This is a genomic window from Nocardiopsis sp. CA-288880 (assembly GCF_050955985.1).
Classification (GTDB): domain Bacteria; phylum Actinomycetota; class Actinomycetes; order Streptosporangiales; family Streptosporangiaceae; genus Nocardiopsis; species Nocardiopsis tropica.
The window spans coordinates 5,748,386-5,805,185 of record NZ_CP192105.1 but is presented as its reverse complement, the minus strand read 5'-3'; the positions used below and the strand labels follow the sequence as shown (position 1 = coordinate 5,805,185).

At 72.8% G+C, this 56,800-nt stretch carries 52 protein-coding genes (2 of these 52 cut by a window edge); 29 read left to right on the top strand and 23 right to left on the bottom strand.

Annotation, left to right across the window (positions count from 1 at the left end):
- Together ACQPYD_RS25145 and hemW are read left to right on the top strand one after the other, a co-directional pair.
- Nucleotides 1–150 carry the 3' portion of a LacI family DNA-binding transcriptional regulator gene (locus ACQPYD_RS25145; RefSeq protein ID WP_433697967.1) on the top strand. The gene continues 936 nt to the left of window position 1, outside the view, so the window shows 150 of its 1,086 coding nt (coding positions 937–1,086); its start codon lies off the left edge, out of view; the stop codon is at nt 148–150.
- Nucleotides 151–413: 263 nt separating this feature from the next.
- The gene (gene hemW, locus ACQPYD_RS25140; RefSeq protein ID WP_433697966.1) at nt 414–1,646 is read left to right on the top strand and encodes a radical SAM family heme chaperone HemW; all 1,233 of its coding nucleotides are present in this window, start codon (nt 414–416) and stop codon (nt 1,644–1,646) included.
- A gap of 75 nt (nt 1,647–1,721) precedes the next feature.
- Here the strand turns inward: hemW and ACQPYD_RS25135 are convergent, their stop codons facing one another.
- From ACQPYD_RS25135 to ACQPYD_RS25125, 3 genes are all read right to left on the bottom strand, one after another.
- Nucleotides 1,722–2,402: a DUF4870 domain-containing protein gene (locus tag ACQPYD_RS25135; RefSeq protein WP_433697965.1), complete on the bottom strand. Its 681-nt coding sequence runs from the start codon at nt 2,400–2,402 to the stop codon at nt 1,722–1,724.
- Between the two features lie 47 nt (nt 2,403–2,449).
- Nucleotides 2,450–2,779, bottom strand: a complete 330-nt coding sequence (locus tag ACQPYD_RS25130; RefSeq protein WP_267950475.1) for a DUF4870 domain-containing protein — start codon at nt 2,777–2,779, stop codon at nt 2,450–2,452.
- Between the two features lie 1,046 nt (nt 2,780–3,825).
- Nucleotides 3,826–4,698: a DUF3097 domain-containing protein gene (locus ACQPYD_RS25125; protein WP_433697964.1), complete on the bottom strand. Its 873-nt coding sequence runs from the start codon at nt 4,696–4,698 to the stop codon at nt 3,826–3,828.
- 175 nt (nt 4,699–4,873) lie between these two features.
- Between ACQPYD_RS25125 and hrcA the strand changes: the two genes are divergently transcribed.
- From hrcA to ACQPYD_RS25110, 3 genes are read left to right on the top strand one after another with little or no spacing between them, the layout of a single operon-like run.
- Nucleotides 4,874–5,887 (top strand): heat-inducible transcriptional repressor HrcA, encoded by a 1,014-nt coding sequence (gene hrcA / locus ACQPYD_RS25120; RefSeq protein ID WP_267950474.1) that lies wholly within the window; start codon nt 4,874–4,876, stop codon nt 5,885–5,887.
- 4 nt (nt 5,888–5,891) lie between these two features.
- Nucleotides 5,892–7,031 carry a molecular chaperone DnaJ gene (dnaJ, locus tag ACQPYD_RS25115; RefSeq protein WP_267945986.1) on the top strand — a complete coding sequence of 380 codons (1,140 nt, stop codon included), beginning with the start codon at nt 5,892–5,894 and terminating at the stop codon, nt 7,029–7,031.
- Complete coding sequence (locus tag ACQPYD_RS25110) at nt 7,028–7,765, top strand: 16S rRNA (uracil(1498)-N(3))-methyltransferase (protein WP_433697963.1); 738 nt, start codon at nt 7,028–7,030, stop codon at nt 7,763–7,765. The genes dnaJ and ACQPYD_RS25110 overlap by 4 nt, the downstream gene beginning before the upstream one ends.
- 115 nt (nt 7,766–7,880) lie before the next feature.
- Here ACQPYD_RS25110 and ACQPYD_RS25105 read toward each other — a convergent pair whose 3' ends face one another.
- Together ACQPYD_RS25105 and ACQPYD_RS25100 are read right to left on the bottom strand one after the other, a co-directional pair.
- Nucleotides 7,881–8,618, bottom strand: coding sequence for a hypothetical protein (locus ACQPYD_RS25105; RefSeq protein ID WP_433697962.1), 738 nt, complete (start codon nt 8,616–8,618; stop codon nt 7,881–7,883).
- Complete coding sequence (locus tag ACQPYD_RS25100) at nt 8,615–9,145, bottom strand: SigE family RNA polymerase sigma factor (protein WP_267950473.1); 531 nt, start codon at nt 9,143–9,145, stop codon at nt 8,615–8,617. Before ACQPYD_RS25100 ends, ACQPYD_RS25105 begins: the two co-directional genes overlap by 4 nt.
- Before the next feature lie 322 nt (nt 9,146–9,467).
- Here ACQPYD_RS25100 and ACQPYD_RS25095 point away from each other — a divergent pair, with 322 nt between their 5' ends.
- From ACQPYD_RS25095 to era, 6 genes are all read left to right on the top strand, one after another.
- Complete coding sequence (locus ACQPYD_RS25095) at nt 9,468–9,818, top strand: histidine triad nucleotide-binding protein (RefSeq protein ID WP_433697961.1); 351 nt, start codon at nt 9,468–9,470, stop codon at nt 9,816–9,818.
- A gap of 323 nt (nt 9,819–10,141) precedes the next feature.
- Complete coding sequence (locus ACQPYD_RS25090; protein ID WP_433697960.1) at nt 10,142–11,281, top strand: PhoH family protein; 1,140 nt, start codon at nt 10,142–10,144, stop codon at nt 11,279–11,281.
- Between the two features lie 143 nt (nt 11,282–11,424).
- Entirely contained in the window at nt 11,425–11,910 is a 486-nt protein-coding gene (gene ybeY, locus ACQPYD_RS25085) for an rRNA maturation RNase YbeY (RefSeq protein ID WP_267945981.1), read from the top strand.
- Nucleotides 11,910–13,316 carry a hemolysin family protein gene (locus ACQPYD_RS25080; RefSeq protein ID WP_433697959.1) on the top strand — a complete coding sequence of 469 codons (1,407 nt, stop codon included), beginning with the start codon at nt 11,910–11,912 and terminating at the stop codon, nt 13,314–13,316. The genes ybeY and ACQPYD_RS25080 overlap by 1 nt, the downstream gene beginning before the upstream one ends.
- A complete protein-coding gene (locus ACQPYD_RS25075; protein ID WP_267945979.1) occupies nt 13,313–13,657 on the top strand; it encodes a cytidine deaminase in 345 nt (114 codons plus the stop codon). The genes ACQPYD_RS25080 and ACQPYD_RS25075 overlap by 4 nt, the downstream gene beginning before the upstream one ends.
- Nucleotides 13,658–13,666: 9 nt before the next feature.
- Nucleotides 13,667–14,635, top strand: a complete 969-nt coding sequence (era, locus tag ACQPYD_RS25070) for a GTPase Era (protein WP_433697958.1) — start codon at nt 13,667–13,669, stop codon at nt 14,633–14,635.
- Nucleotides 14,636–14,696: 61 nt separating this feature from the next.
- Here era and ACQPYD_RS25065 read toward each other — a convergent pair whose 3' ends face one another.
- Complete coding sequence (locus ACQPYD_RS25065; protein WP_330160048.1) at nt 14,697–15,431, bottom strand: IclR family transcriptional regulator; 735 nt, start codon at nt 15,429–15,431, stop codon at nt 14,697–14,699.
- A gap of 294 nt (nt 15,432–15,725) precedes the next feature.
- On the opposite strand from ACQPYD_RS25065, the gene ACQPYD_RS25060 reads away from it, so the two are divergent.
- Entirely contained in the window at nt 15,726–17,027 is a 1,302-nt protein-coding gene (locus ACQPYD_RS25060) for a DUF6986 family protein (RefSeq protein WP_433697957.1), read from the top strand.
- A gap of 6 nt (nt 17,028–17,033) precedes the next feature.
- The gene (gene allB, locus ACQPYD_RS25055) at nt 17,034–18,383 is read left to right on the top strand and encodes an allantoinase AllB (RefSeq protein WP_433697956.1); all 1,350 of its coding nucleotides are present in this window, start codon (nt 17,034–17,036) and stop codon (nt 18,381–18,383) included.
- A gap of 219 nt (nt 18,384–18,602) precedes the next feature.
- On the opposite strand, the gene alc is transcribed toward allB, so the two are convergent.
- The 6 genes from alc to uraD form a co-directional block, all read right to left on the bottom strand.
- A complete protein-coding gene (gene alc, locus ACQPYD_RS25050; protein ID WP_433697955.1) occupies nt 18,603–19,730 on the bottom strand; it encodes an allantoicase in 1,128 nt (375 codons plus the stop codon).
- A gap of 88 nt (nt 19,731–19,818) precedes the next feature.
- A complete protein-coding gene (locus tag ACQPYD_RS25045; RefSeq protein ID WP_433697954.1) occupies nt 19,819–20,745 on the bottom strand; it encodes a LysR family transcriptional regulator in 927 nt (308 codons plus the stop codon).
- A gap of 220 nt (nt 20,746–20,965) precedes the next feature.
- Nucleotides 20,966–22,471 (bottom strand): nucleobase:cation symporter-2 family protein, encoded by a 1,506-nt coding sequence (locus ACQPYD_RS25040; protein ID WP_433697953.1) that lies wholly within the window; start codon nt 22,469–22,471, stop codon nt 20,966–20,968.
- Nucleotides 22,472–22,690: 219 nt separating this feature from the next.
- A complete protein-coding gene (gene pucL / locus ACQPYD_RS25035) occupies nt 22,691–23,587 on the bottom strand; it encodes a factor-independent urate hydroxylase (protein ID WP_433697952.1) in 897 nt (298 codons plus the stop codon).
- A 233-nt stretch (nt 23,588–23,820) separates the two neighbouring features.
- On the bottom strand, nt 23,821–24,165 hold the full coding sequence (uraH, locus tag ACQPYD_RS25030) for a hydroxyisourate hydrolase (RefSeq protein WP_433697951.1): 345 nt from the start codon (nt 24,163–24,165) through the stop codon (nt 23,821–23,823).
- Nucleotides 24,162–24,716 carry a 2-oxo-4-hydroxy-4-carboxy-5-ureidoimidazoline decarboxylase gene (gene uraD / locus ACQPYD_RS25025; protein ID WP_433697950.1) on the bottom strand — a complete coding sequence of 185 codons (555 nt, stop codon included), beginning with the start codon at nt 24,714–24,716 and terminating at the stop codon, nt 24,162–24,164. Before uraD ends, uraH begins: the two co-directional genes overlap by 4 nt.
- A gap of 374 nt (nt 24,717–25,090) precedes the next feature.
- Here uraD and ACQPYD_RS25020 point away from each other — a divergent pair, with 374 nt between their 5' ends.
- The 3 genes from ACQPYD_RS25020 to gcl all read left to right on the top strand — a co-directional run bounded on the left by ACQPYD_RS25020 (nt 25,091) and on the right by gcl (nt 28,649).
- Nucleotides 25,091–25,888 carry a hydroxypyruvate isomerase family protein gene (locus ACQPYD_RS25020; protein WP_433697949.1) on the top strand — a complete coding sequence of 266 codons (798 nt, stop codon included), beginning with the start codon at nt 25,091–25,093 and terminating at the stop codon, nt 25,886–25,888.
- 60 nt (nt 25,889–25,948) lie between these two features.
- Nucleotides 25,949–26,833 (top strand): 2-hydroxy-3-oxopropionate reductase, encoded by an 885-nt coding sequence (locus tag ACQPYD_RS25015; RefSeq protein WP_433697948.1) that lies wholly within the window; start codon nt 25,949–25,951, stop codon nt 26,831–26,833.
- Nucleotides 26,834–26,933: 100 nt separating this feature from the next.
- Nucleotides 26,934–28,649, top strand: coding sequence for a glyoxylate carboligase (gene gcl, locus ACQPYD_RS25010; protein WP_433697947.1), 1,716 nt, complete (start codon nt 26,934–26,936; stop codon nt 28,647–28,649).
- 46 nt (nt 28,650–28,695) lie between these two features.
- Here the strand turns inward: gcl and ACQPYD_RS25005 are convergent, their stop codons facing one another.
- The 3 genes from ACQPYD_RS25005 to ACQPYD_RS24995 form a co-directional block, all read right to left on the bottom strand.
- Nucleotides 28,696–30,000: a M14 family metallopeptidase gene (locus tag ACQPYD_RS25005; RefSeq protein ID WP_433697946.1), complete on the bottom strand. Its 1,305-nt coding sequence runs from the start codon at nt 29,998–30,000 to the stop codon at nt 28,696–28,698.
- 190 nt (nt 30,001–30,190) lie between these two features.
- On the bottom strand, nt 30,191–30,601 hold the full coding sequence (locus tag ACQPYD_RS25000; protein WP_433697945.1) for a PIN domain nuclease: 411 nt from the start codon (nt 30,599–30,601) through the stop codon (nt 30,191–30,193).
- On the bottom strand, nt 30,598–30,813 hold the full coding sequence (locus tag ACQPYD_RS24995; protein WP_433697944.1) for a type II toxin-antitoxin system VapB family antitoxin: 216 nt from the start codon (nt 30,811–30,813) through the stop codon (nt 30,598–30,600). Before ACQPYD_RS24995 ends, ACQPYD_RS25000 begins: the two co-directional genes overlap by 4 nt.
- 570 nt (nt 30,814–31,383) lie before the next feature.
- Between ACQPYD_RS24995 and leuA the strand changes: the two genes are divergently transcribed.
- The gene (leuA, locus tag ACQPYD_RS24990) at nt 31,384–33,084 is read left to right on the top strand and encodes a 2-isopropylmalate synthase (RefSeq protein WP_433697943.1); all 1,701 of its coding nucleotides are present in this window, start codon (nt 31,384–31,386) and stop codon (nt 33,082–33,084) included.
- Between the two features lie 88 nt (nt 33,085–33,172).
- On the opposite strand, the gene ACQPYD_RS24985 is transcribed toward leuA, so the two are convergent.
- The 3 genes from ACQPYD_RS24985 to ACQPYD_RS24975 form a co-directional block, all read right to left on the bottom strand.
- On the bottom strand, nt 33,173–33,880 hold the full coding sequence (locus ACQPYD_RS24985; RefSeq protein ID WP_433697942.1) for a DUF2625 family protein: 708 nt from the start codon (nt 33,878–33,880) through the stop codon (nt 33,173–33,175).
- Nucleotides 33,881–33,928: 48 nt separating this feature from the next.
- Entirely contained in the window at nt 33,929–34,393 is a 465-nt protein-coding gene (locus ACQPYD_RS24980; RefSeq protein ID WP_433697941.1) for a GNAT family N-acetyltransferase, read from the bottom strand.
- A gap of 148 nt (nt 34,394–34,541) precedes the next feature.
- Entirely contained in the window at nt 34,542–35,357 is an 816-nt protein-coding gene (locus ACQPYD_RS24975; RefSeq protein WP_433697940.1) for a CAP domain-containing protein, read from the bottom strand.
- Between the two features lie 370 nt (nt 35,358–35,727).
- Here ACQPYD_RS24975 and recO point away from each other — a divergent pair, with 370 nt between their 5' ends.
- From recO to ACQPYD_RS24955, 4 genes are all read left to right on the top strand, one after another.
- On the top strand, nt 35,728–36,459 hold the full coding sequence (gene recO, locus ACQPYD_RS24970; protein ID WP_355014378.1) for a DNA repair protein RecO: 732 nt from the start codon (nt 35,728–35,730) through the stop codon (nt 36,457–36,459).
- On the top strand, nt 36,456–37,277 hold the full coding sequence (locus tag ACQPYD_RS24965) for an isoprenyl transferase (RefSeq protein WP_267945959.1): 822 nt from the start codon (nt 36,456–36,458) through the stop codon (nt 37,275–37,277). Before recO ends, ACQPYD_RS24965 begins: the two co-directional genes overlap by 4 nt.
- Nucleotides 37,277–38,071, top strand: coding sequence for an SGNH/GDSL hydrolase family protein (locus ACQPYD_RS24960; RefSeq protein ID WP_433697939.1), 795 nt, complete (start codon nt 37,277–37,279; stop codon nt 38,069–38,071). Before ACQPYD_RS24965 ends, ACQPYD_RS24960 begins: the two co-directional genes overlap by 1 nt.
- A gap of 113 nt (nt 38,072–38,184) precedes the next feature.
- Nucleotides 38,185–39,006, top strand: a complete 822-nt coding sequence (locus ACQPYD_RS24955; RefSeq protein WP_433697938.1) for an SGNH/GDSL hydrolase family protein — start codon at nt 38,185–38,187, stop codon at nt 39,004–39,006.
- 111 nt (nt 39,007–39,117) lie between these two features.
- Here ACQPYD_RS24955 and ACQPYD_RS24950 read toward each other — a convergent pair whose 3' ends face one another.
- The 4 genes from ACQPYD_RS24950 to ACQPYD_RS24935 form a co-directional block, all read right to left on the bottom strand.
- The gene (locus ACQPYD_RS24950; RefSeq protein ID WP_433697937.1) at nt 39,118–39,489 is read right to left on the bottom strand and encodes a Fur family transcriptional regulator; all 372 of its coding nucleotides are present in this window, start codon (nt 39,487–39,489) and stop codon (nt 39,118–39,120) included.
- Nucleotides 39,486–40,388: a metal ABC transporter permease gene (locus ACQPYD_RS24945; protein ID WP_433697936.1), complete on the bottom strand. Its 903-nt coding sequence runs from the start codon at nt 40,386–40,388 to the stop codon at nt 39,486–39,488. Before ACQPYD_RS24945 ends, ACQPYD_RS24950 begins: the two co-directional genes overlap by 4 nt.
- Nucleotides 40,381–41,220: a metal ABC transporter ATP-binding protein gene (locus ACQPYD_RS24940; RefSeq protein WP_433697935.1), complete on the bottom strand. Its 840-nt coding sequence runs from the start codon at nt 41,218–41,220 to the stop codon at nt 40,381–40,383. Before ACQPYD_RS24940 ends, ACQPYD_RS24945 begins: the two co-directional genes overlap by 8 nt.
- Nucleotides 41,221–41,289: 69 nt before the next feature.
- Nucleotides 41,290–41,685, bottom strand: a complete 396-nt coding sequence (locus ACQPYD_RS24935) for a DUF6703 family protein (RefSeq protein WP_433697934.1) — start codon at nt 41,683–41,685, stop codon at nt 41,290–41,292.
- A gap of 343 nt (nt 41,686–42,028) precedes the next feature.
- Here ACQPYD_RS24935 and ACQPYD_RS24930 point away from each other — a divergent pair, with 343 nt between their 5' ends.
- From ACQPYD_RS24930 to ACQPYD_RS24920, 3 genes are all read left to right on the top strand, one after another.
- Nucleotides 42,029–45,730: a CDP-glycerol glycerophosphotransferase family protein gene (locus tag ACQPYD_RS24930; protein ID WP_433697933.1), complete on the top strand. Its 3,702-nt coding sequence runs from the start codon at nt 42,029–42,031 to the stop codon at nt 45,728–45,730.
- Nucleotides 45,731–45,860: 130 nt separating this feature from the next.
- Entirely contained in the window at nt 45,861–46,157 is a 297-nt protein-coding gene (locus tag ACQPYD_RS24925) for an antibiotic biosynthesis monooxygenase family protein (protein WP_267945951.1), read from the top strand.
- A 177-nt stretch (nt 46,158–46,334) separates the two neighbouring features.
- Nucleotides 46,335–47,723 (top strand): glycine--tRNA ligase, encoded by a 1,389-nt coding sequence (locus tag ACQPYD_RS24920; protein WP_433697932.1) that lies wholly within the window; start codon nt 46,335–46,337, stop codon nt 47,721–47,723.
- 372 nt (nt 47,724–48,095) lie between these two features.
- Here the strand turns inward: ACQPYD_RS24920 and trhA are convergent, their stop codons facing one another.
- On the bottom strand, nt 48,096–48,770 hold the full coding sequence (gene trhA, locus ACQPYD_RS24915; RefSeq protein ID WP_433702128.1) for a PAQR family membrane homeostasis protein: 675 nt from the start codon (nt 48,768–48,770) through the stop codon (nt 48,096–48,098).
- Nucleotides 48,771–49,323: 553 nt separating this feature from the next.
- Here trhA and ppdK point away from each other — a divergent pair.
- From ppdK to araB, 5 genes are all read left to right on the top strand, one after another.
- Nucleotides 49,324–52,020 carry a pyruvate, phosphate dikinase gene (gene ppdK / locus ACQPYD_RS24910; protein ID WP_433697931.1) on the top strand — a complete coding sequence of 899 codons (2,697 nt, stop codon included), beginning with the start codon at nt 49,324–49,326 and terminating at the stop codon, nt 52,018–52,020.
- A 416-nt stretch (nt 52,021–52,436) separates the two neighbouring features.
- Complete coding sequence (locus ACQPYD_RS24905) at nt 52,437–53,600, top strand: YdcF family protein (protein ID WP_433697930.1); 1,164 nt, start codon at nt 52,437–52,439, stop codon at nt 53,598–53,600.
- Nucleotides 53,601–53,650: 50 nt separating this feature from the next.
- Nucleotides 53,651–54,904 carry a deoxyguanosinetriphosphate triphosphohydrolase gene (locus ACQPYD_RS24900; RefSeq protein WP_433697929.1) on the top strand — a complete coding sequence of 418 codons (1,254 nt, stop codon included), beginning with the start codon at nt 53,651–53,653 and terminating at the stop codon, nt 54,902–54,904.
- Nucleotides 54,905–55,105: 201 nt separating this feature from the next.
- The gene (locus tag ACQPYD_RS24895) at nt 55,106–56,122 is read left to right on the top strand and encodes a LacI family DNA-binding transcriptional regulator (RefSeq protein ID WP_433702127.1); all 1,017 of its coding nucleotides are present in this window, start codon (nt 55,106–55,108) and stop codon (nt 56,120–56,122) included.
- A gap of 41 nt (nt 56,123–56,163) precedes the next feature.
- On the top strand, nt 56,164–56,800 hold the 5' portion of the coding sequence (gene araB, locus ACQPYD_RS24890) for a ribulokinase (protein WP_433697928.1). It continues 1,085 nt past the right edge of the window; only the first 637 of its 1,722 coding nucleotides appear in the window; its start codon is at nt 56,164–56,166; the stop codon falls past the right edge of the window.

Here is a 56,800-nt window from a genome sequence, read left to right as displayed (position 1 = left end):
TCCCACACGGAGTTCATGTTCGACCCGGAGCTGGTCGTGCGCGGCTCCACCGCCATCGCCCCCGACCGGCGGAGCGCGTCCGGGCGGGTGGACCCTCCCCGCGGCCCCCTCCCGCAGCTGGCCGCCTCCCCGGCCCACGCCAACCCCTGACCCGGCCGGACCCCGGCCCCCTGCCCCGCCGGGGACGACGGCGTCCGCGGTCCCGGACGCGGCAGGACCCCTGCCGCGGCTGCGCCGCCCCCGCCCGGGCCGCCCCGGAGACCGCTCCCGCCCCGCGCGGGCGGGAGACCGGGCCGGATGACGCCCCGGCGCCGGGCCCTGTGTCCCATCTCTCCGTGCCCCGCGCCCCGGCCGGGGCGCGTCCCGGCGACGGTCCGGCCGGGGCACGCCGCAGTGTCGGTGACACTGGAGGCATGCCATCCGTTGCCCTCGACGGCGACCCCGTACCGCGTACCGGGGAACTGCCCGAAGCCTCCCTCGCCGAACTCGGCGGGCAGCCGCTCGGGTTCTACGTCCACGTGCCCTTCTGCGTCACACGCTGCGGCTACTGCGACTTCAACACCTACACCGCGGAGGAGCTCGTCTCCCGGGACGGGACCGCCACGGCCTCGCGCGCCACGTACGCCGACCAGGCCGTCGCCGAGGTCGCGCTGGCCGACCGGGTCCTGTCCGGCGCGAGGCCCCCGGTCAGCACCGTGTTCGTCGGCGGCGGCACGCCGACCCTGCTGTCCGCCGAGGACTTGGGCCGGATCGTCGCCGCGGTCCGCGACCGGTTCGGGTTCACCCCCGGCGCCGAGGTCACCACCGAGGCCAACCCCGAGACCGTCACGCCCGAGTACCTGGTCCGGCTGCGCGAGGCCGGGTTCACACGGATCTCCTTCGGCATGCAGAGCGCACGCCCGCACGTGCTGAAGGTCCTGGAGCGCGGCCACACCCCCGGACGCCCCGAGCAGTGCGTGGGATGGGCCCGCGAGGCCGGGTTCGACCACGTCAACCTCGACCTGATCTACGGCACGCCGGGCGAGACGGACGACGACTGGCGGGCCTCCCTCGACGCCGCGGTCTCCGCCGGCCCCGACCACGTCTCCGCCTACTCGCTGATCGTCGAGGAGGGCACCCGCCTCGCCGCCCGGGTGCGCAGGGGCGAACTCACCGAGCCCGACGACGACACGATGGCCGACCGCTACCTGATGGCCGACGACGTCCTCGCCGGGGCCGGGTTCACGGCCTACGAGGTGTCCAACTGGGCGCGCACGCCCGAGGGGCGCAGCGCCCACAACCTCCTCTACTGGACCGGCGGTCACTGGTGGGGCGTGGGGCCCGGCGCGCACAGCCACGTCGGCGGCACCCGCTGGTGGAACGTCAAGCACCCCGCCGCCTACGCCGCCCGCCTGAACTCGGGCGACAGCCCGGGCCAGGCCCGCGAGGTGCTCACACGGGAGGAGCGGCGCTTCGAGCGGATCCTGCTCGAACTGCGCGTGGAGCAGGGGTGCCCGCTGGACCTGCTGGAGCCGCACGGGCGCGCCGCGGCCGAGCGCGCCGTCGCCGAGGGCCTGCTGGAGGCCGGCGCCCACGGCGCGGGCCGCGCCGTCCTGACCCGCCGGGGGCGCCTGCTCGCCGACGCCGTGGTGCGCGACCTCACCTGAGGGCCCGCGCGCACGCGGAGGGGGCCGGACAGGTGCCCGGCCCCCTCCGGCGTTCCCGCGGCGTGCGCCGCGCCGCTACTTGACCCAGTCGACGTTGACCGGGTAGCGGTACCACTCGCCGCGGTTGGCCGCGGTGCCCGCCAGGATGCCGAACACCACGGCCAGCACCCACAGGACCAGGCTCAGGAGCCCGCCGATGAGGATGAACGACAGCGGGATCGAGATGACGTAGCCGATGGTCAGCAGGATCTGGAAGTTCAGCGCCTGCGCCGACTGGTGGCGGAGGAAGGGCGACTCGTCCTTCTTCACCAGGTACATGATCAGCGGGACGAGGAAGCCCAGCACGATCCCGCTGAGGTGGGTCAGGAGCGCCGTCGTGCGCTCCTCGGAGTTGGGCTGACCGGTCGTCGCCGACGACTGGCCGTAGCCCCCGTGGGGCGGGTAGCCGGGGGGCGGATAGCCGCCCTGCTGGTAGCCGCCGGTCTGCTCCTGGTACCCGGGCTGCCCGGGATAGCCGGGCGGACCCTGGTAGCCGCCCGGATCCTGGTGTCCGGGGTAGCCGGGCGGCGGGTACCCGCCGGGCTGTCCGGGGTGGCCGCCGCCCGGGTACCCCGAGGGGTCCTGAGGGGGCGGCGGGTATCCGCCGGACCCGCCGGGGGGCGGATAGCCGCCCGACCGGCCCCCGGAGCCGTCGTCGCGGCCGGTCGGGTCCCCCTGGCCGTAGGGGTCCTCTGGCGGGTTGTTCGGGTACGACATGGTGGTTCCTTCGGGTGGACTCGCTCGGACCGTGCTTCGGGACGGCCTCACTTCAGCAGGCGGATGCTGACCGGGTAGCGGTACCAGGTCCCCTTGTTGGCGCCGTTGGCGCCCATGACCCCGAACACGATCGACACGATCCAGACGACCGCGATGAGGAGGGATCCGATCCAGGACAGTCCTGGGAAGAAGATACCCAGACCGATGAAGACGACCCAGGCGAAGACGTACGGGATCAGCAGCGTGATCTGGAAGTTCGCCGCCTCCGAGGCGTGGTGCCGGACGAACGGCGACTGGTTGCGCTTGGCGAGGTAGACCGCGAGGGGCGGGATCCAGCCGAAGCAGGCGATCACGAAGCCCGAGAGGTGGGCGAGCATGGCCACCAGCGTGCTGTTGTCGTTCCCCTGGGCGGGCGGCTGCGGCTGGCCGTGGGCGGCCTGAGCCCCGGGGTACTGCGGCTGCTGGGGATGTCCGTAGGCCTGCGGATGCTGCGCGTGGTCGGGCTGGGGGACGTACCCCTGCGGACCGCCGGCCGGCTGGCCGTAGGGCTGCTGGGGCTGTGCCTGGTGGGGGTGCCCGTAGGGCTGCTGTGCCTGCTGACCGTAGTCCTGGTGGCCCTGGTCGGGCTGGGGGGCGTAGGGGGGCTGGCCGCCGGTCGGCTGTGCGTAGCCGGGGTGGGGCTGCTGCCCGTACGCGGGCTGGGCCCCCGAGGGCTGCCCGTACGCGGGTTGTTCGCCCGAGGGCCGGCCGTACGGGGGCTGTGCCTGGTCGGGCTGGGGGGCGTAGGGGGGCTGGCCGCCGGAGGGCTGTCCGTGGCCCGGGTGGGGCTGCTGCCCGTACGCGGGCCCGCCGTAGGGCTGCTGGGGCGGTTGTCCGTAGCCGGGCTGTCCACCGGGCTGTGCCTGGTCGGGCTGGGGGGCGTAGGGGGGCTGGCCGCCGGAGGGCTGTTCGTGGCCCGGGTGGGACTGCTGCCCGTACGCGGGCTGGGCCCCCGAGGGCTGCCCGTACGCGGGCTGGGCCCCCGAGGGCTGCCCGTACGCGGGCTGGGCCCCCGAGGGCTGCCCGTACGGGGGCTGTGCCTGGTCGGGCTGCGGGGCGTACGGGGACCGGCCGTCCGACGGCTGCCCGTACCCGGGCTGCTGCGGACGGCCCTCACCCCGGGGGTCGTGCTCCTGCTGCCCGCCGTCCGGCTGCCCGGGCTGCCGGTCCTGGTCGGGGTCCTCCGGGGACGGGGGGTTCGTCGGGGTCTCGCTCATGCTCTTCCTTGGCTCCGCTCATGAGTGGCGGTTCTTGTACTCTCGCTCGTACCGACGACCGCGCGGGGCCGGAGGCGGGCGACCGCGGCGCCGGACACCGGGTGTCCGGACCGCGCCCTGGGCAGAATCCTAGGTCCTGGGGCCGCACCGGCGCGAAAACGGCCCGGTCACGGGTGGGCGCCCCGACCCGGCGACGGGTCCCGGGGCTCGTCCGGGTGGGGCCCCGTGACGAAGTCGATGAGCTCCTCCACGCGTCCGAGCAGCGAGGGCTCCAGATCAGCATAGGTACGGACCGATCCGAGGATCCTGCGCCACGCCTCACCGGTCTCCATCCGCCACCCGAGGGCCTCGACGACGCCCTCCTTCCAGGGGCGCCCGCGCGGAACCTCCGGCCAGGCCCCGATCCCCACGGCGCCCGGCCGCACCGCCTGCCAGACGTCGACGTAGGGGTGGCCGGCGACCAGCACGTGCTCCCCGTGCACCCGCTCGGCGATCCGGCTCTCCTTGGACCCGGGGACCAGGTGGTCGACGAGGACGCCCAGGCGGCGGCCCGGGCCGGGGGAGAAGTCCGCCACGATCGAGGGCAGGTCGTCGACGCCCTCCAGGAACTCGACGGCGATCCCCTCGATGCGGAGGTCGTGGCCCCAGACCTTCTCCACGAGTTCGGCGTCGTGCGCGCCCTCCACGTAGATCCTGCTCCCGCGCGCCGTGCGCGCGGCGGCCCCGGGCACCGCCACCGAGCCGGACGCGCTCCGCAGGGGCCCCCGCGGCGCGGGCGCGGGGCGCACCAGGGTCACGGGTCTCCCGTCGAGCAGGAAGGCGGCCGGGCCGAGGTCGAACACCCTGCGGCGCCCCGCGCGGTCCTCCAGGGTCACGCTGGACCTGTCCCACGCCACGACCGCTCCGCAGAAGGCCTCGTCGGCGTCCTCCACGACCAGGTCCCGACTCAGGGCGACCTCGCGCACGGCCCCCTTACGGGGCAGCCGCCAGTCGCCTGCGAGCACGTCGCGGCCGTAGCGGCCGGTTCCCTTGGTAGCCACGGTCGTGCAGTCTACTGGGGGAGGGTGTCGGTTCATCCGCGCCGTGGCGCACGTCGCCGCGCCGGAGGGAAGATCCGGCGCCTCCGCCGGTGTTACCGCCGAGGGGTAGCCGTCCGGGTTTGCGGCCGGGCATAGAATTAGCACTGAGGACCCCGGAGTGCCAGGAGGTGGCGAGTTGCTGGACGAGCGCAAGCTCGCTGTCCTGCGAGCGGTCGTGGAGGACTTCGTCAACACGAACGAGCCCGTCGGCTCCAGGGCGCTGGCCGACCGGCACAGGCTCGGGGTCTCTCCCGCGACCATCCGCAACGACATGGTCGCGCTGGAGGAGGACGGGTACATCGCCCAGCCCCACACCAGCGCGGGACGCGTGCCCACGGACAAGGGGTACCGGCTCTTCGTCGACCGGCTCTCCTCCGTCAAGCCCCTGTCGGCGCCGGAGCGCCGCGCCATCGAGTCCTTCCTCGCCGGAGCGGTGGACCTGGACGAGATCGTCGCGCGGACCGTGCGGCTCCTCGCGCAGCTCACCCGCCAGGTCGCGATCGTGCAGTACCCGTCGCTGACCCGTTCCTCGGTCCAGCACGTCGAGCTGGTCCCCCTGGGGGGCCAGCGGGTCATGATGGTCGTGATCACCGACACGGGCAGGGTCGAGCAGCGCGTCATCGACGGCCTCGGCGAGGTCAACGGAACCGCGGTCAACGACCTGCGCTCCATGCTCAACCGCGCCATCTCCGGTCTCCACCTCGGAGAGGTGCCCGACGCGGTGGAGGACCTGCCCGCGCAGGTCCCGCCCGAACACCGCCAGATGGCGGTGGCCGTCCTCTCCGTCCTGCTGGAGAGCCTCGTCGAACGGCACGAGGAGAAGATCGTCCTCGCGGGGACGGCCAACCTCGCCGCCGTGGACTTCGCCGCCAGCCTGCGGGACGTCCTGGAGGCGCTGGAAGAGAACATGGTCCTCATCCGTTTGCTGGGTGAGGCGAAGGACCCGTCAATGCTCACGGTGCGCATCGGCGCGGAGAACTTCCACGAGGGTCTCCGGTCCACCTCCATCGTCTCGGCCGACTACGGTGTGGGAAACCAGTCGCTCGCCAAGATCGGTGTCGTGGGGCCCACCCGGATGGACTATCCGGGAACAATGGGAGCGGTACGCGCCGTGGCTCGGTATGTCGGACAGATTTTGGCAGGACAGTAACTCAGTGGCCAGAGACTATTACCAGGTTCTCGGGGTGCGTCGCGACGCGTCCAAGGACGAGATCAAGAAGGCGTACCGGAGGCTCGCGCGCGAGCTCCATCCGGACATCAACCCCGACCCCGCGACCCAGGAGCGCTTCAAGGAGGTGACCCAGGCCTACGAGGTCCTCTCCGACGAGAACAAGCGCCGGATGTTCGACATGGGCCAGGACCCCTACGCTCCCGGCGGTGGCGGCGCGGGAGGCTTCGGCGGCGGGGGCGGGTTCGCCTTCGACGACATCATGAACGCCTTCTTCGGCGGCGGCCAGCCCGGCGGGCGCGGCCCCCGGGAACGGGTCCGGCGCGGGCGCAGCATCAAGATCCGGGTCGAACTGGACCTGGTGGAGACCGCGTTCGGGGTCAGCAAGGAGATCACCTTCCCCACCGCGATCCTGTGCGAGACGTGCCAGGGCGAGGGGACCGCGGCCGGTTCGCACCGCACCACGTGCGAGATGTGCCACGGCCAGGGCGAGGTCTCCCAGGTGACGAGGTCCTTCCTGGGCCAGGTCATGACCTCCCGCCCCTGCCCGCAGTGCTCGGGCCAGGGCTCGGTCATCACCAACCCCTGCGGCGACTGCGCGGGGGAGGGCCGGGTGCGCGAGAAGGTCACCCGTACCGTCAAGATCCCGGCCGGCGTCGACGACGGCACCCGGATCCAGCTCGCCGGAGAGGGCGAGGTCGGCCCCAACGGCGGCCCGCGCGGCGACATCATCCTGGAGATCATCCAGCGTCCCCACCCGACCTTCGAGCGGCGCGGCGACGACCTGCACTGCACGGTGACGGTCCCCATGACGGCCGCCGCGCTGGGCGCGTCCTTCGCCTTCGACACCCTGGACGGGACCGAGAACATCGATCTGCGGCCGGGCACCAACTCCGGCCACGTCATCACCCTGTCCAACAAGGGCGTCACGCACCTGGACGGGGGAGGCAGGGGCGACCTGCGCATCCGCGTCGACGTGGAGACCCCGGGCAAGCTCGACGAGGAGCAGGAGAACCTCCTCCGCAAGTTCGCCGAGCTGCGCGGCGAGGACCAGTCCCCGGGGCGGTTCAGCCCCGGGCACGGCGGCCTCTTCGCCAAGCTCCGCGACGCCTTCGGCGCGAAGTGACACCCCCCGTCTTCCTGGTCGGGACCGCCGCGCTGGCGGCCGACCGGGTGACGGTGGACGGCCCCGAGGGGCACCACGCCGCCGTCGTGCGGCGCATCAGGGAGGGCGAGACCGTCGACCTGTCCGACGGTCTCGGCCTGCGTGCCCGGTGCACGGTGTCCGCCGTGGGCAGGGACCACGTCGTCTGCACGGTGGTGGAGCGCCGGGAGGAACCCGCGCCGCGTCCCCGCCTGACCGTGGTCCAGGCGCTGCCCAAGGGCGACCGCGGCGAACTGGCCGTGGAGATGATGACCGAGGCCGGGGTGGACACGATCGTGCCCTGGGCCGCCGAGCGCTCCGTCACCCGATGGAAGGGCGACCGGGCGGCCAAGGCGCTGGCCAAGTGGCGGGCCACCGCGAGGGAGTCGGCCAAGCAGGCGCGGCGGGGGCGGCTGCCCCTGGTCGAGGACCTCGCGGACCGGTCCGCCGTGGCCGGGCTGCTGTCCGGAGCCGACCTGGGCGTGGTCCTGCACGAGGACGGGGCCGGACGCCTGGCCGAACTGGACCTGCCCTCGGGCGACGGTCCGGGGATCGTCGTGGTGGTCGGCCCCGAGGGAGGGTTCTCCGACGCCGAGCTCGGCGCGTTCACCGAGGCGGGCGCCGTGCGGGCCCTGCTGGGACCGAGCGTGCTGCGCACCTCCACCGCGGGGGTCGCCGCCCTGGCGGTGCTCCAGGCGCGCACCGGGCGCTGGTAGCGGCGAGGGGCACGGGGCCGGGAGCGGGCGCACCGCCGACGGGACGACGGAGGCGGCCGGGGGAGGGATCCCCCGGCCGCCTCCGTCGTCGGACCCGGCGCGCCGGGCCCGCGTGTCACTCCCCGGGCACGGCCCGGTTGCTGGTGGCGTCGCCGCCGGTGCTGCCGGAACCGCCGCCGGAGGTCTCCTCACCGCCGCCGCCGGCCCCCTCGTCCCCGGCGCCGGAGCCGGGGGCCTCCCCGCCACCGCCGCTGCCGCTCTCGTCACCGCCGCCGGCCTCGCCGTCGGTCGGCTCCTCGCTCGGGTCGCACTCCTCCTCGGAGGCGGAGGCGCTGTCGTCCTTCTCCTCCGCGGAGGCGCTGGGGGAGGGCGCCGGCCCGTCCGCGGGGGGAGAGCAGGTGGACGCGGTCTCGACGCCCTCCTCGGCCGGGTCCTCGTCCTCGCCGGAGCTGGGCGGGCTCTCGGGGTCCCGCGGCGGCTCCGCCGGCTGCTGCGTGCTCCCCTCGGTGGAGTCGGAGGACGGGTCGGGGGCGGCCACGCCGCCGCCGTCCGCGTCGTGCTCGGGAGGGGCGCCGTGGCGGTCGGCCCCCGCCGGGACGAACTCCAGCACCTGGTCGCGGACCTGGGGGCTGGACACGACCACGGAGGCGGCGATCATCACGGCCCCCGCCACCGCCGCCACCGGTCGTAGCCAGGGCAGGCCGAACCAGGCGAAGCCGCGGTTGCGCTCGGTGCGCTCGCGGATCAGGTTCAGGGCCTCCGGAGAGGGCTCCACCGTGCTCGCCTCGGCCATGAGGACCTGGCGCAGCCGGTCCTCGAAGGCGTCTTCGGTCGGATCTGTCGGACCGGTCATGTCGTCTGCTCCAGAACAGAGCGGAGCGAGGAGATGCCACGGGACGTGTGGCTCTTCACCGCGCCCCGGCTGATCCCCATGGCGTCCGCGATCTGAGCCTCTGACAGGTCGCCGTAGTACCGGAGCACGATGGCCTCTCGCTGACGGGTGGGTAGTTTGCGCAGGGCACGGATGACCGCCTCCCGCTCCAACAGGTTCAGGGCGCCGTGTTCGGCACTGGGCGCGTCGGGGAGGGCCTTGGGGGCGTGCTTCTCCACCACAGCCCGGTGGCGGAGCACGGACCGGGCCTTGTTCACCACCGCCTGGCGGAGGTAGGACAGGGCCTTGTTCGGATCGCGCAGCCGGCGCCAGGCGCCGTGCATCGCGACGAACGAGTCCTGAACGACTTCCTCCGCGGTCGCGTGGTCGCGGACGAGAAGGGATGCGAGCCGAACGAGCGGACGGTAGTGCTCCCTGTAGAGCTCCGTCACGGCGTGGTCGGCGTCCCACTCCACCGAGAGCGGGGCCGTGGGGGCTCCGGCCACCATGGTTTCTGTCGTCACGTCAGTTCGACGCACACCCTTGTCGCGGGGTTTACGAAAGGGCATACCTCTTCTTTTCCAGGTAGACGCGCGTTTCATTCCGAACACGTGGGTACCGGGCCGGGGCGGACGTTTCCGACGACCCGACGCGCACGGGTGGAAAGCCTATCGCGCCTGGGACGGAGGCCGTTGCCGAACGGGCTCCCGGACCGCGGCCGGCGGCCTTGCCGGGAGGGGCCGCCCGGCACCGACCTGCGGCATCATGGTCCGGGACAACCCCCAGACGGCGGCCGTTCCGGCGGCCGCGAACACACCACGGAGGTTCGCGATGGCCCATGAGGACTGCCTCTTCTGCAAGATCGTGAAGGGGGAGGTGCCCGCCGAGATCGTCCGGGAGGGCGAGCGGACCCTCGCCTTCCGCGACATCAACCCCCAGGCGCCCACGCACGTGCTGATCGTCCCGCGCGACCACCACCCCGACGCCGTCACCGCTGCCGCGGCCGGCGCCGGGCTGCTGGACGAGATCGTCCGGGACGCACACGAGGTCGCCGTGGCCGAGGGCGTCGCCGACACCGGGTACCGGCTGGTGTTCAACACCGGCAGCGGGGCCGGGCAGACGGTCTTCCACCTCCACGGCCACCTCCTGGGCGGCCGCGGCCTCAACTGGCCCCCCGGGTAGGGGCCGGTCCCGGGCCCCGGACCGTTCCGGACAGGGCGCGGGCCCGGACCGCCCGGGACCCGCGCCCGGCCGCTGCCGGAACCGGCCCCGCCGGGCCCCGCGCGGCCCCGTCCACAGGCGCCGAATAACCCATCGAGCGGGGCGGGGACGCCTTGGTAGACTCGGGGTGTGGGCTTCCAGAGCCCGGTGGGACTCCTGTGGAACACCGGCGCGGAGCCCCGCCCGGCGCCCCGCACGGTGCCGGGGCCGTCCAGGAGACGCCGCGCCCGTCCAGGCGGGCGGCGCCCGAGCGAAGGGTAGGACAGCGGCCGCAAGGCCACACCATGGCCGAGACAACGCACACGCACCCGCGACGGGACACTCAGGTCAAGGTCGTGGTGCCCGACGAGCACACGATGATCAGCCTGCTGGGCTCGGGGGACGAACTCCTCAGGGCGTTGGAGCGGGCCTTCGAGAGCGACATCCACGTCCGAGGCAACGAGTTCACCATCAGCGGGACCCCCGAGGAGACCGCCGTGGTGGTCCGTCTCGTCGAGGAGCTGATCGAACTCGCCAAGAGCGGCACGCACGTCACCCCCGACACCATCGAGCGCATGGTCCACATGCTGGCGGCGCCCGGTTCGGAGCGGCCCGCGGACGTGCTCACGACCAACATCCTGTCCAACCGCGGCAAGACCATCCGGCCCAAGACGCTCAACCAGAAGCGCTACGTCGACACCATCGACCGCAGCACCGTGGTGTTCGGCATCGGCCCGGCGGGCACCGGCAAGACCTACCTGGCCATGGCCAAGGCGGTCAAGGCGCTCCAGGACAAAGAGGTCAACCGGATCATCCTCACCCGTCCCGCGGTGGAGGCCGGTGAGCGGCTGGGCTTCCTGCCGGGCACGCTCTACGACAAGATCGACCCCTACCTGCGTCCCCTCTACGACGCCCTGCACGACATGCTCGACCCCGATTCCATCCCCAAGCTGATGGCCGCCGGGACGATCGAGGTCGCGCCCCTGGCGTACATGCGGGGCCGGACCCTGAACGACTCCTTCATCATCCTGGACGAGGCGCAGAACACCTCGCCCGAGCAGATGAAGATGTTCCTGACGCGCCTGGGCTTCGGCTCCAGGATCGTGGTCACCGGTGACGTCACCCAGGTGGACCTGCCCGGCGGGCAGGCCAGCGGGCTGCGGACCATCGAGACGATCCTGAGTGACATCGACGACATCGCCTTCTGTCGGCTCACCAGCGAGGACGTCGTCAGGCACAAGCTCGTCGGCAAGATCGTCGACGCCTACGGGCGTTACGACGCCGTCCAGAACGGCCTCCAGAACGACCGCCAGGGCGACCGCAGGGGGGACCGCCGCCGCGCCGGGGGCGGCCGCGACCGGGGCCGGTCCCCGCGCGACGAGCCCTCCGACACCCCGAAGGACCCGGGGACGGGGAGCACCCGCCCCGGGGAGCGGGCAGACTGAGGTAGTACGGCGTTCGCACCGGTGGGTCCGTGAGCATGCGGGCCCACCGGTTCGGGTGTCCCGGGTGAGGGCCGCAGACGGCGCACCCACCGGCCGGGCGAGCCGCCCGGCCGCGACGATTCCAAGTGAGGCAGCCGCAACCGATGAGTATCGACGTCGCCAACGAGTCCGGCGTCACCGCAGTGGACGAGGAGCGACTCTCCCGCCTGGCCCGGCACGTGCTCGACGCCATGCGCGTCCACCCCCTGGCCGAGCTGTCCGTCGTGCTGGTGGACGAGGGGCCGATGACCGACCTGCACGTGCGGTGGATGGACGAACCGGGCCCCACCGACGTGCTCTCCTTCCCGATGGACGAGCTGCGCCCGGGCGGCCCGGGGCGCACCAGCGAGCCCGGCGTCCTCGGTGACGTGATCATCTGTCCGCAGGTGGCCGAGCGCCAGGCCGAGAAGGCCGGGCACAGCACGCAGGCGGAGATCGACCTGCTCTGCACCCACGGCATCCTCCACCTGCTGGGCTACGACCACGCCGAACCGGAGGAGCACAAGGAGATGTTCGGCCTCCAGGGCGAGATCCTCGCCGCCTGGCGCGAGCGGGAGTCCGCCGGGTCCGCGAAGGACGAGAGCTCCTGATGAGACCCGTGATGTGGCCCGACGTCGCCCCCATGACCACGGGGGAGCCCGCCGAGTGGATCACCGCCTTCGTGATCGCGCTGGTGCTGACCGCGGTGGCCGGGTTCCTGGTGGCGGCGGAGGTCGCCATCACGCGAGTCATGTCGGTGGGCCTTCCCGAGGCGTCCGGCCCGGAGCGGGCCGCCAGGGCCGACCGCCGCTGGGGCAGGGTCGCCGCCGACCCCACGCGCCACCTCAACGCGCTGCTGTTCCTGCGCGTGGTGTGCGAGGTGTGCGCGGTCATCGCGGCGGCCATGGGGATGGTGTTCCTCCTGGGGCTGGGGTGGCCCGCCCTGCTGCTGACCGCGGTGGCGATGGTCGTCGTGGAGTCCGTGCTGATCGCCATAGCGCCGCGCATCCTCGGCCGCCAGTTCGCCGGGCAGTTCGCCCGCGCGAGCGCGGCGGTGGTCTACCCGGTCCAGGTCGTGGTGGGTCCGCTCGCCCAGCTCCTGGTGGGCGCGGGGCGCGCGATCACGCCGAGGGGCAAGGGCGACCGCGAGGGGCCGTTCAGCACCGAGGTGGAGCTGCGGCAGCTGGTCGACCTGGCGGAGCAGGGGGAGGTGATCGACGCCGAGGAGCGGCAGATGATCCACTCCGTCTTCAAACTCGACGACACCTCCGTGCGCGAGGTCATGGTGCCCCGCCCCGACATCGTGTTCACGAGCCGCGACGCCGACGCCGACGCGGTCCTCACCCTGGCCCTGGGGAGCGGGTACTCGCGGATCCCCGTGACCGGCGAGGACGAGGACGACGTCGTCGGCATCGTCTACCTCAAGGACCTGGTGGACCAGCTCCGCGACCGCTGGGCGGCGTCCGCGGGCAGCGCCGGGGCGGAGGTGCCGCTCACCGCCGGCGACGTGATGCGCGCGGCGTCCTACGTGCCCGACACCAAGCCCATCGACGAGCTGCTCCGCGAGATGCAGCAGCAGCGCAACCACGTCGCGGTGGCCATTGACGAGTACGGCGGAACGGCCGGGCTGGTCACGCTGGAGGACATCGTGGAGGAGATCGTCGGGGAGATCACCGACGAGTACGACCACGAGATCCCGCCGGTGGTCTGGCTGGACGACGGCAGTGTGCGGGTGACCGCCCGGCTGCCCCTGGGCGAGCTCGACGAGCTCTTTCCCGACCGGGACCTCGACGTGCCCGACGTGGAGACCGTCGGCGGACTCGTGGCGTTCGTGCTGGGCCGGGTGCCGGTCGGCGGGGCCCGGGCCGAATACGCTGGACTGAGGCTCACCCTGGAGGGCAAGAGCAGCCGCCGCAACCGGATGACCACGGTCCTGGTGGAGCGACTGCCCGAAGAGGGGGCCGGGGCGCCGGACGACCGGGGCCGCAACGAGGACGTAAGGAGCACGGACCAGTGACGGAGACGACGGGGCTCGGCCCCGAGGACGGCAAGCTCATCACCCTCGCGCGGGCCTCCCGGGCCCGCAACGCGGCGGCGGAGGGCGCTGCGGTGCGCGACGAGACGGGACGCACGTACGTGGCCACGACGGTGTCGCTGCCCTCCCTCCGGCTGACGGCGCTCCAGGCGGCCGTGGCCGCGGCCGCCTCCAGCGAGGCCTCCGCGCTGGAGGCCGCGGTGGTCGTCACCGAGGCCAAGGAACTGACCGAGGACGACCGCGCGGTGGCGGACGACCTGAAGACCCAGGTGGTGGTGATCGCCGCCCCTGACGGGGTGCCCGCGAGCATCACCCGGCGCTGAGAAGGACCCATGAACGACCTCGACCTCGAGAAGCTGCGCGTCCCGCTGCCGGCCCCCTCCCACCCGGAGGGTTTCCGCAGCGGCTTCGCCTGCTTCGTGGGCCGCCCGAACGTTGGCAAGTCCACGCTGATGAACGCGCTGGTCGGGCAGAAGGTGGCGATCACCAGCAACCGGCCGCAGACCACGCGGCGCACGGTGCGCGGTATCGTCCACCGGCCCGGTTCCCAGCTGATCATCGTGGACACCCCGGGCCTGCACAAGCCCCGCACCCTGCTGGGCGAGAGGCTGGACTCGCTGGTGCGGTCCACCCTGGTCGAGGTGGACGTGATCGCCTTCTGCCTGCCCGCGAACGAGCCGATCGGCCGGGGCGACACCTACATCGCCAAGGAGCTGGCGGAACAGCGCAACACCCCGGTGGTCGCCCTGGTCACCAAGACCGACCTGGTCGACAAGGAGGCCGTGGGCAAGCACCTGATGGCGGTGGACGAGCTGGGCGACTGGGCCGACATCGTCCCGGTGTCCGCGCAGGGCGCGTTCCAGCTCGACACCGTCACCGACGTGCTGTCCTCGCACCTGCCGGAGGGGCCGCCGCTGTACCCGGACGGCGACCTGACCGACGAGCCGGACGAGATGCTCGTGGCGGAGCTGGTCCGCGAGGCCGCCCTGGAGGGCGTGCGCGACGAGCTGCCGCACTCCATCGCCGTGGTCGTGGACGAGATGTTCCAGCGGGAGAACACCCGGCCGGGCAAGGAGCTGGTGGACATCTACGCGTCGCTGTACGTGGAGCGCCCCAGCCAGAAGGCCATCGTCATCGGCTCGAAGGGCTCGCGCCTGCGCGACGTGGGCTCACGGGCCCGCAAGCAGATCGAGGCCCTGCTGGGCCAGCGGGTGTTCCTCGACCTGCGGGTGCGCGTGGCCAAGGACTGGCAGCGCGACCCCAAGCAGCTGCGCAAGCTGGGCTTCGACCAGCAGACGTAGCGATTCCCGTGCGGAAGGGGCGGACCGGCCGGTCCGCCCCTTCCGCCGTTCCCGGGCCGGGTCAGGCCTGGTTGTTGAGGTCCGTGGCGAGCATGGTCGCGCAGTGCTGCACGATGGGCGCGGCGCGCTCCACGAACTCCCAGCTGACACGGGCCTCCGGGCCGGAGACGGACACGGCCATGCCCGACGGGGCGCCCGCGACCGGGACCGCGACGCAGCGCACCCCGATCTCCTGTTCGCCGTCGTCGATGGCGAACCCCTGGTCGCGGACCCTGTGCAGCTCGGTGACGAACCGCTCGGGCTCGGTGATGGTGCGGTCGGTGGCCGCGGGCATCCCGGTGCGGCGCACCGTGGCCAGGGCCTCCTCGTCGCTCAGCTGGGAGAGCAGGGCCTTGCCCACCCCGGCGGAGTGCGGCAGCACACGGCGGCCGACCTCCGTGAACATGCGCATGGCGTGCGGCGAGGGGACCTGCGCCACGTAGATGACCTTGTCGCCGTCCAGCATGGCCAGGTTCGCGGTCTCCCCGAGGTCCTCCACGAGCTGGGCCAGGTGCGGCCTGGCCCAGGTCCCGAGCATCTGGGAGGCCTTGTCGCCCAGGCCGATGAGCCGGGGGCCGAGCGCGTAGCGGCGGGAGGGGAGCTGGCGCACGTACCCGTTGCCCACGAGGGTGCGGATGATGCGGTGGATGGTCGGGAGCGGGAGGCCGGAGGACTCGGCCAGCTGGCTCAGCGAGGTCTCGCCGCCCGCCTCCGCCATGATCTCCAGCAGGGAGAAGGCGCGGTCGAGCGACTGCACACCACCGGAGCGTTCGCGTTTGCCCGCTTCGTCGGTGACTGGAGAGGTCTGTGGGACTGACAACGGACGCGCTCCCATGGGCTGTGGCGTGGGTTCAAGCTCTTGCTTCTGCGATACGAAAAAGGGTTCTCGGCATCAGTGTCTTCTATAGCACGGGCGAAACCGGCTGTCCGGGTGTTCCGGGGCCGCTGTGGTCCGGGCAGTCCGGACTTCCCCATGGTCTCTCTTGTTCTTCCGGATTGCAAAAGTTAGCATCCACGATAGGAAAAACATCGCTTCGGAGAGGACACACACGTGGAAGAGGACCGGTCCGAAAGCCGTCGCCCGGCGCCCGATCTCGCCCTGGACGTGCTCACCGCGGGGCTGAACGCGCGCCTCGCCGACGCGGACGCCAGGCTCGCCCTCGCCTACCCCGGCTCCTCCGGGGCCCGGCAGCCGGTGCACACCGTGTACGTCCCGGCGGACCGGGTGCGGCCCGGCCTCGCGGCCGAGTGGGGGAAGGACGCCGCGGCCTCGCTGGCCGAGTACGCGCCGACGGCCGCGGACCTGGCGGAGGCGACGGGGACCGACGCGGCCGCGGTGGCCGAGATCCTCCCCCGGCTGGTGGACAAGCTGGTCGCCGAGCCCGTCGAGGACCTGCGCGCCGACCTGGAGGACGGCTACGGGGACCGGGGCGACGAGGCCGAGGACGCCGACGTCGTGTCCGCGGCCCGTGCCCTCTCGGCCGACCTCGCCGCGGGGCAGGCCCCGCCCCACTTCGGCATCCGCATGAAGGGGATGGAGGCCGCCGGGCGGGCCCGGGGCGCCCGCAGCCTCGCCCTCTTCCTGGTCACGCTCATGGAGGAGAACGGGGGGCTTCCCGCCAACCTGGTCCTCACCCTGCCCAAGATCACCTCGGTGGAGCAGGTCGAGGCCATGGTGTGGCTCACCGACGAGCTGGAGGAGCGCCTCGGCCTGGAGGCCGGGAGGCTGCGCTTCGAGCTCCAGATCGAGACCCCCCAGTCGATCCTGCTCCCCGACGGGACCGCGGCGGTCGCCCGCATGATCCACGCCGGGCAGGGCCGGGTCAGCGCCCTCCACTACGGGACCTACGACTACAGCGCCGCGTGCGGGGTCACCGCCGCGTACCAGAGCATGGCCCACCCGGTCGCCGACCACGCCAAGGCCGTCATGCAGGTGGCCGCGGCCGGCACGGGCGTGTGGCTGTCGGACGGATCCACCAACGTGCTGCCCGTCGGCTCCCCGGAGGAGGTGCGCTCCGCGTGGAGACTGCACGCCTCCCTGGTCCGCCGGTCCCTGGAGCGCGGGTTCTACCAGGGGTGGGACCTGCACCCGCACCAGCTCGTCACCCGCTACCTCGCCACCTACGCCTTCTACCGGGAGGCCTTCGCCCCCGCCGCCGCCCGCCTGCGCGCCTACCTCGGCGCCGTCGCGGGAGGGGTGCTGGACGAGCCGGCCACCGCCCAGGCCCTCGCCGCGGCCCTGGTCAGCGGGGTGCGCTGCGGGGCTCTGGACGAGACCGAGGTGGCAGAGGCGTCCGGGGCCGACACCGCTACCCTGGTCGGCCTGGCCACACGACGCGTCGGACAGGAGTAGGGACACATGACGCGACACGATCTCGCCGTACGCGCCCGCAGAGCCGTCACCCCCGAGGGGGAGCGGCCCGTCACCGTCGGGGTGCGCGACGGCCGCGTGGTGGACGTCCTCGCCGGCGACCGGGCGCCGCTGATCGCCCGCAGGGAGATCACCCTCGCCGAGGACGAGGTGCTCCTGCCCGGACTGGTCGACACCCACGTGCACGTCAACGAACCGGGGCGCACCGAGTGGGAGGGGTTCGCCTCGGCCACCGGGGCCGCCGCCCTGGGCGGCGTCACGACCCTGCTCGACATGCCGCTGAACAGCGTGCCCCCCACCACCACCGTCGCGGGCCTGGACGCCAAGCGGGACGCTGCCGAGGGCAAGCTCGCCGTGGACGTGGGCTTCTGGGGCGGGGCCGTTCCCGAGAACAGCCGCCCCGGGGACACGAAGGAGCTGACCGCGCTCTGGGAGAGGGGCGTCTTCGGCTTCAAGGCCTTCCTGTCCCCGTCCGGGGTGGACGAGTTCGGCCACCTCTCCCCGAAGGAGCTGCTGACGGCCGCGGAGGCCGTCGGGGGGTTCGGCGGCAGGATCATCGTGCACGCCGAGGACCCGGCCGTGCTGGAGACGGCCCCGCCGGCCTCCGGGCGCGACTACGCGGACTTCCTGGCGTCGCGCCCCGACACCGCCGAGCACGCGGCGATCGCCAGGGTGATCGAGGTGGCGCGGCGCACGGGCACCAGGGCGCACATCCTGCACCTGTCCAGCGCCTCGGCGCTCCCGCTGATCGCGCAGGCCCGGGCGGACGGCGTTCCGCTCACGGTGGAGACCTGTCCGCACTACCTCACCCTGGAGGCCGAGGCGGTGCCCGCCGGGGCCACCCAGTTCAAGTGCTGCCCGCCCATCCGGGACTCCGCCAACAGGGACCTCCTGTGGAGGGCGCTCCGGGACGGGCTGGTCGACTGCGTGGTCAGCGACCACTCGCCGAGCACCCCCGACCTGAAGGACCTGGACACCGGCGACTTCGGGACCGCCTGGGGCGGGGTCTCGGGGCTCCAGGTGGGCTTCTCCGCCGTGTGGACGGAGGCGCGCCGCCGCGGCGTGGACCTGGTGGACGTGGTGCGCTGGATGTCCTCGGCGCCCGCGCGGGTCGCCGGGGTGCGCGACAAGGGCGCGATCAGGGTGGGCCACGACGCCGACTTCGCGGTCGTCGCCCCCGAGGAGTCCTTCCGGGTGGACGTGCGCGCGCTCCGGCACCGCAACCCGGTGAGCCCCTACGACGGCGCCGACCTCGTGGGGCGCGTGCGGCGCACCGTCCTGCGCGGCGAGGACGTCGGCCCGTCCGGCGCGGCCGGGCGGATGCTGCTCCGGGACTGAGCCGGTCCCGGGGCCGACGGCCGGGCCGCCCCCGTCCCTCCCCGTTCCGGGGCCGGGGCGGGGCGGCCCCCTCGGACCCGTGCCCGCCCGGTCGGACACCGGGGCGTGCGCTGCCCCGGGAGTGGCCCGGACCCGTGCCGCCGTCCCGGGCCGGGCGGGCACGCCGAGGGGCGGGCACACGGTGGTGTGCCCGCCCCGGCGCGGCGGACGTCCCGGCGGTCAGCCCAGGAGGGAGTCCCAGCGGCTGCCGAGGTCGGCGGCGCCGGCCCCGGTCAGCGAGCCGTAGACGTTGAGGCGGGCGATGCCGCCGTCGGGGAACACGTCGGTGCGCACGTGGGTGACCGTGACGGGGGAGTCCAGGACGAAGCGGTGGGCGCTGTCGGGCTGGAGCCGGGTCCGGCCCACGATCTCGAACCAGGCGTCGGGGGCGTCCGATCCGGCGTCCCGCCCCATGACCGTCACCCAGCCCGCGGAGTTGCCCTTGAGGTAGGCGGTGTCGATCTCCAGGGCGCGGACCGTGGCCTGGGCGGTGAGGCGGAAGCGCACCCAGTCGTGCCCGGTGTCGCGGCGGCGGCGGTTCTCCCAGCCGTCGTCCATCTTCTGCGAGCGCCCGGGGAGGATGATGTTGTTGGGCGAGGAGTAGAAGCGGTCCGAGGCGTCCTCGACCGTGCCGCCGTTGACCAGGGCCGCCAGGTCGAAGCCGCCCAGGGAGGCGAGCCAGGCGGGGTCGGCGACGGGTTCGCCGTACACGCGCAGGCGGGCGACCCCGCCGTCGGGGAACTGCTTGAGGCGCAGGTGGGTCCATCTGCGCTCCAGTGCCACCGCGAAGTCGTTGGCGGCGTGCCCGTGGACGGGCACGCGGGGCACGATCTCGGTCCACTCGGCGGCCAGGAGCTCGTCCGTGGTGGGGGTGCCGGTCAGATGGGCGGCCTCGACGGAGACCTCGGTCGGGTGGTTGCCGCGGAAGTGCGCGGTGTCGACGACCAGCCCCCGGACGACCCCGGGGAGGCCGAGGCGGACCAGGGCCCAGTCGTGGTCGTCGGCGGCGGGGTGGGGCTGTTCGGCACCCGCCCCGCGGCGGCGCCTGGTCTCCCAGCCGTCCATGACCTTGCCCTTGTGCCCGAACGCGTGCGGGTCGAACTGCGCCCGGTCGGGCTTGAGGAGGTTCTCGCGCTGGGCGAAGAACTCGTCGTTGGCGGCGACCACGCCGCCCCCCAGGCGGCGGTCGGCGAGGTCGACGAGGCCGGAGAAGTCGTGTTCGCCGTCCCGGTAGTCGGCGTAGGGGTCGCCGCCCGCGTAGGGCTGGGCGTTGTAGTCGCGCGGGTCGAAGGGGCGGCCTTGGCTCATGTCTCTCCCGGGTTGCGAGGTCGTCGGACGCTTCCCAGCGTCCCAGGAGGAACCGGTAACTTCCAGCGAAACTTTATGACCACACTGTTCAGCTGTACTGAACGGTGGAGCCGCCGAGCCCTCCGGCGGTGTCCGCCAGGGCGCGCAGCACCACGGCGATCCGCGGGTGCTCCCCGGCCCCTGAGCGCACCGCGGTCACCACGTGGCGGCGCGGCTGGTCGGAGTGCGGGACCCGCAGGCTGACCCCGGGGGTGTCTCCCGTCGCGGCGAGGCGGGGGATCAGCGCGACGCCCATGCCCGCGGCGACCATGTCGAGGATGGCCCGCCAGTCGGAGGCGACGTGGGCCTGCTCCGGGACGAACCCCGCCTGGGCGCAGGCGGAGACGGTGATGTCCCGCCAGGGCCCGGACGCCCCGTAGATCCAGGGCTCCCCGGAGAGGTCGCCCAGGCGGAGGGCGCGGGCGGAGGCGAGGCGGTGGTGCGCCGGCAGGGCCACGTCCAGGGGGTCGGTGAGGAGTTCCCTCCGGTCGTAGCGGCCGTCGTGGGCGGTCGGCGCCTGCGCGGCCAGGGACAGGCCGACGTCGATCTCCCCCGCCGAGAGGAGGTCGTAGACCTCGGCGGCGTCGGCCTGGTGCACCTTCGTGGTGAGACCGGGGTACTCGCGGCGCAGGGCGTGGAGCGCCGGGACCACGAGGCTGGGGATGGCGGTCGCGAACGCGCCGACGCGGACGTGCCCGATCTCGCCGCGGACGAAGCCGTCCAGCTCGGCCTCCGCCCGTTCCAGCTGGGCCATCACGATGTCGGTGTGCCGGAGCAGCACGTGGGCCGCGTCGGTGAGGCGGACCCGCCTCCCGTGGGCCTCCAGCAGCGCCACCCCCACCTGGTGCGAGAGGGAGGAGAGCTGCTGTGAGACGGCGGACGGCGTCATGCGCAGCGCCTCCGCGGTCGCCCGGACGGTTCCGAACTCCTCCAGGGCGCGGAGGACGCGGAGTTTGCGGAGGTCCCAGTCGGTCACCCCACAGGAATACCATTCAGCGCTCCTCAACGGAACGCGCGGTCCTGTGCGCCCGGGGGGCCGGGACACGGCCCCGTGGCGGAGCCGGGGTCCCGCGGATCGGGACGCCCGTGCCCCGGGCGCCCCGTCGCGGGCGCGGCCCCCTCCGGGCGCGGCCGGGCCCGGAGAGGGGGCGCCCGCCGCCCCCGCCGGAGGGCGGGGGCGGTCCGGGATGCGGGTACTACGCCCCCGCCGGGGCCTCGGGTTCGCCGTCGCGGTAGACCGCTCCGGCCTGGTCGGTGTACTTGGCCTCGCCGGGGCCGGCGCTGCCGATCTCCTCGCGGTCGATCCGGGCCGGCGCGTCCGTCCCCGGGGCACAGCCGAGCACGTTGAAGCAGATGTTCAGCAGGATCGCGACGACGGCCGCGCCGATGATGCCCGAGTGGGCGACCAGCTCCACGGACTCGGGGAGGAAGGCGTAGAAGGTCGGGTAGGCCAGGGGGATGATCGCCACGCCGACGGAGGTGGCGACCAGGACCAGGTTGAGGTTGTTGGTGAAGTCCACCTTGGCCAGGGTCTTGACCCCGCTGGCGGCCACGCTGCCGAAGAGCACCAGGCCCGCCCCGCCCAGGACGGGCGTGGGGATCGCGGCCATGACCCCGCCGAGCACGGGGAACAGCCCGAGCGCGATGAGGATGAGCGCGCCGGTGGCGACCACGTACCGGCTGCGCACCTTGGTCAGTGCCAGCAGGCCGATGTTCTGCGCGAACGAGCTGGTGGGGGTCGCGCTGAAGATCGGGCCGATGAGGGAGCCGCTGACGTCGGCCCGCAGGCCCGCGGAGATGCGCTTGGCGTCCACCTCGGAGCCGGTGATCTCGCCGACCGCGATGATGTGGGACGCGCCCTCGGTGAGCACCACGAGCATGATGACGCACATGGTGACGATCGCGGCGACCTCGAAGCGGGGGGCGCCGAAGTAGAACACCGAGGTGGGGTCGAAGACGATGTCGGCCTCGCCGACGCGGCTGAAGTCGGCCATGCCGAGGGGGAGGGAGACCAGGGTGCCCACGACCAGGCCCAACAGGATGGACAGCCGTCCCCAGATGCCGGGCAGCACCCGGGACCCGACCAGGATGACCGCCAGGGTGAGACCGGCCAGGGCCAGGTGGGACAGCGGCGCCGCGGGGGCCTCGGTGCCGTCCTCCAGGGTCCGGGCGGCGCCGTCGACGATCCAGCCCGCTGCCACCGGCATCAGGCTGACCCCGATGACGGTGATGATGGTGCCCGTCACGATCGGCGGGAAGAAGCGGATCAGCTGGCCGAAGAACGGCGTCAGGGCCAGGGCGAAGACCCCGGCCGCGAGGGAGGCGCCGAAGGCGACGGGCAGGTTCTCCCCGCCCTGCCCCGCGGACAGCGCGGTGACGGCGCTGACGGGGATGAAGGAGCTCGCCACCACGATCGGCATCTGGGCGCCGAAGCGGCGGTGGCCCACGGACTGGATGAGGGTGGCGATGCCCGCCACCAGGAGTGCGCCGCTGACGAGGATCCCCATGGAGGCGGGGTCGTTCGCGAGCCCAGCGGCGCTGCCGATGACCAGGGCCGGGGCCACCGCGCCGGCGTACATGGTCAGGATGTGCTGGAGCCCGTAGACGAACAGCAGCCGCACGGGCAGCTTCTCGTCCTCGGGGCGGGTGGGGGGTGTGGCGTTCGTTCTGGCCGAGTCCTTCGCGGACGGACTGTTCGACATGGCCGGTTCCAGCCTTTGCGCTTGGCGGCCGCCTCTGAGGGGGCCTGGTTCTCGGGCGCGTGGCCCGGTGGTGTCGCACCGGTCGGGCGACTCGCCGCCGTACACGCCGGGGCGCGGCGTGCGGCCCGCCGCGGAGAGCGGGCCAGGGGGGACGGCGGAGCCCCGAGCGGGGCGGGGGCCGGGGCCCGGCCGCACAGACGGGCCCCGGCACGGGGGTGGCTACAGGAAGCCGGGCACGGTCTTCCAGGCGTTGCCGGGGGCGGGGGCGTCGTCGCGTTCGACGGTCGCCTCGATCTTGCCGTAGGGGCGGTCCGCGGCGAAGAACACCTCGTTGGGGTTGTCCAGGCCGAAGGGCGAGAGGTCCACGAGGAAGTGGTGCTTGTTGGGCATGGAGAAGCGGACCTCCGCGATCTCCGGGTGGCTCTTCAGCACCGAGCGGCCCATCTCGTACAGCGACTGCTGGAGCGCCAGGCTGTGGGTGGTCGCGAACGCCTCCAGCATCAGGGCGCGCACCGACGCGTACACGGCGTCGTAGTCGTGGTCCACGCCGACGTACCGCCAGCGGGCGCTGACGTCGGTCGCGAGGATCCGGTCGGTGGTCTCCTGGAGGGTCGTGTACCTGGTCTTGGGGTAGCCGTGGAACTCCGACCCCGTGGACTTGAGGACGGTGAGCCCCTCCAGGCCCGAGACCACCCACTCGCCCTCGGCGTCCTTGGTGACGACGGTGGTGCGGGTCTCGCCGCCGCGCCGGGAGAAGGCGTGGTCGTGGGGGCCGTCGGCGGTGGTGATGCGGTCCCAGGCGTACTCGTGGATCTCCTGCCGGGCGCCGTCCACGTAGTCGTGCTCGCCGACGAAGTGGCGGGCCAGGCGCAGGGCGAAGTCCTCGATGGCGCCGACGCCGCCCCACTCGCGGGCCTTGGCGTAGACGGTGTTCTTCTGGGTGTCGGTCGGCAGGCAGGTCGTGTTGTCGCCGAGCGTGTGGACCGTTTCCAGGTCGCCCCGCAGCTGCGAGGTGACGTTGACGTCCTTGATCCGGTGGACGTCGGTGTCGCGGTTGACGTGGACGAGGCGTACCTCGGCCTTTCCGTACTGGTTCTCTCCGAGTCGGATGCCCATCAGGGTGAACTCCAGGGTTGTGGATATTCGTCATCGTCGCGCCTGTGCGCAGTACGTACGAGGGAGGACCGCTGTGGTCATGCGGAAGGACCTGTCACGCACTCGAAGAAGCAGGTGTCACACCTTGGCCGGCTGAGGTTCCGTGTCGGTCGCTCCTTTCCGTTGCGGGGCCGCGCCCGGGGCGGGCGGCGCCGGGAGGCCGGGGCCGTCCGGGGGCGGACGCCCCCCGGGGGCTAGGAGCCCCGGTAGGTGGAGTAGGAGTAGGGGCTCAGGAGCAGGGGCACGTGGTAGTGGGCCTGCTCCTCGGCGAGGTCGAAGGCGACGGTGACCTCGGGGAAGAAACCCGTCCGGCCGTCCGCCGCGAAGTAGGCGGCGGTGTCGAAGACGAGGCGGTAGGTTCCGTCGGCCAGCCGCTCGGGACCCAGGTCGGGGACGCGTCCGTCGTCGTTCGTGCGCCCCTCCGCGACGGTGCGCCAGGAGGTCCGGCGCCCGTCGGCGGCGCTCTCCAGGCGGACGGGGACGCCGCGTGCCGGAGCGCCCAGAGCGGTGTCCAGGATGTGGGTGGTCACGTGGCTCATGTGTTCCCCAGGAGTTTGGCCAGGCGGAGCCCGGCGATCCGGCGGAGCTCGTCCGCGACGACGCGGAGCTCGGTGGCGGTGTCGTTGCCGAGACGGGCGACCAGGTCGGCGAGGAGTTCGCGGCTGGAGCGCCCGCTGGCGCAGACGAGGTAGATGTGCCCGAACCTGCCCTCGTACTCACGCTGGGCGTGGGAGAAGATTCGCTGCACGCGTGCCGAGGCGTCGTCGGTGTCGGCGGCGAACGCGGACTGCTCCCCCCGCGACCACCGCGCCTCGGTGCCGGTTCCCTCGGCCTTCTCCCCGATGCGGGGGTGGCGGGCGAGGGCGGTCGCGACCTCCTCGGGCGTGATGGCGCGGGCGTGGTCGTCCGCGCGGCGCATCAGCTCGTGCCGGTCCCGGAAGGGCGCCAGGGCCGCGAGCGACGCGACCCAGCGGTCCACGTCCAGGCACTGGGCCAGCCGTGCGCGCAGCTCCTCCCCGGTCAGGGCGTTCAGTTGCTCCAGGCCTGGGTCGGAGCCGCGTCCCGGCTCCTCCGGCATGGTCTCGGGCATGTGCTCTCCCGTGGCTCGGCCGGTCGGCGCCCCCGCGGGCGGGGGAGCTGAACCGACCAAGGATTTTCGTAGTGCAGACGGCTAATTCCGTATTGCGGATTGGGGGGACTCTAGTTGATGGCAGTGTGACCTTGTCAACACTCAAAAGGCCCATATCGCGAAAGACGACGGAATCTGTACACCCGCACGAAGGACCCCGTGTCCAGTCGCCGCGCCTGGGGTGCATGGGTCTCACGGGGTTGAAGTGGTTGCCCTGCCGCGGATCCGGCGGGATCGGGCGGTTGACAAGCCAGGGTGACCGGCCGCACACTCATGACATTCCTCAAAACGAAAACTACTTTCCGCAATGTGGAAGTAGAAGTTGGAGGCAATGCATGAGCCACTCACTCCGCTACACGGTGAACTGCTCCCTGCTGTTCACCGAACTCCCGCTCCTCGAACGCCCCCGGGCCGCCCGGGACGCCGGTTTCGACGCCGTCGAGTTCTGGTGGCCGTTCGGGAGCCCGACCCCGCCCCAGGACGAGGTCGACGCCTTCGTCCGCTCCCTCGACGACGCCGGCGTGCGCCTCACCGGCCTCAACTTCTTCGCCGGCGCCCTCCCCGGACCCGACCGGGGCGTGCTCTCGCACCCCGCCAGGGCCGAGGAGTTCCGCGCGAACGTCGACGTGGTCACCCGGATCGCCGAGCGCACGGGCACCACCGGCTTCAACGCCCTCTACGGGCTGCGGCTGCCCGGGACCGACCCCGCGGAACAGGACCGGGTGGCCCTGGAGAACACCCTCGCGGCGGCCGGGGCCGTCGCCCGCGTCGGCGGAACCGTGCTCGTCGAGCCCATCAGCGGCTCGGCCGACTACCCCCTCACGACCGCGGCCGACGGCCTCGGGTTCGTCGCGCGGGCCAGGGAGGCCGGGGCCCCGAACGTCGCCCTCCTCGCGGACCTGTACCACCTCGTGGTCAACCGGGACGACGTCTTCGCCGTGGTCCGCGACCACGCCGCGGAGTTCGGCCACGTCCAGATCGCCGACTCCCCGGGCCGGGGCGAGCCCGGCACCGGACGCCTCCCGTTCGACGACCTCCTCAGGGCGCTCCGGGACGGCGGCTACACCGGGCTCGTGGGCCTGGAGTACAAGCCGACCGTCCCCAGCGCCAAGAGCTTCGACTGGCTGGTCTGAGCCCCCGCCACCCTTCCGCGGCGACAGCCGCGGCACGAACGAGACACGAGAGGGACAGCGATGCCCGACACCGAGATCGCCTTCATCGGCCTGGGGATCATGGGCCTGCCCATGGCCGTCAACCTGGTCCGCGCCGGCTACACCGTCACCGGCCACAACCTCACCCCCGAGCGCGTCGACGCGCTCGTCGCGGAGGGCGGACGCCGCGGCGGCGGCGTCGCCGGGGCCGTCACCGGGGCCGACGTCGTCATCACGATGGTCCCCGACTCCCCGGACGTGGAGGAACTCCTCCTCGGCCCCGGGGGCGTGTACGAGAACGCCAAGCCCGGCACCCTCGTCATCGACATGAGCACCATCCGCCCCGACGTCTCCCGAGCGGTCGCCGAGGCCGGGGCCGAACGCGGTCTCCGCGTCCTGGACGCGCCCGTGAGCGGGGGCGAGGCCGGGGCCGTCGAGGCCGAGCTGTCCATCATGGTCGGCGGGGCGCAGGCCGACTTCGAGGCCGCACGCCCGATCTTCGACGTCCTGGGCACCACCCCGGTCCTGGTCGGCCCGAACGGGGCCGGGCAGACCGTGAAGGCCGCCAACCAGCTCATCGTCGCGGGCAACATCCAGCTCCTCGCGGAGGCGCTCGTCTTCCTGGAGGCCCACGGCGTCGACACGGAGTCGGGCCTGGAGGTCCTCGGCGGCGGGCTCGCGGGGAGCACGGTGCTCCAGCGCAAGGGCAGGGCCATGCGCGAGCGCGACTTCACGCCGGGGTTCCGCATCGCCCTGCACGACAAGGACATGCGCATCGTCACCGACTCCGCGCGCGCCGCGGGCGTCGCGATCCCGCTCGGCGCCCAGGTGGCGCAGTCCGTCGCCGCGCTCAGGAACCAGGGGCACGGCGGGCTCGACCACTCCGCGCTCCTGATGATCGTCCAGCAGCTCTCCGGCCGGTCCTAGGAAGGACTCCGTCCCGCAGTCCCCGGTGTTGGCCGCACCCGGGACACCGCAGGCGGAGCCGACCGCACCAGCACCCCTAGCACTGAAGGGTTCACCCGTCATGGCACAGATGCCCGTGATGAACGCCGTCGTCGAGGTCCTCAAGGACGAGGGCGTCGACATCGCCTTCGGCTGCCCCGGCGCCGCGATCCTCCCGCTCTACAAGGCGATGGAGGAGGTGGGCGGGATCGAGCACCTCACCGTCCGCCACGAGGAGGGCGCCACCCACATGGCCGACGGCTGGTCGCGCACCACCGGCAGGGTCGGCGTGGCCATAGGCACCTCCGGGCCCGCCGGCACCAACATGATCACCGGCCTGTACACGGCCATCGCGGACTCCGTCCCGATCGTGTGCATCACCGGCCAGCAGCGCACCGACCTCCTGGACAAGGAGGGCTTCCAGGCGGTCGACATCGTCGAGATCGCCAAGCCGGTCACCAAGTGGGCCGTGCAGATCAAGGAGGCCGCGACCGCCCCGTGGATCTTCCGCGAGGCGTTCCGGATCGCGCGGGAGGGCCGTCCCGGGCCCGTCCTGATCGACATCCCGGTGGACGTCGCCCAGAAGCTGATCGAGTACGACCCCGCGATCGACGCCCCGCTGAAGGTCAACACGGTCGAGCCGCACCTGCCCCGCGTGGAGCGGGCGCTGGACCTGCTGCTGGCCGCCGAGCGCCCGCTGATCCTCGCCGGGGGCGGGGTGATCCTGGCCGAGGCCTCGGCGGACCTGCGCGAACTCGCCGAGCACCTGCGGGTGCCGGTGCAGGTCACCCTGATGGGCAAGGGGTCGTTCGACGAGGACTCGCCCCTGTACTCGGGTATGACCGGCGTGCAGACCTCCCAGCGCTACGGCAACGCGTCCTTCCTGGAGTCGGACCTGGTCCTGGCGGTCGGGGCGCGGTTCGCCGACCGCCACACGGGCCGGATCGACGTCTACCGGGGCGACCGCAAGTTCATCCACGTGGACATCGAGGCGACCCAGATCGGCCGGGTCTTCGAGCCGGACCTGGGCGTGGTCTCCGACGCGCGGCTGTTCCTCCGGGAACTGCTGGCCGCGGCCAGGCGCAGGGGGGCCACGGCCGGCGTCGGACCGTGGATCGACCGGATCGGCGAGCTCAAGGCCACCCTGACGCGCCGCGAGGACTTCGACACGGTCCCGGTCAAGGCGCCGCGCGTCTACAAGGAGATCAACGAGGTCTTCGACGAGGACACCTACTTCGTCACCGCCATCGGCCTCTACCAGATCTGGGGAGGCCAGCACCAGAAGGCGTACAAGCCGCGGCACTACCAGATCTGCGGCCAGGCGGGCCCGCTCGGCTGGGAGATCCCGGCGGCCATCGGCGTCCGGAAGGCGCTGGCGGCCACCGAGCCCGACGCCGAGGTCGTCGGCATCGTCGGCGACTACGGCTTCCAGTACATGGTCGAGGAGCTCGCCGTCGCGGCCCAGTACGACGTCCCCTACGTGATCATCATGCTGAACAACGAGTACCTGGGCCTGATCCGCCAGGCGTCGATCCCCTTCGGCATGAACTACCAGGTGGACGTCCACTACGACGAGTACGGCACCGACAACGTCAAGCTCATGGAGGCCTACGGCTGCTCGGGGCGCCGGGTGTGGGAGCCCGGGGAGATCCGGGAGTCCCTGGAGTGGGCCCGCAAGGAGGCCCGGTCCACCTCGCGGCCGGTGCTCGTCGAGATCATGATCGAGCGCGAGGCCAACACCCCGCACGGTCCCGCGATCGACGCCGTCAAGGAGTTCGAGCCGGTTCCCGGCGCCTGACGCCCGGGGCCCCGGGAGAACCCGGGGCCCCTCCGCGTCCGCCGGGTCAGCCGCAGTACGCGGCCTCCTCGCCGATGATCCGGTACGGGCAGTCCGCGTAGTCGAGCAGGCGCAGCACGGCCTCCTCGTTGCGGGCGGTCTCCCTCTCGATCACCGACGAGGGCGGGTAGAACCCGCCGCCGGCCGCACTGCGGGGATACATCTCGTACGTGAAGTTCACGATCCTCTGGTCGCCCCACAGCCAGTCGTTGATCGACCCGTCGGTGACGTACAGGTCGCTGGACTGCTGGGGGGTGTAGCCGTTCGCCTCGGCCATGTGCTCGCCGAGCGCCGCATGGGTGTCGTACTCCTCCCGGGTCATCCCGTTCGTCACGTCGTCGTAGGTGTGGCCGAACGGCCAGAGGATGAGCTCGCTGTAGGTGTGGAAGTCGATGGCGGCGGTGATCTGCTGCTCGCCGCCGACCACCCGGCCGCGCACGAAGTCGGCGACCACCCGGACCTCCGGCGCCGACTCCGGCGCGGGGCCCCGGTAGGTGATGCTGCTCGGGCTGCCGGACGAGCCGCCGCAGCACCCCCACTCGTAGGCCCAGTTGCGGTTGAGGTCGGTGCCCGGCGAGGAGGAGCCCTCGTTGGGCTGGCGGTTCTTGCGCCAGTTCCGCCAGGTGCTGCCCGCCATGTCGTACTCGCTGCCGTCCGGGTTGACGTTGGGCAGGATCCAGATCTCGCGGCCGTCGACCAGGTCGGTGATCCGGGGGTCGCCGCCGTAACCGTCGGTGAGCAGGCGCATCAGGTGGACCGCCATCTCGACGGTCAGGTGCTCGCGGGCGTGCTGGGCGTGGACGAACAGCACCTCGGGCTGGTCCTCGTCCACATCGACGTTGTCGCTGATCTTGACCGCGAGGAGGTCGCGCCCCTCGTGGGACCGGCCGATGACGGACCGCGCGGCGATGTCGGGGTGGGCGGCGACGACCTCGTCGATGACGCCGACCAGTTCCGCGTAGCCGGTGTAGCCGGGGTCGGGGTCCGCGAGGGGGACGGGGACGTCGAACTCCTCGACGCCGTAGCCCAACCCGCTGATCTCCCCGACGTCGTCGGGGGTGGCGGTGACCAGGACCGAGTCCTCGCCGACGTGGTCGATGGCCGCGCCGGTCGCGGCGATCTCCGAGCGGTCCCGGGCCGAGGTCGCGCCGCGGACCTCGTAGAGGCCGTGGACGGGCTCGGCGGCCGCGCCGCTCGTTCCCAGGAGGCCGAGGACGAGTGCTCCCACGGCCGCGGGGACGAGGATTCTTCTGACGGGGGTGCTTCCCACGGTGCCTCCAGCGGGGGTGAGGCTGCGGATACGTGGCGTCATTGCAGAAGAAATCAGCACAATCTGTCAATATAGCTAACTTTCCGTCACTGATGTGGCGGATCGCCTTGTTTGCCCGCTCCGGCAGGTGAAGCCCGCTTCGTTCGCGAGCGGGACCGGGTGCCCCGTGGCCGGATGTGGCCACGGCGGTCGCGCCGGCGGACCGCGCTCCGGGGCCGTGTGTCGCGGGCCCTCACTCCTTCGGCGCCACCCGGTGGACCCGCTGTCCCGTCACACGCGCGATCGTCTCGAAGTCGTTGTCGCAGTGGAGCAGGGTGAGGTCCCGGAGTTCGGCGCAGGCGGCGACCAGGAGGTCCACGGGGCCGGCGCTGCGGTGTTCGCCCCGGGAGGTGAGGATTCGCTGGACCTCCCAGGCCCGCCGGTAGTCCCTGTCGTCCAGGTCGACCGGGAGGAGCATTCTGTTGAGCAGGGACACGATGCGGTCGCGGTCGCTCACGGACCGGGCGCCGTACAGGAACTCGAGCCCGGTGACGGGGCACACCGCGACCACGCCGTTGGCTATGGCCTCGTCCCACCGGGAGTCCTGTTGTCCGAGGACGCGGGCGAGGGCGCTCGTGTCGATGAGGTACCGGGCAGGGCTCACCGGCGATACCGCCTCTTGTCGGAGAGCACGTGCAGGTCCACGCCCTCCTCGGCCGCGAGTTCGCGCATCTCGGCCAGTGCGGCGGAGCGGTCGAGCCTCGTCACCGCGTCACGGAGGGCCGTGTTCACCGTGTCCTTCTTGGTCTTCGTTCCGTAGAGCTCGGATGCTCTGGAGAGCGCCTCGTCGTCGATGTCGATGAGAACCTTGGTCACAACGGCCTCCGTATATCCCGGCGAGGCGCCAGTATATCTGCGGTGGCCGGACGTGTGGCGGGGTCCGCGCGGACCGCGGCCGCGGCACTGCCCCTCCCCGCGGGGCGGGAACGAGAGATCCCGCCGACGGTACCGGCCTCGCCGCCACCGCGGCTTACGCGTACTCGGCGCGGTCGGCGGCGGCCTCGGGTGTTGGCCGCACCCCGGGTCCCGTCGGCGGGACTCGAACAACCCCCCTAGCACTGAAGGGTTCACCTGAAATGGTACAGACCTCTGCGCGATATCTCGAAGTCGAGGTACACGTAGCGGTCGCGCGGCCCGGCCCTCGGCTGCGTCCCATTCGCGTACGCCGTGTCGTCGCAGGTAAGTGACCTGCATCTCGACATGTGGACGCGGGGTACCGGGGATCTTCGGCCGTCTGCTAGCGTGATCATCGTTATGCTGCGCGTGCTGCTCCTCCTTAGCGGCCGCGGCGGGGGTCGTTAGACGGTCGGCTCCCTCGCCGCGGGACTTCGGCTTGCTCCTGGTCGACCAGACCACATGCACGAACCACCCCGAGGAGACACCGCGATGGTGCCGCAGCAGCAGACCAGCCCCATGCCCTTCCACCGGTACAAGCCCTTCGCCCCGGTGGACCTGCCGGACCGCACCTGGCCGTCGAAGACCATCGACGCCGCCCCCCGCTGGCTCTCCACCGACCTGCGCGACGGCAACCAGGCGCTGATCGAGCCCATGGACCCCGCGCGCAAGCACGAGATGTTCCGGCTGCTGGTCGAGATGGGCTACAAGGAGATCGAGGTCGGCTTCCCCTCCGCGAGCCAGACCGACTTCGACTTCGTCCGGTCCCTGATCGAGGACGGGCTGATCCCCGACGACGTGCAGATCTCGGTGCTGACCCAGGCCCGCGAGGACCTGATCGAGCGCACCGTGCAGAGCCTGGTCGGCGCGAAGCGCGCCACCGTGCACCTGTACAACGCCACCGCACCGACCTTCCGCCGCGTGGTCTTCCGGGTCGACCGGGAGGCCTGCAAGGAGATCGCCGTCCAGGGCACCCGCCACGTCATGCGCTTCGCCGAGCAGTACCTGGAGGGGACCGAGTACTTCGGCTACGAGTACTCGCCCGAGATCTTCATCGACACCGAGCTGGACTTCGCCCTGGAGGTCTGCGAGGCCGTCATGGACGTGTGGAACCCCGGGCCGGGCCGCGAGATCATCCTGAACCTGCCCGCCACCGTCGAGCGCTCCACCCCCAACGTCTACGCCGACCAGATCGAGTGGATGAGCCGCAACCTGTCGCGCCGCGAGCACGTCGTGCTGTCCGTGCACCCGCACAACGACCGGGGCACCGGCGTCGCCTCCGCGGAGCTGGCGGTCATGGCCGGGGCCGACCGGGTCGAGGGCTGCCTGTTCGGGCACGGCGAGCGCACCGGGAACGTCTGCCTGGTCACCCTGGGCATGAACCTGTTCAGCCAGGGCGTCGACCCCCGGATCGACTTCTCCGACATCGACGAGATCCGTCGCACCGTCGAGCACTGCACCCAGCTGCCGGTGGCCCCCCGCCACCCGTACGGCGGCGACCTGGTCTACACCGCCTTCTCCGGCTCCCACCAGGACGCGATCAAGAAGGGCTTCGCCGCGCAGGAGGAGGCCGCCGGGGCCGCCGGCGCCCCGGTGGACGAGCACACCTGGGACGTCCCCTACCTGCCCATCGACCCCAAGGACGTGGGCCGCAACTACGAGGCGGTCATCCGCGTCAACAGCCAGTCCGGCAAGGGCGGCGTCTCCTACATCATGCAGCGCGACCACTCCCTGGACCTGCCGCGCCGGCTCCAGATCGAGTTCTCGCAGGTCATCCAGAAGTTCACCGACGCCGAGGGCGGGGAGTTCGCGGCCGACCGCATCTGGGAGATCTTCTCCACGACCTACCTGGGCGACCAGGGCCCGGTCGCGGTCCTGGCCCACCGCTCCTCCACCGACGGCGACGGCACCTACCGGATCGAGGCCGACGCCCGCGTCAACGGCGAGATCCGCGAACTGTCGGGCACCGGCAACGGCCCCATCTCCGCGTTCTGCGACGCCCTGGCCGACGTCGACGTCAAGGTCCGCGTCATGGACTACGTGGAGCACTCCATGGGCGAGGACGGCGACGCCCGCGCCGCCGCCTACGTGGAGGCCGAGATCGACGGCCGGGTCGTGTGGGGCGTCGGCATCCACAGCAGCATCACGACGGCCTCGCTGAAGGCCCTGTGCAGCGCCATCGCCCGCGTCTGACGGACCGGTGCTCCCGGGGGGCCCGGGCGGAGCCGCAGCGCTCGCCCCGGCCCCCCGCCCGCCGCCGCACGCGGAGGCGGGCCGTCCCTCAGAGAAGGCCGAAGGGTCCGGGGTCGGGCAGGCCCCGGGCGGCGCACAGACCCCGGTTCGCCGCGGTCAGCTCGCCCAGCGGGACCGCTCTGCGGGAGGCGGCGGCCGGGTCCGCCCGGGTCCGCTCCCCGGACCGGGGCCGCACCGCCAACCCCTGTCCGAGGCCGAGGGCCTCCACCTCCTCGCGCCAGCCGGTCCAGCGCAACCCCTCGTAGAACCCCTCCAGGTTGCCCGCCAGCATCCACAGCAGCCACGAGGAGTACGTGGTCTCCATCGGCTCCCACCGCAGGGAGTCGGGGGCGAAGTACACCACCTCGCCGGGCCTGCCCGGGTGCTCAGCGCCCTCGGAGCCCGGCCCGTTCAGGGCGAACACCCCGCCCAGCACGTCGTGCCCCACCACCAGCCGCAGCGGCGGGCCGAAGACCACGGCCGCGCTCAGGTCGTTGACCTCGCCCAGCCCGCGCAGGTCGGGGCCGCCCCCGCCGTGCACCCGCAGCCAGCCCCCGTCGAGCACCAGGCCGCCGCACTCCAGCGCCATCGCGCCCAGGAAGGACCGGGCGGTCACCTGGAGCCGGTGCAGGCAGGTCCGGCCCGCGACGGGATCGACCGGCAGCACGCGCACCCGCGCGGCGCTGCCGGCCAGGCGCTCGGTCAGGACGGGCCAGGCGGGCTCCTCGACCTCGACCAGCTCACTCAGTTCACGCATCGGGGGACCCTCCGTCACACCGCGGGGTAGGCGCGGCGACGGACCAGGTTACAGGGAGGCCCCGACGGTCCAGGAGGGGACGTGCTTGCGGAACCCGTCCGCGCAGGACACGAAGCCGCACGCGCGGTAGAACGCGTGCACGTGGGCGTCGCCGGCGGCGAGCAGCTGGATCCTGTGGCAGCGGGCGCGGCGCGCGAGGCGCTCCGCCGACCGGATCAGGGAGCGTCCCGCACCCGAGCGCCGGTGCCGTTCGGCGACCACGAGGTTCTCCACGAGCATCACCGGCCGCCCGTCCCGGAACGTCCAGGGCACCACCAGGCAGTCCACCGTCCCGGCGACGAGCCCGTCCCGCTCGTGGACCAGCAGGGTCCGCCCCTCCTGGCCCGAGACCTCCGACCAGATCCGCGCGGCCGAGGCCGCGGTGAGGGGCGGGGCGTCGGGGGGCAGTTCGCCGAGCAGGGACAGCACGGCGTCGAGGTCCTCGGCGGTCGCGGGCCGCGTGACAGGGGGCACCGGGCCAGGGTAGGGCGCGGGAGGGCCGTGGCGGTAGGGGTTCGCGCGGAGCGGTCCCCCGTGCGCGGTGCGGGGGTCCGGCGGAGCCGGGGCCTCCGACGGCGGCGGTCCGCGCCCCGGGGGAGCGCGGACCGCCGCCGTGCCCGGCCTACTCCCAGCCGAACTTCTGGGTCCAGGCGTTGCCGGACTCTCCCACGCCGATCGCCACCAGGTCGCAGTTGAGGATGTTGTCGCGGTGGCCCCGGCTGCCCATCCAGGCGTCCATGACCTGCGCGGCGCTCGTCTGCCCCTTGGCGACGTTCTCCGCGCCCCACGCGTCGTAGCCGTGGCGGAGGGCGCGGTCGGCCGGGCCCTCGCCCTCGGGGTTCTCGTGGCTCATGTAGTCGCGCCGGTCCATGTCCTCGCTGTGCTCCTGGGCGGCGGCGGTGAGCCGCGGGTCCACCTTGAGCGGGTCGCACCCGGCGGAGGCGCGCTCACCGTTGACCAGGGTCACGACCTGGTCGACCGACCCCCCTGCGGAGGAGGGGCCGGAGCCGCCGCGGCCCCGGCGCTCGCCGTCGTCGCCGTCACCGCTCCCTCCGCCACCGCCGCCCCCGCCGGACGGGCTCCCGTCCTCCTGCGCCTCCTCGGGGACGGAGGAGGCCGTCACGTCGGCGCTCTGCGGCCCGCCCGCGCCGGACGGCGACGGCCGGTCCTGCGGCGGCGCGCTGGGCGACGCGAAGAAGTCGTCGTCCGCGGAGGCCTCCGGCACGGCGGAGTCGTCGGCGACGGCGTCACCGATCCGACCCGTCGCCAGGGTCTCGTCCGCGGTGTCCCGGAACGGGTTCAGGCTCTCGCCCGCCCCGGTGACCAGCAGTGCTCCGGCCAGGGTCAGGCCGACCGGTATCGCGGCCAGCGCCACCACGAGGGGTACCGGGCGGCGGCGCCGCCCGTCCTTCCGTGAGCGGTTCTCGCGAGCGCTCATCCGGCGCTTGCCTCGGCGACCACGCGCCATATCGCTCTCCTCCGTGACGGGAATTCGGGTGGACACGCCTGCGGACCCGCCGGTCCGTGACCGCGGCCGGGGTGTCAGTCCTTCCCCCGGCCGGCTCTGCCCGTGCCCATGGGCACGTGAGTTCTGTGTGACCCGTGCCCGGCGGGCAGCGCGTGCGCGCGGGGGACTCCGGACGCCGCGGGGGAAGGGCGGCAGGCCCGGTGAGGTGCGTCCTAGCGCGTGAGAGTAGAGCAAAGCGAGCAAAAAGGGAATCCAAAACGTAATAAAGCAGGTCACGTCGGGGTCTGCTCGGAGAGGTCGGGCCGCCCGGGTGGTCGGTGGCATCCGCGACAATGGGGGGGTGAGTCTCTACCGCGACGAGGGTGTCGTCCTGCGCAACCAGAAGCTGGGCGAGGCCGACCGCATCGTCACCCTCCTGACCCGGCGCACCGGCCTGGTCCGCGCCGTCGGCAAGGGGGTCCGTCGCACCAAGTCCCGATTCGGCGCGCGCCTGGAGCCGTGCACCCACGTCGACCTGCAGCTCCACACCGGCCGCACGCTGGACGTCATCACCCAGGCCGAGACCCTCCGCTCCTACGGCGAGGCCGTCGTCTCCGACTACGCCCGCTACACCGCCGCCACCGCGATGCTGGAGACCGCGGAGAAGGTCGTCTCCGTGGAGAAGGACCCCGCGCTGCGCCAGTTCCTGCTGCTGATCGGCGCACTGCGTACCCTGGGGGAGGGCGCCCACGACTCCAGGCTGGTCCTGGACGCCTACCTGCTCCGGTCGCTCGCCGTCGCCGGGTACGCCCCGGCCCTGGACGGGTGCGCCCGCTGCGGCAGCCGGGGGGAGCACCGCGCCTTCGCGGTCCACGCCGGCGGTATGGTCTGCTCGGTGTGCCGCCCCCACGGTTCCGTGCACCCGTCCCCCGACACGTTCCGGCTGATGTCGGCCCTGCTCGGAGGGGACTGGGAGAGCGCGGACGCCAGCGAGGGCAGGCACCGCTCCGAGTGCAGCGGGTTGGTCGCGGCCTACCTACAGTGGCACCTGGAAAACGGAATCCGATCACTGCGCCATGTGGAGCGTTCTTGAGTCTGTTCAGCTTCGACACCGGTAAACGCCGGGAGTACGCCGCGCCCGTCCCGCACCCCAGCGGCGCGCGGCCCCCCGAGCTGCCCGCCGCCCTCGTGCCCAGGCACGTGGCCGTCGTCATGGACGGCAACGGCCGCTGGGCCAAGGAACGCGGACTGGCGCGCACCGAGGGGCACAAGGCGGGGGAGTCCTCCCTCTTCGACGTGATCGAGGGCGCCCTGGAGATGGGCGTCTCCCACCTCTCCGCCTACGCCTTCTCCACCGAGAACTGGAAGCGGTCGCCCGACGAGGTCCGCTTCCTCCTCGGCTTCAACCGCGACACCATCCGCAACCGCCGCGACGAGCTGCACGCGCGCGGTGTCCGCGTCAAGTGGGCCGGGCGCGCCGGGCGCCTGTGGAAGAGCGTCATCAAGGAACTCCGCGACGCGGAGGAGATGACCAAGGACAACACCGGCCTGACCCTGCAGTTCTGCGTGAACTACGGCGGCCAGGCGGAGATCGTCGACGCGGCCCGCGCGATGGCCCGCGAGGCGGCGGAGGGGCGGCTCTCCCCGGACAAGATCACCGAGGACACCCTCGCCAGGCACCTCTACGCCCCCGACGTGCCCCCCGTCGACCTGTTCGTGCGCTCCTCCGGGGAGCAGCGGCTGTCCAACTTCCTCCTCTGGCAGTCCGCCTACGCCGAGTTCGTGTTCCTGGACACGCTCTGGCCCGACTTCGACCGCCGCGACCTGTGGCGGGCATGTGAGATCTACGCGAGCAGGGACCGCCGCTACGGAGGCGCCCTGCCCAACGCCGTAGCTGGGGAGGAGAAGTGATGTCGGGTTCCGAAGAACCCCTGGTCAGGCAGGGCATGTCGCTGGTCTCGGTGGGGGACAGCTTCACCGAGGGCGTGGGCGACCCGTACCCGGGCGGGGAGGGGTTCCGCGGCTGGGCCGACCGGCTGGCCGAACACCTCGCCGACCACGTGGGGGAGATCGGGTACGCCAACCTCGCGGTGCGCGGCAAGCTGATGCGCCAGATCGTCACCGACCAGGTCCCGCCGGTCCTGGCGATGGCCCCCGACCTGGTGACGCTGAGCGCCGGCGGCAACGACCTGCTGCGCCCCGGCGGGGACCCCGAGCGGATGGCCCGCATCCTGGACCACACGGTGGGCCGCCTCCGTGCCGCGGGGAGCCAGGTCGTGCTGTTCACGGGGGTGAACATCACCACCGGCTACATGCGCGGCACCATCGGCCTGTTCGCCCGCTACTACCTCCACGTGCGCGCGGTCGCCGACAAGTACGGCTGCTTCCTGGTGGACCAGTGGTCCATGGACGCGCTCACCGACTCCCGCGCCTGGGACGAGGACCGGTTGCACATGTCCCCGGAGGGGCACCGCCGCCTCGCGCTGCGCGCGGCCGAGGTCCTGGGAGTGCCGGTCGCCGACCGCTGGGACGAGCCGTGGCCCGAGCAGGGGCCGGTGCCCTGGAGGCAGGCCCGCCGGGACGACCTCACCTGGGTGAAGGACTCGCTCGGCCCGTGGATCGGGCGCCGCCTGACCGGACGCTCGTCCGGCGACACGGTCACGGCCAAGCGCCCGGAGCTGACCCCGGTCACGAAGGACCGCTGACCGGCCCGGCCCCCTCCGCCGCACCGCACACGGTGTGACGTGCCACCCAATACGTGCGCGAACGGCAACCTACTGTCGCGTAACCCGGGGGTGGGGATGGATCATCGTGCACTATGAGCGGTTTTGGGACGAAGGATCTGACGAGCGGGGACATCCTGTCCTACGTCGCCCTCGGTGACAGCTTCACCGAGGGCATGAGCGACCCCTACCCGGACAGCGACGCCGTGCCCAACGGCCGCTACCGGGGCTGGGCCGACCGGGTGGCCGAGCACCTCGCCGACCACGTCGCCGAGGTGCGCTACGCCAACCTCGCCGTGCGCGGCAAGATCATGCACCAGATCATCGACGAGCAGATCCCCCGCGCCGTCGAGCTGTCGCCCGACCTCATCACCCTGTGCGCGGGCGGCAACGACATCATCCGCCCCGGGGCGGACCCCGACGCCGTGGCCGCGGCCTTCGCGGGGGCGGTCGAGGAGCTGAGCCGGACCGGCGCGCGCATCGTCCTCTTCACCGGGTTCGACACCAACTGGCAGCCGGTGATGCGGCACATGCGCGGCAAGATCGCCACCTACAACATGCACCTGCGGGCCATCGCGGACCGCTACGGGTGCGACGTGGTGGACGTGTGGAGCATGCGTGTCCTCGACGACGCCAGGGCCTGGAACTGGGACCGCCTGCACCTGTCCTCGGAGGGCCACCGCCGCCTCGCCCTGCGCGTGTGCGAGGTCCTCGGAGTGCCGACCGGCACGGACTGGAACGAGCCGTGGCCGCCCGCCGCGCCGCGCGACTGGCGGACGGCCCGGCAGGAGGACCTGCACTGGGCGCGCGAGTTCCTGGTGCCGTGGATCCACCGGCGGCTCACCGGCCGTTCGTCCGGTGACAACGTGAGTGCCAAGCGTCCCGTCCTGGAGCCGCTGCGCGTCCACCGCGACTGAGCGGCGGCGCGGACGCCCGCGCGATCCGGCGGCGGGACCCGGTCCGCTCCGGGGCCCGCCGCCGGGAGGCCCCTGCGAGGAGGCCCCGGGCGGCGGCGGTGCGGGGCCGGCTCAGGAGCAGCGGGCGCAGGTGCCGAAGACCTCGAGGGTGTGCGTCACACCGGTGAAGCCGTGCTTGGCGCCCATCTCGACCGCCCACTTCTCCACGGCCGGGCCCTCGATCTCCACGGCGGTCGAGCACACCCGGCAGACCAGGTGGTGGTGGTGGCTCTCGGTGTCGCACGCCCGGTAGACGGCCTCGCCGTCGTCGGTCCGCAGGACGTCGACCTGACCCGAGTCGCTCAGCGCCTGCAGAGCGCGGTAGACGGTGGTCAACCCGATCTTGGAACCGTCGGCGCGCAGGTCGGCGTACAGGTCCTGGGCGCTGCGGAAGCCTGTGGACTCGGTCAGCGCCTGGCGGACCGCGTCGCGTCGTGTACTCATGGTTTCACCCTCCCCCGATCAGTCTGGGGCATCGTACCGGCCGGAACCCCCGCTCCGGGCCCGTGGGTCCGTGGGGAACGCGCTCCGGAGGCGCGGCGCAGCACGCCGCCCGCCGCCACCGCCGCGCCGTAGACGGCGAGGGCCAGCAGGACGATCGTCGCACCGGGCGACAGATCTGCGTAGAACGACGTGGTCAGCCCGCCCAGCGAGGACAGGAGCCCGATCGCCACGGCCAGCAGCATGGTCACCCGGAAGCTCTTGGTCAGCTGCTGCGCGGCGGCGACCGGGACGATCATCAGGGCGCTCACCATGAGGACCCCCACCACCCGCATGGCGATCACCACCGTCAGCGCGGCGGTCACCGCCAGCAGCACGCTCAGGAAGCGCACGGGGAGCCCGTGGGCCCGCGCCACCTCCTCGTCCTGGCACAGCACGAACAGCTCGCGCCCGAACACCGCGACCACGCCGACCACCCCCGCGGCCAAGACGCCCACGACCCACAGGTCGGCCTCCTCCACGGTGCTGACCGAGCCGAACAGGTAGGAGACCAGGGTGGCGTTGCTCGCCCCCGGTGTGAGGCCGATGAGCAGCACCCCGCCCGCGATGCCGCCGTAGAACAGCAGGGCCAGGGCCACGTCGCCGCTGGTGCGGGTGCGCACGCGCACGACCTCGATGAGCACGGCGCCCGCGGTCGCCACCACGGCCGCGGTGAGCACCGGGGAGGTGCTGGTGAGCAGGCCCAGCGCCACGCCGGTCAGCGCGACGTGGCCGATGCCGTCGCCCAGCAGGGCGAGGCGGCGCTGGACGAGGTAGGTGCCGATGATCGGGGCGACGAGGCCGACCAGCACGGCGGCGACCAGGGCGCGCCGCATGAACTCGTACTGGAGCAGTTCAGTCACGGCCGGGGACCTCGAGTCGGATCAGGTTGGCGGGGGCGCTCTCGGTGGCGGCCCTCGCCGGGTCGTTGGGGTCGGGGTGGGGGTGCTGGTGCTCGTGGCCGGGACGGGCGCACTCGCCGGTGGGCTCGGGGGCGCTGCCGTCGTGCGCGACGCGTCCCGACTCCAGGACCACGGCGCGCTCGATCACGTCCTCCAGGGGGCCCAGCTCGTGCAGGACCAGGACCACGGTGGAGCCGAGGTCCCGCAGGCGGGCGATGGTGCCGGCGAGCGCGCGCTGGTTCTCGGCGTCCACACCGGCCATGGGCTCGTCCATGACGAAGGTGTCGGGCCGCCCGGCGAGGGCGCGGGCGATGAGGACGCGCTGCTGCTGGCCGCCGGAGAGCTCGCGCACCGAGTCGCGGGCCCGGTCCGCCAGGCCGACGGTCTCCAGGGCCTCCTCGACGGCGGCGCGGTCGGCCCGCGTGGCGAACGAGAGGCGGCGGCGCGAGGCGACCTGCCCGGAGGCGACGATCTCGCGCACGGTGGCGGGAACGGCGCCCCCGGCGGTGAGCCGCTGGGGGACGTAGCCGATCCTGCGCCAGGAGCGGAAGCGCCGCAGCGGGACGCCGTGCACGAGGACCTGCCCCGACGTGAGCGGCACGATGCCCAGCATCGCGCGCATCAGCGTCGACTTGCCGGAGCCGTTGGGGCCCAGGACCGCCATCGTCTGGCCGACGGGTATGTCGATGCTCACGCCGTCGAGCACGGGAACGCCGTCGTAGGCGACATGCGCCCCGACGGTCCGGAAGGCGGGCGGTACGTCGCTTCCGACGTCCGTGAACTGGGCAGACACCTAGTCATTATGGCGAAAACGAAAATGATTGTCAAAATGTGACAGAAGCGCCGTGGGGGCGGACCACGGTCAGAAACCCAGGGTCCTCGCCACCGCCAGCACCAGGACGACCCCCACCATGAGCACGCGCGGCACCTTCTGCTGACCCGTCAGTGAGGGCCAGGTCAAGAACGCCAGCCACACGAAGAACACCGCCACCAGCAGAAGACAGACCGCGCCCACGAACCCCGGAGCCGCCAGCCCCGCGAGGAAAAGCGCCCCCAGCACCAGCGGCGCCAGCCAGCGGGGGCGCTGGTGCAACCACACCAGCGGCACCGCGCTGCGCTCCTCCACCTCGCGCCGCAGGCGTCCCGGGCCGGCGGCGCCGCCCGTCCGCCCCCCGCCGGGGGGCGGGGAGCCCTCCCCGGGGCGGGGGAGGTCCCCGTCGCCGCGCCGCTTCTCGTCACCGTGCTCAGGAGGGGCCATGCTGTCCGTATCCGCTTCCGGGTCGTGCCGACGACAGGGGGGTTCGTGCCGTTCGCCCGGGTCACCCCGCCCCGCGCTGGTGGGCGTCGGGCCCCCGGGCCTGTGATACTTCTGTCTCTGACCCTAGTGCAGGGCCCCGGCGCGCCGCTGGGCTCCGGCGCGGCCCCCGCGGCCGCACGTCTCCCCCGACCCGTGCAGCGCGCCTCAGAGCGGGTCCAGGCACACTTTTGGTCGCGCATCCCCTACGTTCAGTAGTAATTTCGTCGTCTGAGAAACGCGGCCCGCGCCGACGGTTCCCGCGCGTTGCCCACGGCAACGAACCCTCCGGAGGGTGTCAACTTCCGTGCCCGAACCCACTGTCATCGTGACGTTCGACGTCACCGAGCCACATCTGCAGAACTGCCTCGACTCCCTGAGCCGCCAACAGAGCGGTGACCGGGTCGGGGAGGCGGCTTCCGAGCCGCTCACGGACATCGAGGTCGTCCTCGTCCCGATCCGCGCCGGAAACGGCGACCGCCCCCGCACCGCCGACACCGGGGCCCCCTCCCCGGGGCCGGACACCGACGGCGGCGGCGACGAGGACGCCGCGGAGGACGCCGACCCCGACGTCCCGGCCGAGGACGGCGACCAGGGGGACGAAGCCGTCGAGTCCGTCAGCGAGGACGGGCTCGCCACGGCGGCCGCGTTCGCCGGGTCCCCGCCGCCCGGACTCACGGCCGTACTCCTGGGCGGCGACCCGGCCCCCGACCGGCCGACCGCGCGCGCACGCGGGGCGGAGGCCGCCGGCGGCAGCCACCTGCTCTTCCTGGAGGGCTCCGACGCCCTCACCGGCTACGCCCTGTCCTACCTCGTGAAGAGCGCCGCCGACAGCCGTTCCGACCTGGTCGTCGGCAACGTGTACAAGTTCAACGAGCTCGGCGCCTCCCCCTCCAGGGCGCACAAGCGCTACTGCGGCAAGAACCGCCTGGCCGAGGACCCCCGGAACGTCCCCGGCCTGGCCGCGGACCCCACGCTCGGCAACAAGCTCTGGCGCAAGGGGTTCTGGGAGTCCCTGCCCGACCACGGCCTCCACCCCGACGACGCCGACCTGGGCCTGCGCCGCGCCGCCCTCGCCGCCACCGCCGTCGACGTCCTCCCCGGCCCCGTCCTGCTGATGCGCGAGCGCGAGCACGCCCGGCTCCCGCTGGAGAAGGACGTCCTCGAACGCCGCATCCGCGCCATGGGCGAACTCGCCGCGGGCCTGGCCACCGCCGACCGCGAACTGTGGGACCGCACCCTCCTCAACGGCGAGCTCCACAGCCTGCTCCTCCGGCTGGACGACGCGGAGGACGACGCCCGCGAGACCGCGGTCGACCTGCTCAACGGCTTCCTGGACCACGTCCCCGCGCAGCAGCTGCGAGGACTCGGCGTCCTCGCGCGACTCCTGTACCACCTCGTGCGCAAGCGGCGCGTGGCCGACCTCCTGGAGGTGGCCACCTTCGCCAAGAGCGTCGAGATCAAGAAGGCCACCGTCGTCCGGCGCGGTCTCGGCTACTACATCAGGTACCCCTTCTTCGAGTCCGAGGACCCGGGGAAGGCCGTGCCCCGCGAGGTGTACCGGCTCGACGAGGACATCCGGGTCCGCCAGAAGACCGAGGAGGTCCGCTGGGAGGCCGGGCGCCTGCACATCAGCGGCAGGGTCGGCATCCGCCACCTCCGGGCCCGCAGGCGCTGGCAGCAGCACGTGGTCGCGTTCGCCGTCAACACCGCCACCCACCGCCGGGTGCGCATCCCGGTCCGCACCCGGCTCGCCGCCGAGTTCAAGCTCCCCGACGTCATCGACGCCGCCCGCCACGACTACGGCGGCTTCGACCTCGTCCTGGACCCGCGCCGGCTGCGGTCCGCCGGCGGCTGGGAGCCCGGGGACTGGAAGGTCGAGCTGGTCGTCCTCAACCGCGGCATCACCCGGCGCAAGTTCCTGTCCGGCCCCGTCTCCGGCCCGCCCGAGCGCCCCGGCTACCAGCAGGTCGACGAGGACTTCTGGGTCCGCCCGTACTGGAACAAGGACCGGCAGCTGGTCGTGGGGGTCGAGCAGGCCCGCGCCCGCGTCACCTCCCACCGCTTCGACCCCCGTACCGGTGAACTGGAGCTGGAGGGCGAGCTGCTGTCCGCGCCCGCCGCCGAGGCCACGGAGCTGCGACTGACCCGCAGGCCGGGCACGGCGGCGCTCACCCACCCCGTCACCGTGCATGCCGGCCGCTTCAGCGCCCGGGTCCGCGCCGACGAGCTGTTCGACCGCAGCGTCAGCGAGTGCGGAGGCGTGATCCGCCAGGAGGAGTGGGACGTCCACCTGGTCACCCCCGACCGGCAGGCCGTCCCCCTGGTGATGTCCGACGACGTCGCCACCATCGCCTACGCGGCCGAGGACACCCTCCAGGAACTGGTCGTCCGGCGCGGCGCCACCGGTTACCTGAGGCTGCGCGCCGGGCACGCCCGGCCCACCGTGGACGGGGCCCGCTGGGAGGGGCGCGCACTCGTCCTGGAGGGCGAGTTCCCCGCCGGCACCGACCTGCGCCTGGTCGCCAAGGCGCGCGGGCGCGACGAGGAGCACGGGCTGCGGGTGGAGCGCTCCGGGAACCGGTTCGGGGCCAGGTTCTCCCCGGCGGACGTCCCCACCCTGTCCGGGGACCTGTCCCTGCCCGTGGGCACCTACCAGCTGTGGGGCCGGGTCCGGGGCGGGACGGGGGAGGGCTCCGAGGAGGGCCCCACGGACGTGGGGGTGGAGTTCTCCGACGCGCTCATCACGGGACTGCCGCTGGAGATGCAGACGAGCGAGCGCTCCTACAAGCTCTCCTACCAGGGGCGCGGGATCCCCGTCCTCCGGGTCGGCAGCGACCTGCGCCCCGCCGAGCGCGGCAGCTTCGCCCAGCGCGAGCTGAGGGAGACGTTCTACCCGGCCGAGCGGGAGAAGCCGGTCGACGAGGGCATCCTCTTCGACACCTACACCGGCCGCCAGTACTCCGACAGCCCCCAGAGCCTCTACGCGGAGCTCAGGGGCCGCGGGCGCTGGGCGGACTACCCGATGTCGTGGCTGGTGGCCGACGGGCAGGTCCGCCTCCCCGACGACCTGGCGCCCGTCCGCCACCGGGGCCGGGAGTACTACGAGGCGCTGGCCCGCACGCGGTACCTGGTCACCAACTCCCGTCAGCCGACCTGGTTCCACCGCCGTCCGGACCAGGTGGTCGTGCAGACCTGGCACGGCTCGATGCTCAAGCGGATCGGCTTCGACATCGAGAACATCCGGGGCAAGTCCCGCGACTACTTCGACAAGCTCGCCTGGGAGACCCGGCAGTGGGACTACCTGGTCTCGCCGAGCCCGTGGGCGACGCCGATCCTGCGCAGCGCCTTCCGCTTCGAGGGGGAGGTCCTGGAGACCGGGTACCCGCGCAACGACATCTTCTTCTCGCCCGACCGCGAGGCGATCGCGGAGCGCACCCGGCGGCGCCTCGGCCTCCCCGAGGGCAAGAAGGTGGTGCTCTACGCGCCGACCTGGCGTGACGACAAGTACTACACGCGCGGCAAGCACAAGCTCGACCTGCACCTGGACCTGCGCCGGATGTACGAGAAGCTCGGCGACGACCACGTGCTCCTGGTGCGCCGCCACCCCCGGGTGGTCGACAGCGTGCCGATCGTCGGCGAGGGCTTCGTCCACGACGTGTCCCTGTACCCGGAGATCATGGAGCTGTTCCTGGTCACCGACGTGCTCGTCACGGACTACTCGTCCATGATGTTCGACTTCGCGAACACCGGCCGTCCGATGCTGTTCTTCACGTACGACCTGGAGGGCTACCGGGACAACCTGCGCGGTTTCTACTTCGACTTCGAGGAGACCGCGCCGGGACCGCTGCTCACCGGGTCCGACGACGTGATCGGGGCGCTCCTCGACATCGACGAGGTGGCGCGCCGGGCCGAGCCGTCCTACCGGTCGTTCGTCGACCGGTTCTGCCCGCTCGACGACGGGCACGCGGCGGCCCGGGTCGTGGACCGGGTCTTCGGCGAGGGCTGACCCGGGCGGGCGCCGCCCCCGGCGTCCCGGCGGCCCCGGCCGCCGGGACGCCCTGGGGGAGGGGCCCGCCCTCCGCCCGCGGGCGGAGGGCGGCAACCCGGGCACTCCCCGGGTGGGACACAATGGTGCCGTGATCGTCATCACCCGCTACTCCGTTCCCGAGGCCGACCTCGACGCCTTCCGCGCCGACGCCGCGGCCGCCGTCGAGGCGCTCTCCCGCCGCCCCGGTTTCCGGGGCCACCGCCTCGGCCGCGCCGCCGACGATCCCGGCCTGTGGACGGTGGTCACCGAGTGGGACGGCGCGGGCTTCTACCGCCGGGCGCTGTCCGACTTCGACGTCAAGGTCAACGCGGTCCCCCTGCTCTCCCGCGCCATCGACGAGCCGAGCGCGTACGAGATCGTCGCCGGGGGCGGCGCCCCCGCCTGAGAGGAGTGCCCCTGCCCGTGCACGTACGGTGTGCGAGGGCTTGCCGGGTGCTCTAGCCTGGGTGGACGCGGGCGTCCGACGGTGCCACTCCCCGGTTTCGGCGCGCGTACCGCTTCCCACACGACGATGTATCGCGAACCGCGATCCACCGACTGCCAGCCGGATGGAGAGTCACCCATGGCCGCCAAGTCAGAGGCAATGGACGCACTGGTCAACCTCGCCAAGCGCCGAGGTCTGGTCTACCCCTCCAGTGAGATCTACGGAGGTCTGCGCGCGGCCTGGGACTACGGCCCCCTCGGCGTCGAGCTGAAGAACAACGTCAAGCGCCAGTGGTGGCGCTCGATGGTGCAGGAGCGGGAGGACATCGTCGGCCTGGACTCCAGCGTCATCCTGGCCCGCGAGGTCTGGGAGGCGTCCGGCCACGTGTCGACGTTCGTCGACCCGCTGACCGAGTGCCAGTCCTGCCACAAGCGCTTCCGCGCGGACCACCTCGTCGAGGCGTACGAGGAGAAGCACGGCCACGCGCCCGCCGACGGCCTCGCCGCCATCGCCTGCCCCAACTGCGGCGCCAAGTCCTCCTTCACCGAGCCGCGCATGTTCAACGGGCTCCTGCGTACCTACCTGGGCCCGGTGCAGGACGAGAAGGGCCTGGCGTACCTGCGCCCGGAGACCGCGCAGGGCATCTTCATCAACTACAAGAACGTCGAGCAGAGCGCACGCCGCAAGGTGCCCTTCGGCATCGGCCAGATCGGCAAGTCGTTCCGCAACGAGATCACGCCCGGCAACTTCATCTTCCGGACCCGCGAGTTCGAGCAGATGGAGATGGAGTTCTTCGTCAAGCCCGGCACCGACGCCGACTGGCACCAGTACTGGATCGACACCCGCTTCCAGTGGTACGTCGACCTGGGCATCGCCAAGGACAACCTGCGCCTGTTCGAGCACCCCGCGGAGAAGCTGTCCCACTACTCCACGCGCACCGTGGACGTGGAGTACCGCTTCAACTTCGTGGGCAGCGAGTGGGGCGAGCTGGAGGGCATCGCCAACCGGACCGACTTCGACCTGAAGACGCACGCGGAGTCGTCCGGCGTCGACCTGTCGTACTTCGACCAGGAGAGCAACGAGCGCTACATCCCCTACGTCATCGAGCCCGCGGCCGGTGTCGACAGGGCGGTGCTCACGTTCATGCTGGACGCGTACAACGTGGACGAGGCGCCCAACGCCAAGGGCAAGCTGGAGAAGCGCGCCGTCATGCGCCTGGACCCGCGCCTGTCCCCGGTCAAGGCCGCGGTCCTGCCGCTGTCGCGCAACGCCGACCTGTCGCCGAAGGCCCGCGACCTGGCCGCCGCGCTGCGCAAGCGCTGGAACGTGGAGTTCGACGACGCCGGCGCGATCGGCCGCCGCTACCGCCGCCAGGACGAGATCGGCACCCCGTTCTGCGTGACGGTGGACTTCGACACCCTGGAGGACGACGCGGTGACCGTGCGCGAGCGCGACACCATGTCCCAGGAGCGGGTCTCGCTCGACAGGGTGGAGACCTACCTGTTCGAGCGCCTGCCCGGCTGCTGACCGCCGCGCGCCCGTCCCGGACGCCGGGACGGGCGCGCGAGCACGTGAGAGCACTGCGCCCGCTTCCCCTGTGAGGGGAGCGGGCGCAGCGCTCGTACGAGCAGGGGAGTGCGGTGAGACGGCCGGACCCGGGGGGATGTGGTCTCCGGCCGTCTCGTCGGTTCCTCCGGCCGCACACGGCCGGGGGAACCGGTTCTCAACGTAGCGCCAGGCCACCGGAGATAAAGGCGCATTTCATCCTGCTTGTCCTACCGCGTGAGCGAATCGTGACGTGGATATGGTCCGACCGACGCTCCCACGGGCCGAGGAGGCCGGAACCCCCTCCACCGGTCCGGACCGCTGCGGCGGTCCTGTCGCTCCAGAGGCCGGGCCTCAGGTCGTGTAGACGACGAAGGACACCGCGATGTAGTGGCAGACGAACGCCGCGATGGTCAGCGAGTGGAAGATCTCGTGGAAGCCGAACCAGCGCGGCGCCGGGTTGGGCCGCTTGAGCCCGTAGACGACCGCGCCGACGCTGTACAGGACCCCGCCGACGAGGATGAGGATCCACGTCGCCGGATGGGTCCCGTGGACCAGGTCGGGGATGAACAGCACCGCCACCCAGCCGATGGCCAGGTACAGGGCCGTGGACAGCCAGCGCGGGGCGTTGAGCCACAGGAGTTTGAAGCCGACCCCGGCGATGGCCCCGCCCCAGACCAGCGCCAGCATCGCCGTGCGCAGGGTGCCGTCGAGGACGAGCACGATGAACGGCGTGTACGTGCCGGCGATGATCAGGTAGATGTTCGAGTGGTCCATGCGCCGCAGCACCTTCTGCGCGCGGGGCGACCACCGGCCCACGTGGTAGACGGCCGAGGTGCTGAACAGCAGCACCGAGCTGAGCGCGTACACGGCGCTGGCGAGCAGGGCCGGCACGGTGGGGGAGAGCGCGACCAGGACGATGCCGGCGGCGAGGGCGAGCGGCGCCGTCCCCAGGTGGAGCCAGCCCCGGAGCCTGGGCTTGACCGCCTCCAGGAAGTCTCCGGCCGCGCTGACGGCCCTCTCCGGCATGGACGCGTCACCCTGGGGGTCCCCGCCGCCCTGCGCGGCTCCGGCGCCGTGCCCGCCGGGTCCGTCGTCCCGGGCCCCCGCGCCGCCCCTGCCGTCGCTCCGCGTCCGTTCCTCCGACACGTTGTTCCCCTCCGTCCCGCGGTCCGCGCCGCTGCGGGCCTCTTGCCCAGCCTAACTTACGGATGCGTAGGTTACTTGCCGGTAAACCTGTGTTGCGCGGCACAGCGGCCTCCGGTGGAAGGCGTGGCGCGGGATTGGTCGGGTGCGCCCCTGTGGCGGCAGGGGCGGGAGGGAAGCGCCTCGCCGTGTGATCGCGGGGCTGTGACCAGGGGGTCCGTGGATGCCGGGGTGTTCGTTCCCTGGCCGGGGGGTCGGGGTCGGCATTCCTGGGCTGAACCATTGGTATAGACCTTTCTAATGTCCTTGACCTGCTGGAATGCTGCCAAATGGTGGTTCATGAAGGGGTGATGATGCGCAGTGTGGATAGAGTCGCGCCCATCCGGGCACAGGCGCCGATCCACCGCGGAGCCGTCGAGAATCGAGGGAGACCCCCGTGGCCAAGTACGTCTACACGTTCACCGAGGGCAACAAGGACCTGAAGGATCTCCTCGGCGGCAAGGGGGCCAACCTCGCCGAGATGACCAACCTCGGACTCCCCGTGCCCCCCGGGTTCACGATCACCACGGAGGCGTGCCGCCACTACCTCTCGCGCGGCAGCGTCCCCGAGGGGCTGGACGCCGAGGTCGAGGCCAACCTCGCCGAGCTGGAGAGGACGATGGGGCGCCGCCTCGGCCAGGCCGACGACCCGCTCCTGGTGAGCGTGCGCTCGGGCGCGAGGTTCTCCATGCCCGGCATGATGGAGACGGTCCTCAACATCGGCCTCAACGACGAGTCCGTCGTCGGCCTCGCCGCCCGGAGCGGGGACGAGCGCTTCGCGTGGGACTCCTACCGCCGCCTGGTCCAGATGTTCGGCAGGACGGTCCAGGACATCGACGGCGACCTCTTCGAGGAGGCCGTCGAGGAGGTCAAGGCCGCCAAGGGCACCACCGACGACCTGGACCTCGACGCCGCCGACTTCCGCGAGCTCGCCGGGCGCTTCAAGGACATCGTCCTGGAGCGGACCGGGCGGCCGTTCCCCTCCGACCCCCGGGAGCAGATGGCCCTCGCCGTCAAGGCGGTCTTCGACTCCTGGAACGCCCCCCGGGCGGCCCTCTACCGACGGCAGGAGCGCATCCCCGCCGACCTCGGCACCGCCGTCAACGTCTGCGCCATGGTCTTCGGCAACCTCGGCATGGACTCCGGGACCGGCGTCGCCTTCACCCGCGACCCCGCCTCCGGCCAGCCGGGCGTCTACGGCGACTACCTCCAGAACGCCCAGGGGGAGGACGTGGTGGCCGGCATCCGCAACACCGTGCCCCTCGCCGACCTGGAGAAGATCGACGCCCGGAGCCACGCGGAGCTGATGGGCATCATGGACACCCTGGAGAACCACTACCGCGACCTGTGCGACATCGAGTTCACGATCGAGCGCGGCAAGCTCTGGATGCTCCAGACCCGGGTGGGCAAGCGCACCGCCGCGGCCGCCTTCCGCATCGCCGAGCAGCTCGTCGACCAGGGCATGATCACCCTGGACGAGGCCGTCCAGCGCGTCACCGGCGACCAGCTCGCCCAGCTGATGTTCCCCCGCTTCGACGAGGCGGCCGTGGCCGTGGCCGGCGTCCGCCGCATCGGCCACGGCATGAACGCCTCTCCCGGCGCCGCCGTCGGCAAGGCGGTCTTCGACTCCTACACCGCCGTCAAGTGGTCGCGCAGCGGTGAGAAGGTCATCCTCTGCCGCAGGGAGACCAACCCCGACGACCTGGAGGGCATGATCGCCGCCGAGGGCATCCTCACCAGCCGCGGCGGCAAGACCTCCCACGCGGCCGTCGTCGCCCGGGGCATGGGCAAGACCTGTGTCTGCGGCGCGGAGGAGATCGACGTGGACACCAAGAACCGGCGGCTGACCGCCCCCGGCGGCGAGGTGGTCGAGGAGGGCGACGTCATCTCCATCGACGGCACCAGCGGCGAGGTGTACCTCGGCGAGGTGCCCGTCGTGGACTCGCCCGTCGTGCGCTACTTCGAGGGCGAGATCGACCCCGCCTCCGACCAGGCCGACGACCTCGTGCGCTCCGTCGACCGGCTCATGCACTACGTCGACGCGGCCCGCCGCATGCGGGTGCGCGCCAACGCCGACACCGCCGAGGACGCCGCCCGCGCGCGCCGCATGGGCGCGCAGGGCATCGGCCTGTGCCGCACCGAGCACATGTTCCTCGGCGACCGCCGCCAGCTGGTGGAGCGGCTCATCCTCGCCGACACCGAGGACGAGCAGCGCGACGCGCTCGCGGAGCTGCTGCCCCTCCAGCGCGAGGACTTCGCCGGGATCCTGGAGGCCATGGACGGGCTGCCCGTGACGGTCCGCCTGCTGGACCCGCCGCTGCACGAGTTCCTCCCGGACATCACCGAGCTGTCGGTGCGCGTGGCCGTCGCCGAGGCACGCGGGGAGAGCCACGAGAACGACCTGCGGGTGCTCCAGGCGGTGCACCGGCTGCACGAGCAGAACCCGATGCTGGGCCTGCGCGGCGTGCGCCTCGGCCTGGTCGTCCCCGGGCTGTTCTCCATGCAGGTGCGGGCCATCGCCCAGGCCGCCGTCGACCGGACGGCCGCGGGGGGCCGCCCCCGGCCCGAGATCATGATTCCGCTGGTCGGCACCGTGCAGGAACTGGAGATCATCCGTGAGGACGCGCTGAGGGTGCTGCGGGAGGTGGAGCGGGAGCACGGGGTCGAGCTCGACTTCCCTGTCGGCACGATGATCGAGCTGCCGCGCGCGGCGCTGACCGCCGGTGAGATCGCGCAGAACGCCGAGTTCTTCTCCTTCGGGACCAACGACCTCACCCAGACCGTGTGGGGCTTCTCCCGCGACGACGTCGAGGCCTCGTTCTTCTCCGCCTACCTGGAGAAGGGCGTGTTCGGGGTCTCGCCGTTCGAGTCCCTGGACGTGGACGGCGTCGGCCGCCTGATCCGCATCGCGGTGGAGGAGGGCCGCGCGGCGCGGCCCGGCATCAAGCTCGGCGTGTGCGGCGAGCACGGCGGGGACCCCGCCTCGGTGCACTTCTTCCACCGTGTGGGCCTGGACTACGTCTCCTGCTCCCCGTTCCGGGTCCCCGTCGCCCGCCTGGAGGCGGGCCGCGCGGCCGGGCGCACCGCGGGCTGAGGCCCCGGACCGGACGCGGTTCCGCGGGGGGAGGCGCCCCTCCCCCCGCGGGGGCCGGGACCCGGCCGGAAGGGTCCCCGGCGACGACCCGGCGGCGGCGGGAGTACCGTCCGGCGCAGGATCGGGAACCGACCGGGGACCACCCTCCGGAGGGCCGCCGGCCACAGAGAACGCCCTAGACTCGACCCTGCCGACGGTGGGGCTCCGAGACGCTCGCTGTGACCTCTTCGTGATGTATTCTGGCCGCCGGTAAGGCCGCCGCTCCCGGCCTCCCCCCACACGCGGAGGCGGGACGCGCCGACACCACCCCCGCTCCCGCTCGCCCGACCCCGTGCCGCCGCGAACCGCCGGCCGGTACGGGCCGTCCCAGCGGGTAGCAGGATCCCTGTTCAGAGAAGTTGTGCGGAGGTGAGCCGGTGCGAACGGCGAACGACGGCCGCGGCGACGAGCCGTGGGAGGAGCCGGTCACGGCCCCCTCCTCAGACGACGAGTCGACCAGGGTCTTCTCCCGTGACGACTTCACCGCCGTCCCCGCCCCTCCGGCGGAGGCGGCCGGGGACGGCGTCGGCGGTGCGGACGGCGAGGCCACCCGCGAGTTCACCAGGGCGGGGCCCGCCGCGTCCGGCGACCCCGCCACACGCGAGTTCGCCCGCCCCGGGCCCTCCGTCCCCGGGGGCGCGCCCGACGACGGGCGCACCCGTGCGTTCGACCGGCCCGACCCGGCCTTCGAGGACCTCTACGGCGCTCCGGCGGAGGACGCTCCCACCGACGCCCCCACGGGAGCCGCCTTCACCCGGCGCTTCGTCAGGGACCGGCCGCAGCCCCGGGGCCCCGGCCGGAGCGCCCCCGCCGCCGAACCGTCCGTCGAAGGGCCCGACGGGCCCTTCGACGAGGAGCCCCCTCCCCCTCCCCGGGGCGGACGCCCCGCGCGCCCGGCTCCCCGGCCGCGCCGCCGCGAGCGGCGCCCCGTTCGCCTGCGCTGGATCGTCACGCTCCTGCTGCTCGTGGCGCTGGCCGTCCCGCCGGGCACCTGGGGCTGGGTCTGGTACACGGCCCGCCAGGACGACCGCGTCGCCTCCGACGCCATCGTCGTCCTCGGGGCCAGCCAGTACAACGGCGTCCCCTCGCCCGTGTTCGAGGCCCGGCTGAGGCACGCCCAGGTCCTCTACCTGGAGGGCGTCGCCCCCGTCATCGTCACCGTCGGGGGCAAGCAGCCGGGAGACAACTTCACCGAGGCGGCCGCGGGCAAGAACTGGCTGGTCGAGGTCGGCATCCCCGCCGACCAGATCATCGCCGTGGAGGAGGGCAGGGACACCCTCCAGAGCATCGGCGCCGTCTCCCTGGTGTTCGAGGACCGCGCCTGGGAGACGGCGGTCCTGGTCTCCGACCCCTGGCACAGCCTGCGCTCCAAGCGCATGGCCGCCGACTTCGGGATCGAGGCGGGCACGTCGCCCTCGCGCTCCGGGCCGGCCGTCATCGAGCGGCGCACCCAGCTCTGGTACATCACCAGGGAAACCGCCTCGCTCTGGTACTACTGGATCTTCAACGACAGCAGCGACATCCGCGTCAACGCTGCCTGACCAGCGCGGAAGGCGTGTTTGGTCCCTGCTGGGAAGTAGGGTCGCACACGATGACGAACCACCCCCGGGGCGAGAGCGGAGCCGACGGCTACACGTCGGCGGACACCGAGCGCAAGGCGCGCGAGAACCGGAAGAACCGGGCCCGCGGTCCTTTCGAGCGCGACCGGGCCAGAGTGCTGCACAGCGCCGCCCTGCGGCGCCTGGCCGCCAAGACCCAGGTGGTCCAGCCGGGGGTGAGCGACTTCCCGCGCACCCGCCTCACCCACTCGCTGGAGTGCGCGCAGATCGGCCGCGAACTCGGCCAGGCACTGGGCTGCGACCCGGACCTGGTCGAGGCGGCCTGCCTCTCCCACGACCTCGGGCACCCCCCGTTCGGGCACAACGGCGAACGGGCCCTGGACGAGGCCGCGGCCGCCTGCGGCGGGTTCGAGGGCAACGCCCAGAGCCTGCGCCTGCTCATCCGGCTGGAGGGCAAGGTCATCGACCCGGACGGGCGCAGCGCGGGGCTCAACCTCACCCGCGCCACCCTGGACGCCACCGTCAAGTACCCGTGGCTCCGGGGCGAGGGGCCCGACACCCACAAGTTCAACTGCTACCCCGACGACACGGAGACCTTCGCCTGGCTGCGCCGGGGGGCGCCCGCAGGCCGCACCTGCTTCGAGGCGCAGGTCATGGACTGGGCCGACGACGTGGCCTACTCCGTCCACGACGTCGAGGACGCCCTGCACGCCGGGCTCGTCGACATGGCCGCCCTGCACGGTACCGACGAGCGCGCCGAGGTCGTCCGGATCGCCGCGGCCTACTACTGCGACGCCGACCCCGCCGAGCTGCACCACGTGTTCGCCGAACTCCTCGCGGCGCCCGTGTGGCCGAGCGAGTTCACCGGGGACCTCGCCTCGCTCGCCGCCCTCAAGAACCTCACCAGCGAACTCATCGGCCGCTTCTGCCGGGCGGCCGAGCACGCCACCCGCGCCGCCCACGGCCAGGGGCGGCTCACGCGCTACGGCGCCGACCTGGTCGTGCCCCGCCGGGCCCTCCTGGAGTGCGCGCTGCTCAAGGCGGTCGCCGCCCACTTCGTGATGTCCCGCGTCGAGGCCATCGCCTACCAGGCGGAGGAGCGCCGCCTCATCACCGAGCTCGTCGGCGCGCTCCGGAAGAGCGCCCCCGACGGCCTCGACCCGCAGTTCCGCGCGGCCTTCACCGAGGCGCCCGGCGATGCGGCCGCGCTGCGCGTGGTCGTCGACCAGGTCGCCTCGCTCACCGACACCTCCGCGACGGCGCTGCACGCCCGTCTGGTGGGCTGACGGGAGAGGGGTCCCGGGACCCCGGGGGCCTCCGGGGCGGAAGGGCCGCGGGCTCCCGACGGGGGCATCGCCGACGATTCGGTCGGGCAGGGGGGTTGACGCCTCGTATGTTAACGCTAACAATGTTGTCCGCGTCACATTTCCCCTGAGATTCCCGGAGGTGTCGTTCAGGTGAACCCCCCCGGTGGCCGCACCCCCGTCATGGCGGACGTCGCCAGACTGGCCGGTGTCTCCCACCAGACGGTGTCCCGCGTCATCAACGGCCACCCCAACGTCCGCCAGGAGACCGTCCTGCGGGTGCAGAGGGCGATCGACGAACTCGGCTACCACCGCAACTCCACGGCGCGGGCCCTGGTCACCCGCCGCACCAACGTGCTCGGCGTCCTCGCCTTCGACACCACCCTCTTCGGCCCGGCGCAGACCCTGGCGGGGATCGAGCGGGCCGCGCGCGAGGCCGGCTACTTCCTGAGCATGGTCAGCCTCGACGACGTGTCGCCGGCCGGCGTCGTCGCCGCGGCCGACTTCCTGATCCAGCAGTCCGTCGAGGGGTGCATCGCCATCGCCCCGCAGAGGGGTCTGGTCGACGCCCTCGCCTCGCTGCCCGGGTCCCTGCCGCTGGTCGCCGTCGAGGGCGGCGAGGGCTCCGGCCTCCCGGTCGTCTGCGTCGACCAGGTCCAGGGGGCCGGGGAGGCCGTCCGCCACCTCCTGGCGCTCGGCCACCACACGGTCCACCACATCGAGGGGGACCCGCTCTGGCTGGAGTCCGAGGCCCGCGCGTTCGGATGGCGCCGGGCCCTGGAGGAGGCGGGCGCGCCGGTCCCGGAACCGCTCCAGGGCGACTGGAGCCCCCGGTCCGGATACGACCTCGGCCGCGCCCTGGTGGGGCGCCGGGCCGCGGGGGAGCGGGTGACCGCGATCTTCGTGGGCAACGACCAGATGGCCATAGGGGTCCTGCGCGCCCTGCACGAGGCGGGGCTGGGCGTGCCGGGCGACGTCAGCGTCGTCGGCTTCGACGACATCCCCGAGGCGGAGTACCTCACGCCGTCCCTGTCCACCGTGTACCAGGACTTCGCCCAGGTCGGCCGGGAGAGCCTGGCGCTGCTCCTCGGTGAGATCGGGGCGGGCCGCACCGGCTCGGCCGGCCCCGCCGGGGCCGGGAGACGCGTGGTCCCGGCGGAACTGAGGCAGCGGGGCAGCAGCGGGCCGCCTCCCCCCTGACCGCCCGTCCCACGCGCCTCCTCCACGGAAGGAACCCCCCTGTGCGCGAGAATGTTAACGCTAACAACAAGCCGTCCCCCGACGCGGTCGTCATCGGCGTCGACTTCGGGACCCTCTCCGGCCGGGCCGTCGTCGTCCGGGTGGCCGACGGGGCCGAACTCGGCTCCGCCGCCCACGCCTACCGGCACGGCGTCATCACGGAGCACCTGCCCGCCTCCTCCGGGACGCTGGCACCCGAGACCGCGCTCCAGTGCCCCGAGGACTACCGCGAGGTCCTGCGCACGGCCGTGCCGGAGGCGCTGCGCGTCTCCGGCGCCGACCCCGGGCAGGTGGTCGGCATCGGCACCGACTTCACCTCCTGCACGGTCCTGCCCGTGACCGCGGACGGGACCCCGCTGTGCGAGCTCCCCGACCTCGCGGGGCGCCCGCACGCGTGGCCCAAGCTGTGGCGCCACCACGCCGCCCAGCCGGAGGCGGACGAGATCAACGCCCTCGCCGAGAAGCGGGGGGAGTCGTGGCTCGCCCGCTACGGCGGCCGGATCTCCTCGGAGTGGCAGTTCGCCAAGGCGCTCCAGGTCCTGCGGGAGGACCCCGAGGCGTACGCGCGCGCCGACCGCTGGATCGAGGCCGCCGACTGGATCGTCTGGGAGCTGTGCGGACGCGAGACCCGCAACGTCG

Coding starts and splice junctions, on each gene's coding strand:
- ACQPYD_RS25135 (WP_433697965.1), bottom strand. CDS start 2,402: ATGTCGTACCCGAACAACCCGCCAGAGGACCCCTACGGCCAGGGGGAC.
- allB (WP_433697956.1), top strand. CDS start 17,034: ATGACGCGACACGATCTCGCCGTACGCGCCCGCAGAGCCGTCACCCCC.
- ACQPYD_RS24975 (WP_433697940.1), bottom strand. CDS start 35,357: ATGAGCGCTCGCGAGAACCGCTCACGGAAGGACGGGCGGCGCCGCCGC.
- gcl (WP_433697947.1), top strand. CDS start 26,934: ATGGCACAGATGCCCGTGATGAACGCCGTCGTCGAGGTCCTCAAGGAC.
- ACQPYD_RS25105 (WP_433697962.1), bottom strand. CDS start 8,618: ATGACCGGTCCGACAGATCCGACCGAAGACGCCTTCGAGGACCGGCTG.
- ACQPYD_RS25005 (WP_433697946.1), bottom strand. CDS start 30,000: ATGACGCCACGTATCCGCAGCCTCACCCCCGCTGGAGGCACCGTGGGA.
- ACQPYD_RS24895 (WP_433702127.1), top strand. CDS start 55,106: ATGGCGGACGTCGCCAGACTGGCCGGTGTCTCCCACCAGACGGTGTCC.
- ACQPYD_RS24920 (WP_433697932.1), top strand. CDS start 46,335: ATGGCCGCCAAGTCAGAGGCAATGGACGCACTGGTCAACCTCGCCAAG.
- era (WP_433697958.1), top strand. CDS start 13,667: ATGAACGACCTCGACCTCGAGAAGCTGCGCGTCCCGCTGCCGGCCCCC.
- ybeY (WP_267945981.1), top strand. CDS start 11,425: ATGAGTATCGACGTCGCCAACGAGTCCGGCGTCACCGCAGTGGACGAG.
- ACQPYD_RS25130 (WP_267950475.1), bottom strand. CDS start 2,779: ATGCTCGCCCACCTCTCGGGCTTCGTGATCGCCTGCTTCGGCTGGATC.
- pucL (WP_433697952.1), bottom strand. CDS start 23,587: ATGGGCATCCGACTCGGAGAGAACCAGTACGGAAAGGCCGAGGTACGC.
- ACQPYD_RS25090 (WP_433697960.1), top strand. CDS start 10,142: ATGGCCGAGACAACGCACACGCACCCGCGACGGGACACTCAGGTCAAG.
- ACQPYD_RS25095 (WP_433697961.1), top strand. CDS start 9,468: ATGGCCCATGAGGACTGCCTCTTCTGCAAGATCGTGAAGGGGGAGGTG.
- ACQPYD_RS25100 (WP_267950473.1), bottom strand. CDS start 9,145: ATGGTGGCCGGAGCCCCCACGGCCCCGCTCTCGGTGGAGTGGGACGCC.
- ACQPYD_RS24950 (WP_433697937.1), bottom strand. CDS start 39,489: ATGAGTACACGACGCGACGCGGTCCGCCAGGCGCTGACCGAGTCCACA.
- ACQPYD_RS25020 (WP_433697949.1), top strand. CDS start 25,091: ATGAGCCACTCACTCCGCTACACGGTGAACTGCTCCCTGCTGTTCACC.
- uraH (WP_433697951.1), bottom strand. CDS start 24,165: ATGAGCCACGTGACCACCCACATCCTGGACACCGCTCTGGGCGCTCCG.
- ACQPYD_RS24960 (WP_433697939.1), top strand. CDS start 37,277: ATGTCGGGTTCCGAAGAACCCCTGGTCAGGCAGGGCATGTCGCTGGTC.
- ACQPYD_RS25040 (WP_433697953.1), bottom strand. CDS start 22,471: ATGTCGAACAGTCCGTCCGCGAAGGACTCGGCCAGAACGAACGCCACA.
- ACQPYD_RS24955 (WP_433697938.1), top strand. CDS start 38,185: ATGAGCGGTTTTGGGACGAAGGATCTGACGAGCGGGGACATCCTGTCC.
- ACQPYD_RS24935 (WP_433697934.1), bottom strand. CDS start 41,685: ATGGCCCCTCCTGAGCACGGTGACGAGAAGCGGCGCGGCGACGGGGAC.
- ACQPYD_RS25080 (WP_433697959.1), top strand. CDS start 11,910: ATGAGACCCGTGATGTGGCCCGACGTCGCCCCCATGACCACGGGGGAG.
- uraD (WP_433697950.1), bottom strand. CDS start 24,716: ATGCCCGAGACCATGCCGGAGGAGCCGGGACGCGGCTCCGACCCAGGC.
- leuA (WP_433697943.1), top strand. CDS start 31,384: ATGGTGCCGCAGCAGCAGACCAGCCCCATGCCCTTCCACCGGTACAAG.
- ACQPYD_RS24900 (WP_433697929.1), top strand. CDS start 53,651: ATGACGAACCACCCCCGGGGCGAGAGCGGAGCCGACGGCTACACGTCG.
- hemW (WP_433697966.1), top strand. CDS start 414: ATGCCATCCGTTGCCCTCGACGGCGACCCCGTACCGCGTACCGGGGAA.
- alc (WP_433697955.1), bottom strand. CDS start 19,730: ATGAGCCAAGGCCGCCCCTTCGACCCGCGCGACTACAACGCCCAGCCC.
- trhA (WP_433702128.1), bottom strand. CDS start 48,770: ATGCCGGAGAGGGCCGTCAGCGCGGCCGGAGACTTCCTGGAGGCGGTC.
- ACQPYD_RS25015 (WP_433697948.1), top strand. CDS start 25,949: ATGCCCGACACCGAGATCGCCTTCATCGGCCTGGGGATCATGGGCCTG.
- ACQPYD_RS24985 (WP_433697942.1), bottom strand. CDS start 33,880: ATGCGTGAACTGAGTGAGCTGGTCGAGGTCGAGGAGCCCGCCTGGCCC.